At 40.1% G+C, this 57,671-nt stretch carries 55 protein-coding genes (2 of these 55 cut by a window edge); 49 read left to right on the top strand and 6 right to left on the bottom strand.

Annotated elements, in window-relative coordinates:
• Window positions 1-101, bottom strand: partial view of a phosphatase PAP2 family protein gene (locus DWX65_RS09550; protein WP_118173344.1) — the 5' end (the start) only. It extends 598 nt beyond the left edge of the window; only the first 101 of its 699 coding nucleotides appear in the window; it begins with the start codon at window positions 99-101; its stop codon lies off the left edge, out of view.
• A gap of 267 nt (window positions 102-368) precedes the next feature.
• Here DWX65_RS09550 and DWX65_RS09545 point away from each other — a divergent pair, with 267 nt between their 5' ends.
• The 8 genes from DWX65_RS09545 (at window position 369) to DWX65_RS09510 (ending at window position 9,502) form a co-directional block, all read left to right on the top strand.
• The gene (locus DWX65_RS09545; RefSeq protein WP_242997849.1) at window positions 369-2,216 is read left to right on the top strand and encodes a peptidoglycan binding domain-containing protein; all 1,848 of its coding nucleotides are present in this window, start codon (window positions 369-371) and stop codon (window positions 2,214-2,216) included.
• A gap of 163 nt (window positions 2,217-2,379) precedes the next feature.
• Window positions 2,380-2,589: a hypothetical protein gene (locus DWX65_RS09540; RefSeq protein WP_118173343.1), complete on the top strand. Its 210-nt coding sequence runs from the start codon at window positions 2,380-2,382 to the stop codon at window positions 2,587-2,589.
• 224 nt (window positions 2,590-2,813) lie between these two features.
• The gene (locus DWX65_RS09535; protein WP_199534364.1) at window positions 2,814-3,980 is read left to right on the top strand and encodes a galactokinase; all 1,167 of its coding nucleotides are present in this window, start codon (window positions 2,814-2,816) and stop codon (window positions 3,978-3,980) included.
• A gap of 17 nt (window positions 3,981-3,997) precedes the next feature.
• On the top strand, window positions 3,998-5,530 hold the full coding sequence (galT, locus tag DWX65_RS09530; RefSeq protein ID WP_118173342.1) for a UDP-glucose--hexose-1-phosphate uridylyltransferase: 1,533 nt from the start codon (window positions 3,998-4,000) through the stop codon (window positions 5,528-5,530).
• A gap of 208 nt (window positions 5,531-5,738) precedes the next feature.
• Window positions 5,739-6,638: a DMT family transporter gene (locus tag DWX65_RS09525; RefSeq protein ID WP_118173341.1), complete on the top strand. Its 900-nt coding sequence runs from the start codon at window positions 5,739-5,741 to the stop codon at window positions 6,636-6,638.
• Window positions 6,639-6,697: 59 nt separating this feature from the next.
• Complete coding sequence (locus tag DWX65_RS09520; RefSeq protein ID WP_118087720.1) at window positions 6,698-7,897, top strand: pyridoxal phosphate-dependent aminotransferase; 1,200 nt, start codon at window positions 6,698-6,700, stop codon at window positions 7,895-7,897.
• A 55-nt stretch (window positions 7,898-7,952) separates the two neighbouring features.
• Entirely contained in the window at window positions 7,953-9,014 is a 1,062-nt protein-coding gene (gene hisC, locus DWX65_RS09515; protein WP_118087719.1) for a histidinol-phosphate transaminase, read from the top strand.
• A gap of 20 nt (window positions 9,015-9,034) precedes the next feature.
• Window positions 9,035-9,502, top strand: coding sequence for a COG2426 family protein (locus DWX65_RS09510; protein ID WP_022243405.1), 468 nt, complete (start codon window positions 9,035-9,037; stop codon window positions 9,500-9,502).
• A gap of 243 nt (window positions 9,503-9,745) precedes the next feature.
• On the opposite strand, the gene DWX65_RS09505 is transcribed toward DWX65_RS09510, so the two are convergent.
• Window positions 9,746-10,750: an ABC transporter substrate-binding protein gene (locus DWX65_RS09505; RefSeq protein ID WP_117841773.1), complete on the bottom strand. Its 1,005-nt coding sequence runs from the start codon at window positions 10,748-10,750 to the stop codon at window positions 9,746-9,748.
• A gap of 130 nt (window positions 10,751-10,880) precedes the next feature.
• Here DWX65_RS09505 and DWX65_RS09500 point away from each other — a divergent pair, with 130 nt between their 5' ends.
• On the top strand, window positions 10,881-11,612 hold the full coding sequence (locus tag DWX65_RS09500) for a phosphatase (RefSeq protein ID WP_118173340.1): 732 nt from the start codon (window positions 10,881-10,883) through the stop codon (window positions 11,610-11,612).
• 225 nt (window positions 11,613-11,837) lie between these two features.
• Here DWX65_RS09500 and bsh read toward each other — a convergent pair whose 3' ends face one another.
• Window positions 11,838-12,824 (bottom strand): choloylglycine hydrolase, encoded by a 987-nt coding sequence (bsh, locus tag DWX65_RS09495; protein WP_118173339.1) that lies wholly within the window; start codon window positions 12,822-12,824, stop codon window positions 11,838-11,840.
• Between the two features lie 222 nt (window positions 12,825-13,046).
• On the opposite strand from bsh, the gene DWX65_RS09490 reads away from it, so the two are divergent.
• The 5 genes from DWX65_RS09490 to DWX65_RS09470 all read left to right on the top strand — a co-directional run bounded on the left by DWX65_RS09490 (window position 13,047) and on the right by DWX65_RS09470 (window position 16,976).
• Window positions 13,047-13,286: a hypothetical protein gene (locus tag DWX65_RS09490; protein ID WP_117699171.1), complete on the top strand. Its 240-nt coding sequence runs from the start codon at window positions 13,047-13,049 to the stop codon at window positions 13,284-13,286.
• 16 nt (window positions 13,287-13,302) lie between these two features.
• Entirely contained in the window at window positions 13,303-13,911 is a 609-nt protein-coding gene (locus DWX65_RS09485) for an HD-GYP domain-containing protein (protein WP_118173338.1), read from the top strand.
• Window positions 13,912-14,012: 101 nt separating this feature from the next.
• Entirely contained in the window at window positions 14,013-14,315 is a 303-nt protein-coding gene (locus DWX65_RS09480; RefSeq protein ID WP_022243411.1) for a DUF6110 family protein, read from the top strand.
• A 97-nt stretch (window positions 14,316-14,412) separates the two neighbouring features.
• Window positions 14,413-16,488: a heavy metal translocating P-type ATPase gene (locus DWX65_RS09475; protein WP_118173337.1), complete on the top strand. Its 2,076-nt coding sequence runs from the start codon at window positions 14,413-14,415 to the stop codon at window positions 16,486-16,488.
• A gap of 155 nt (window positions 16,489-16,643) precedes the next feature.
• Window positions 16,644-16,976 (top strand): YerC/YecD family TrpR-related protein, encoded by a 333-nt coding sequence (locus DWX65_RS09470; RefSeq protein ID WP_117699169.1) that lies wholly within the window; start codon window positions 16,644-16,646, stop codon window positions 16,974-16,976.
• Window positions 16,977-17,205: 229 nt separating this feature from the next.
• Here the strand turns inward: DWX65_RS09470 and DWX65_RS09465 are convergent, their stop codons facing one another.
• Entirely contained in the window at window positions 17,206-17,895 is a 690-nt protein-coding gene (locus DWX65_RS09465; protein WP_118087713.1) for a DUF1836 domain-containing protein, read from the bottom strand.
• A gap of 269 nt (window positions 17,896-18,164) precedes the next feature.
• Here DWX65_RS09465 and pcrA point away from each other — a divergent pair, with 269 nt between their 5' ends.
• From pcrA to DWX65_RS09365, 18 genes are all read left to right on the top strand, one after another.
• Entirely contained in the window at window positions 18,165-20,393 is a 2,229-nt protein-coding gene (gene pcrA, locus DWX65_RS09460) for a DNA helicase PcrA (RefSeq protein ID WP_022242637.1), read from the top strand.
• Between the two features lie 127 nt (window positions 20,394-20,520).
• Complete coding sequence (locus DWX65_RS09455) at window positions 20,521-20,799, top strand: hypothetical protein (RefSeq protein WP_022242638.1); 279 nt, start codon at window positions 20,521-20,523, stop codon at window positions 20,797-20,799.
• Between the two features lie 135 nt (window positions 20,800-20,934).
• A complete protein-coding gene (gene rlmD, locus DWX65_RS09450) occupies window positions 20,935-22,350 on the top strand; it encodes a 23S rRNA (uracil(1939)-C(5))-methyltransferase RlmD (RefSeq protein ID WP_118173336.1) in 1,416 nt (471 codons plus the stop codon).
• 235 nt (window positions 22,351-22,585) lie between these two features.
• Window positions 22,586-23,275, top strand: a complete 690-nt coding sequence (locus DWX65_RS09440; protein WP_008120506.1) for a response regulator transcription factor — start codon at window positions 22,586-22,588, stop codon at window positions 23,273-23,275.
• Window positions 23,251-24,516 (top strand): sensor histidine kinase, encoded by a 1,266-nt coding sequence (locus DWX65_RS09435; RefSeq protein ID WP_118173335.1) that lies wholly within the window; start codon window positions 23,251-23,253, stop codon window positions 24,514-24,516. The genes DWX65_RS09440 and DWX65_RS09435 overlap by 25 nt, the downstream gene beginning before the upstream one ends.
• A gap of 136 nt (window positions 24,517-24,652) precedes the next feature.
• Complete coding sequence (locus DWX65_RS09430; RefSeq protein WP_015520995.1) at window positions 24,653-25,327, top strand: ABC transporter ATP-binding protein; 675 nt, start codon at window positions 24,653-24,655, stop codon at window positions 25,325-25,327.
• Window positions 25,324-27,768 carry an ABC transporter permease gene (locus tag DWX65_RS09425; RefSeq protein ID WP_118173334.1) on the top strand — a complete coding sequence of 815 codons (2,445 nt, stop codon included), beginning with the start codon at window positions 25,324-25,326 and terminating at the stop codon, window positions 27,766-27,768. Before DWX65_RS09430 ends, DWX65_RS09425 begins: the two co-directional genes overlap by 4 nt.
• A 491-nt stretch (window positions 27,769-28,259) precedes the next feature.
• Entirely contained in the window at window positions 28,260-28,760 is a 501-nt protein-coding gene (locus tag DWX65_RS09415; protein ID WP_118173333.1) for a replication initiator protein A, read from the top strand.
• A 124-nt stretch (window positions 28,761-28,884) separates the two neighbouring features.
• The gene (locus DWX65_RS09410; RefSeq protein WP_118173332.1) at window positions 28,885-30,174 is read left to right on the top strand and encodes a ComEC/Rec2 family competence protein; all 1,290 of its coding nucleotides are present in this window, start codon (window positions 28,885-28,887) and stop codon (window positions 30,172-30,174) included.
• 589 nt (window positions 30,175-30,763) lie between these two features.
• Window positions 30,764-31,834 carry a carbamoyl phosphate synthase small subunit gene (locus DWX65_RS09405; RefSeq protein WP_118173331.1) on the top strand — a complete coding sequence of 357 codons (1,071 nt, stop codon included), beginning with the start codon at window positions 30,764-30,766 and terminating at the stop codon, window positions 31,832-31,834.
• Window positions 31,834-35,040 carry a carbamoyl-phosphate synthase large subunit gene (gene carB / locus DWX65_RS09400; RefSeq protein ID WP_117947699.1) on the top strand — a complete coding sequence of 1,069 codons (3,207 nt, stop codon included), beginning with the start codon at window positions 31,834-31,836 and terminating at the stop codon, window positions 35,038-35,040. Before DWX65_RS09405 ends, carB begins: the two co-directional genes overlap by 1 nt.
• 349 nt (window positions 35,041-35,389) lie before the next feature.
• A complete protein-coding gene (locus DWX65_RS09395; protein ID WP_022243001.1) occupies window positions 35,390-35,866 on the top strand; it encodes a hypothetical protein in 477 nt (158 codons plus the stop codon).
• A gap of 2 nt (window positions 35,867-35,868) precedes the next feature.
• On the top strand, window positions 35,869-36,081 hold the full coding sequence (locus DWX65_RS09390; protein WP_022243000.1) for a hypothetical protein: 213 nt from the start codon (window positions 35,869-35,871) through the stop codon (window positions 36,079-36,081).
• A 140-nt stretch (window positions 36,082-36,221) separates the two neighbouring features.
• Window positions 36,222-36,929, top strand: a complete 708-nt coding sequence (locus DWX65_RS09385; protein ID WP_118173330.1) for a PoNi-like cognate immunity protein — start codon at window positions 36,222-36,224, stop codon at window positions 36,927-36,929.
• Window positions 36,930-36,960: 31 nt separating this feature from the next.
• Complete coding sequence (locus tag DWX65_RS09380) at window positions 36,961-37,296, top strand: hypothetical protein (protein ID WP_117841795.1); 336 nt, start codon at window positions 36,961-36,963, stop codon at window positions 37,294-37,296.
• Between the two features lie 30 nt (window positions 37,297-37,326).
• Window positions 37,327-37,803, top strand: a complete 477-nt coding sequence (locus DWX65_RS09375) for a hypothetical protein (protein ID WP_118173329.1) — start codon at window positions 37,327-37,329, stop codon at window positions 37,801-37,803.
• Window positions 37,804-37,841: 38 nt separating this feature from the next.
• Window positions 37,842-38,513 (top strand): PoNi-like cognate immunity protein, encoded by a 672-nt coding sequence (locus DWX65_RS09370; RefSeq protein WP_118173328.1) that lies wholly within the window; start codon window positions 37,842-37,844, stop codon window positions 38,511-38,513.
• 21 nt (window positions 38,514-38,534) lie between these two features.
• Complete coding sequence (locus DWX65_RS09365) at window positions 38,535-38,858, top strand: hypothetical protein (protein WP_117841798.1); 324 nt, start codon at window positions 38,535-38,537, stop codon at window positions 38,856-38,858.
• An 87-nt stretch (window positions 38,859-38,945) separates the two neighbouring features.
• On the opposite strand, the gene DWX65_RS09360 is transcribed toward DWX65_RS09365, so the two are convergent.
• Window positions 38,946-40,163 carry an HD-GYP domain-containing protein gene (locus DWX65_RS09360; protein WP_117947692.1) on the bottom strand — a complete coding sequence of 406 codons (1,218 nt, stop codon included), beginning with the start codon at window positions 40,161-40,163 and terminating at the stop codon, window positions 38,946-38,948.
• Window positions 40,164-40,355: 192 nt separating this feature from the next.
• Here DWX65_RS09360 and DWX65_RS09355 point away from each other — a divergent pair, with 192 nt between their 5' ends.
• The 7 genes from DWX65_RS09355 to DWX65_RS09325 all read left to right on the top strand — a co-directional run bounded on the left by DWX65_RS09355 (window position 40,356) and on the right by DWX65_RS09325 (window position 48,006).
• Window positions 40,356-41,636, top strand: a complete 1,281-nt coding sequence (locus DWX65_RS09355; RefSeq protein WP_118173327.1) for a cell wall hydrolase — start codon at window positions 40,356-40,358, stop codon at window positions 41,634-41,636.
• A gap of 176 nt (window positions 41,637-41,812) precedes the next feature.
• The gene (locus tag DWX65_RS09350) at window positions 41,813-42,997 is read left to right on the top strand and encodes an acetyl-CoA C-acetyltransferase (protein ID WP_117841801.1); all 1,185 of its coding nucleotides are present in this window, start codon (window positions 41,813-41,815) and stop codon (window positions 42,995-42,997) included.
• Between the two features lie 131 nt (window positions 42,998-43,128).
• Window positions 43,129-44,001: a 3-hydroxyacyl-CoA dehydrogenase family protein gene (locus tag DWX65_RS09345; RefSeq protein WP_022244335.1), complete on the top strand. Its 873-nt coding sequence runs from the start codon at window positions 43,129-43,131 to the stop codon at window positions 43,999-44,001.
• 27 nt (window positions 44,002-44,028) lie between these two features.
• On the top strand, window positions 44,029-45,183 hold the full coding sequence (locus tag DWX65_RS09340) for an acyl-CoA dehydrogenase (RefSeq protein WP_022244336.1): 1,155 nt from the start codon (window positions 44,029-44,031) through the stop codon (window positions 45,181-45,183).
• An 81-nt stretch (window positions 45,184-45,264) separates the two neighbouring features.
• A complete protein-coding gene (locus DWX65_RS09335; protein WP_022244337.1) occupies window positions 45,265-46,047 on the top strand; it encodes an electron transfer flavoprotein subunit beta/FixA family protein in 783 nt (260 codons plus the stop codon).
• Between the two features lie 27 nt (window positions 46,048-46,074).
• Entirely contained in the window at window positions 46,075-47,118 is a 1,044-nt protein-coding gene (locus DWX65_RS09330) for an electron transfer flavoprotein subunit alpha/FixB family protein (protein WP_117699200.1), read from the top strand.
• A 291-nt stretch (window positions 47,119-47,409) separates the two neighbouring features.
• The gene (locus DWX65_RS09325; protein WP_117699203.1) at window positions 47,410-48,006 is read left to right on the top strand and encodes an ECF transporter S component; all 597 of its coding nucleotides are present in this window, start codon (window positions 47,410-47,412) and stop codon (window positions 48,004-48,006) included.
• A gap of 99 nt (window positions 48,007-48,105) precedes the next feature.
• Here DWX65_RS09325 and DWX65_RS09320 read toward each other — a convergent pair whose 3' ends face one another.
• Complete coding sequence (locus DWX65_RS09320) at window positions 48,106-48,831, bottom strand: GntR family transcriptional regulator (RefSeq protein WP_118173326.1); 726 nt, start codon at window positions 48,829-48,831, stop codon at window positions 48,106-48,108.
• Window positions 48,832-49,076: 245 nt separating this feature from the next.
• Between DWX65_RS09320 and DWX65_RS09315 the strand changes: the two genes are divergently transcribed.
• From DWX65_RS09315 to DWX65_RS15185, 10 genes are all read left to right on the top strand, one after another.
• Complete coding sequence (locus DWX65_RS09315; RefSeq protein ID WP_117698961.1) at window positions 49,077-50,633, top strand: amidohydrolase; 1,557 nt, start codon at window positions 49,077-49,079, stop codon at window positions 50,631-50,633.
• Between the two features lie 13 nt (window positions 50,634-50,646).
• Window positions 50,647-51,891, top strand: a complete 1,245-nt coding sequence (locus DWX65_RS09310; RefSeq protein ID WP_158561532.1) for an MFS transporter — start codon at window positions 50,647-50,649, stop codon at window positions 51,889-51,891.
• An 18-nt stretch (window positions 51,892-51,909) separates the two neighbouring features.
• Complete coding sequence (locus tag DWX65_RS09305) at window positions 51,910-52,893, top strand: SIS domain-containing protein (protein ID WP_227700321.1); 984 nt, start codon at window positions 51,910-51,912, stop codon at window positions 52,891-52,893.
• 17 nt (window positions 52,894-52,910) lie between these two features.
• Window positions 52,911-53,786: a PfkB family carbohydrate kinase gene (locus tag DWX65_RS09300; protein WP_117698959.1), complete on the top strand. Its 876-nt coding sequence runs from the start codon at window positions 52,911-52,913 to the stop codon at window positions 53,784-53,786.
• Between the two features lie 64 nt (window positions 53,787-53,850).
• Window positions 53,851-54,006, top strand: a complete 156-nt coding sequence (locus DWX65_RS14990) for a hypothetical protein (RefSeq protein WP_158564724.1) — start codon at window positions 53,851-53,853, stop codon at window positions 54,004-54,006.
• A complete protein-coding gene (locus DWX65_RS09295; protein WP_118087687.1) occupies window positions 54,003-54,647 on the top strand; it encodes a stage V sporulation protein AA in 645 nt (214 codons plus the stop codon). The genes DWX65_RS14990 and DWX65_RS09295 overlap by 4 nt, the downstream gene beginning before the upstream one ends.
• Window positions 54,637-55,065, top strand: a complete 429-nt coding sequence (locus DWX65_RS09290) for a stage V sporulation protein AB (RefSeq protein ID WP_118087686.1) — start codon at window positions 54,637-54,639, stop codon at window positions 55,063-55,065. Before DWX65_RS09295 ends, DWX65_RS09290 begins: the two co-directional genes overlap by 11 nt.
• A 138-nt stretch (window positions 55,066-55,203) precedes the next feature.
• A complete protein-coding gene (locus DWX65_RS09285) occupies window positions 55,204-55,521 on the top strand; it encodes a DUF3837 domain-containing protein (protein ID WP_117698956.1) in 318 nt (105 codons plus the stop codon).
• Between the two features lie 11 nt (window positions 55,522-55,532).
• Window positions 55,533-57,491, top strand: coding sequence for a GGDEF domain-containing protein (locus DWX65_RS09280; RefSeq protein WP_117901608.1), 1,959 nt, complete (start codon window positions 55,533-55,535; stop codon window positions 57,489-57,491).
• A gap of 145 nt (window positions 57,492-57,636) precedes the next feature.
• Window positions 57,637-57,671 carry the 5' portion of a methyl-accepting chemotaxis protein gene (locus tag DWX65_RS15185; protein WP_118173325.1) on the top strand. The gene runs 2,185 nt beyond the window's last position, so only the first 35 of its 2,220 coding nucleotides appear in the window; it begins with the start codon at window positions 57,637-57,639; its stop codon lies beyond the right edge, outside the window.

Below are 57,671 nucleotides of genomic sequence, written 5' to 3'. Positions count from 1 at the left end.
GCAAACCATGGAAAATATATGAATACATACAGCAGAACCCATGCGTGCTTATATTTTTGAAAAAATGCTTTGAGATTTTGCTTAAAGTTATCTTTTTTCAATATCGGATTCCCCTTCTTTAATGTAAGAATACTACTTCTATTTTGGAATTCTAGCACAGCATTTTTTAAAAAACAATGCTATAAAATCGAATTTAATAATTTTTATGGAATTCTTAAGATTTTAATGGAAAAGGAACATTTTCATTGTGCAAGAATACAAGAAAATGTATTTCATTTTTTAAATAAATATTACAAATGCGGGATTTCATTGACAAAGAAAAACGGTCAACTATAATGGAAACTAGCAAAATAGAAAGGTTAAGGGATATGAAGAAGAAGGAAGAGAAGCAGCAGGAAACTGCAAAGGAAAAAATGAGCAGAAAAAAACTCCTTTGTGTAATCGGAATTCCTGTAGGAATATTAGTTGTGATTTATCTGGTACTGGCACTGTTTTTTCAGAGCCATTTTGCATTTCGTACCACGATAAATAATGTGGGGGTATCCGCTTCCTCAACCAGTGGTGTGGAAAAGAAGATTACGAAGCAGGCATCCAGGTATGAGATGAAGCTGGTGGAGCGTGAGGATAAGACAGAGAGCATCAATGGAACAGACATTGACATGGAGCCGGTATTTGATAAGCAGGTAAAAGAGCTTTTAAAGAAGCAGAATGGATTTGCATGGCCGTACTATCTTATTTCTCCACGGAAATACGAAGTGGAAACCATGATAACTTTTGATGAAGAAAAATTGAAGGATGTTCTGGATGATTTGTCCTGTATGGATGAAAGCAAATGGACGGATTCCGAAAATGCACAGATTAAGGATTATACAAAGGATGGCTATGAAGTGCAGCCGGAGGTATATGGAACAAAAATCGATAAGGATGCATTTACGGAGAAAATCAAAGAAGCCTTGGATAAAATGCAGCCGGAATTTGACCTTTCCGGGGAAGGCTGTTATGAAGACCCTAAGGTGAAAGAAGAGGATGATGTATTTCAGGATGCCTTGGATACCTTGAATAAATATACCCAGATGAAGATTACCTATCAGGCAGAAGGCAAGGATGATGTGGTTTTGGATGGAGAAACCATCAGTACCTGGCTTTCTGTGGATGATGATTTCAATGTGTCTGTAGATGATGAGGCATTGAGCGCTTATGTAAAAGCTATGGCAAAAAATTATAATACCGCCTATGGAAACCGGACACTGGATACCTCTTATGGACAGACAGTGACAATTTATGGTGGAAATTACGGATGGTGGGTAGATAATGCAGCTGAAAAGGAAATGATACTGGAGGATTTGAAAGCCGGTAAGGATGTAACAAGAGAGCCGGTTTATTCCCAGACGGCTAACAGCCATGGTGAGAATGACTATGGTAATACATATGTGGAAATCAATCTGACCGCACAGCATTTGTTTTTCTATAAGAACGGATCACTGGTGGTAGAATCTGATTTTGTCTCCGGTAACCTTGCAAAGAATCATGGAACGCCATCCGGCTCTTTTGGTGTTACTTATAAGGCAAAGGATGCGGTGCTTCGCGGCGAAGATTATGAGTCTCCGGTATCTTTCTGGATGCCTTTTAACGGTGGTGTTGGAATGCATGATGCCAGCTGGAGAAGTACATTTGGTGGAACAATTTATAAAAGAAGCGGTTCACATGGATGTATCAATCTTCCATACAGTGCAGCAAAAACAATTTATGAAAATATAGAAGCTGGTTATCCGGTGCTTGTTTATGAACTGCCGGGAACCGAGAGCCAGAAGGGCAAGGATATGGATGCAGCATCTGCAGTAGATGAGGCAATCACCTCCATTGGAACAGTAACCCTGGACTCCGCAGGAACCATTGCGTCTGTCCGTTCCCAGTATGATGCTTTATCTGACAGCGCCAAAGCATATGTAAAGAATCTGGATGTGCTGACAGCAGCCGAGTCAGCTCTGTCACAGTTGCAGTATGAACAGGCCCTGCAGGAATTGCAGAATCAGGAAAGTATAGATGCACAGAATGTAACGAATACAATCATGGCATTGCCAGATACGATAACTGCCACAGATGCAGCAGCAGTAGCCAATGCAAGAAATGCCTATAATGCCTTAAGCGAGGGCGCAAAAGCGAAGGTACCACAGAGTGCACTGGACAAGCTGGCAGCCGCTGAAGCAGCATTGTAGGGAATTGGAATAAAGAATAAAGAATAAGAACGCCAGCTTCTGTTCAGACAATTTTAGTATGATGAATGTCTGTAGGAACCACTGAAAATAAATTGAAAATAGAAATAACACCAGCCTCTGCCTGGATGATTACAGATGCATGAGGGAGGGCTGTTAGGGACTTATGAAATTCGTTCGGAAACAGGCAACGCCGGTACAGGGATGTACCGGCGAGGCGCAGATGAACATGGATGTGAATTTGCGCCGGTTGCCGGAAGCAGATACGCTTTTATCGAATTTCCAATGTCCCTTACAGCTCTCTCTCGTATCTGAATCATTCAGGCAGAGACTGGTGTTTTTATATAAGATTTTATATTTTCACAGTTATTTATAAATCCTTATCTTGCATATGGAAAAATGTTGCCAAATAGCAATTGAGATGTTGCAGACTAGAACAGCAATATTGCAAAGAAACAGGGCACATAGTATAATATTATCAGGAAGTAAAAAAATATAAATTATGTTGCTGACGAGCACAAAGACAGATGAATAATATCCTGTGAAAATGTGCCGGATAACAGGAACGGATGAAAATAAATCGAAAGGAGAATTGTATTGATGAAAGAGCAGGTTTTGACAAGGTTTAAGGAATTATTTGGGGATGAAGGAGACATCCGTGTGTATTTTGCACCGGGACGTGTGAATCTGATTGGAGAGCATACGGATTACAACGGCGGTCATGTATTTCCATGTGCACTGACCATTGGAACTTATGGCGTGGCAAGAAAACGTGCCGATAAGAAACTGAGATTTTATTCCATGAATTTTGAACAGCTTGGTGTGCTGGAATCTTCCATTGAAGGCTTGAAACCGGAGAAAGAAGCAGACTGGACGAATTATCCGAAGGGTGTTATCTGGGCGTTTGGAGAAAAGGGCATGCAGGTAGATACCGGACTGGATTTGTTATTATTTGGAAATATCCCGAATGGTTCCGGACTTTCTTCTTCTGCATCTGTTGAGGTACTGACCGGATATATCTTAAAGGACTTATTCGGATTTGGTGTAACGAATCAGGATCTGGCTTTAATCGGACAGTTTTCAGAGAATAAATTCAATGGAGTGAACTGTGGCATCATGGATCAGTTTGCCATTGCCATGGGAAAAGCAGAGCATGCAATTTTCTTAGACACGGCTACTTTAAAATATGAATATGCGCCGGTTCGTTTAAAAGATGCTAAAATTGTAATTTCCTGCAGCAATAAGAAGCGTGGTCTGGGTGATTCGAAATATAATGAACGTCGTGCAGAGTGTGAGGAAGCACTGGCAGAATTACAGAAGGTGGTGGACATCAAAAGTCTTGGTGAATTGTCCGAGGAACAGTTTGAAGAATATAAGGGAGCCATCGGAAGTGAGGTCCGCATGCGTCGGGCAAAACATGCGGTATATGAGAACCAGAGAACCCTAAAAGCAGTGGAAGCTTTGAAAGAAAATGATGTGGAAACCTTTGGAAAGCTGATGAATGCATCCCATGTATCCTTAAGGGATGATTATGAAGTAACCGGAATTGAACTGGATACCTTAGTGGAAGAAGCCTGGAAGGTGGATGGAGTCATTGGATCCCGTATGACAGGCGCAGGCTTTGGCGGATGCACCGTCAGTATTGTAAAGGATGAAGCGGTAGAGCATTTTATTGAAGCAGTAGGCAGTGCATATGAAAAGAAAATTGGATACAGCGCAGATTTCTATGTAGTAGAAATTGGAGACGGTCCATCCAGACTGGCATAAGAAACAGGAGGTAAGTTATGATTTGTGAAGATATCTTAAAATTAACAGAATATGGCATGGTAACCGGACTGGTTCCGAAGGAAGATGAAAGATTTACCATCAACCGCCTGCTGGAATTGTTTGAATTAGAAGAATTAGATGAGGACGCTGTGGCAGCTTATCAGTCACGGACTCCGATGAGCAGAGAAGAAGCAGAAGAGAGTCTGGAAGAATTATTAAACCGTCTGCTGGATTATGCTTATGAAAAAGGCATTTTGAAGGAAAACAGCGTAGTATACCGAGATTTATTTGATACGAAAATCATGGGAATGCTGATGCCGAGACCAGGTGAAGTAATTCATAAATTTCAGAGCCTTTATGAGAAGGATGCAAAGGCGGCAACAGATTATTATTATACTCTTAGTCAGGACAGCAATTATATCCGCAGATACCGTATCAGACGTGATATGAAATGGACCGCAGAGACGGAGTTTGGTGAACTGGATATTACAATTAACTTATCCAAGCCGGAAAAGGACCCGAAAGCCATTGCAGCTGCAAAGCTGGCAAAACAGAGCGGCTATCCGAAATGCCTTTTGTGTAAGGAAAATGAAGGTTATGCAGGAAGAGTCAACCATCCGGCAAGACAGAATCACCGTATTATTCCGGTAACCATCAATCATAGTGACTGGTTCTTACAGTATTCTCCTTATGTGTACTATAATGAGCACTGCATCGTGTTTAATGGAAAGCATACACCGATGAAAATCGAGAAGGCAACCTTTGGAAAACTGCTGGATTTTGTAAAACAGTTTCCGCATTATTTCGTTGGCTCCAATGCAGACCTGCCGATTGTAGGAGGTTCGATTTTAAGTCATGACCATTTCCAGGGTGGACATTATGAATTTGCCATGGCAAAGGCACCGCTGGAAAAAGAGATTACCTTTGCGGGCTTTGAAGATGTGAAAGCCGGAATTGTAAAATGGCCGATGTCAGTTATCCGCCTGTCCGCACCGGATACAGAACGGCTGATTGAGCTGGCAGATAAAATACTTCTGACCTGGCGTGGCTATACGGATGAGGCAGCATTTATTTTTGCAGAGACAGACGGGGAGCCACATAATACCATTACGCCAATTGCAAGAAAACGAGGCAATAATTACGAACTGGATTTAGTGCTTCGTAATAATATTACAACAAAGGAGCATCCGCTGGGCGTATATCATCCGCATGCAAAGCTTCATCATATTAAGAAGGAAAATATCGGCTTAATCGAGGTAATGGGTCTGGCAGTGCTGCCGGCACGTCTGAAGGACGAGATGGCACAACTTAAGACGGCAATTCTTTCCAGGGCTGATTTACGGAGCAATGAAGTTTTAAGTAAGCATGCAGACTGGGTAGAGGAATTTTTGCCGAAATATGAGAGCATTACGGAAGAAAATATCGATGGGATTATCCGAAAGGAAATCGGACTGGTATTCCGTGAAGTTCTTCTGGATGCCGGTGTATACAAATGCACCGAAGAAGGAAGAGAAGCATTCTTACGCTTTATTGACACGGTAAATAAATAGAAAAAGGTGTTTATCCGGGAGAGAGATTCTGGTTAACATAAGAAAAGAGCATCATTGGCATAAGGTGTCATCCAATGGGAAGGATGAAAAGCACCGCCTTTGATGCTCTTTGTTGTATGTTATGACTCTTGCAAGAAGGAAAGAAATGCATTAATATAAGAGCGATATGAAAAATTATGCAAAAGAATAAGGACAGAATGGAGATTTTATGAAACAGCAGATAAAGAGTTCTTTGATATTATTATTGACCGCAACCATCTGGGGCGTTGCTTTTGTAGCCCAGAGCGTGGGCATGGAATATATTGGTCCCTTTACCTTTAACGCAATCCGATGCGTTCTGGGGGGACTGGTGCTAATCCCGGTTATTCTGGTTTTAAAGAAAAAGAAAGAGACAGGAGCAGAAAATCAGGAAAAAGAGGATAAAAAGACTTTGTGGGCAGGCGGAATTGCCTGTGGTGTAATTCTTTGCATTGCATCCAATCTGCAGCAGTTTGGCATTATGGAAGCAAGCGTTGGTAAATCTGGCTTTTTTACGGCGTTGTATATTGTGATGATTCCGGTTATCGGCATCTTTATTGGAAAGCGTCCGGGAATCAAGCTGTGGTTTTGTGTAGCACTGGCAGTTGTGGGAATGTATCTGCTTTGTATGAAGGACGGCAGTTTTACCATTGAGCGGGCAGACATCATGCTTCTTTTATGTGCACTGGCATTTTCCTTTCATATACTGGTGGTTGATTATTTTTCGCCGAAGGTAGACGGCGTAAAAATGTCCTGTATACAGTTTCTTGTATGCGGAGTACTTTCAGCAGTAGGAATGCTGTTTACAGAGACACCGGACATTTCCAATATTCAGGCGGCATGGTTGCCTTTGTTGTATGCGGGACTTCTTTCCTGCGGCGTTGGCTACACCTTGCAGATTGTAGGACAGAAAGGCATCAACCCGGTTATCGCATCCCTTATTATGAGCCTGGAATCCGTGATTTCCGCACTGGCTGGCTGGGTGATCTTGGGACAGGTATTATCACCAAAAGAAATTTTAGGCTGCGTATTGATGTTTGTGGCAATTATTATCACGCAGATTCCCATCGGAAACAAGAAAACAGATTGATTTTACGGATAGTCTCAGCTATACTGTAACAGAATAGAAAGAGAAAGAAGGCATAAGATATGTTGTCAAAAAAGATAAAACAGGCAATGGCAGGAAGCTCTGCAATTCGTGCCATGTTTATGGAAGGAAAAGAAATGGCTGCCAGATATGGGGCAGAAAATGTGTATGATTTCAGCCTTGGCAATCCGGCTACACCGGCACCGGAAAAAATTAAGACAGCAATTTATGATATTTTGGATAAAGAAGACCCGCTTGTGGTGCATGGATATATGGCAAATGCAGGCTATGAGGAAGTAAGGGAGGCAATTGCAGAGAACTTAAATGAACGCTTCGGAACCAATTTCCATGGGAAGAACCTGATTATGACAGTTGGTGCAGCAGGCGGTCTGAATATTATTTTTAAGACGATTTTAGATCCGGGCAATGAAGTTATGGTATTTGCTCCGTATTTTGGTGAATATAAAAGCTATGCCGCAAACTTCGATGCAAAGATTGTGGAAGTCATGCCAGATGAAGCAGATTTTATGCCGGATTTAGCAGACTTTGAACGAAAAATTACAAAAGATACAAGAGCGGTTATCATCAACAATCCGAACAACCCGACCGGAGTGGTATATTCAGATGCAACCTTAAAAGAGATTGCCAGAATTTTAACTGTGAAGGAAGAGGAATTTGGAACCGATATTTATCTTATTTCCGATGAACCATACCGTGAACTGGTTTACGACGGCGTACAGGAGAATTTTTTGACAAAATATTATAAAGATACGCTGGTAGGATATTCCTTCAGTAAATCTTTATCACTTCCGGGCGAGCGGATCGGTTATGTGGTAGTGCCGGACGAAGCGGCAGATTCCGCAGAATTAATCGAGGGAATTACCGTATCAAACCGTACTCTTGGCTTTGTAAATGCACCATCCCTCATTCAGAAAGCAGTGGCAGAGTGCTTAAAGGAAAAGACCAATCTTGAATTTTATGACCGCAACCGTATTGCTTTATATGAAGGACTGACGAAGCTTGGATTCACCTGCATCAAACCACAGGGAGCATTTTATCTGTGGCTGAAATCTCCGGTTGCAAAGGAAGAAGAATTTGTAGAAGCTGCGAAGAAATACCATTTGATTCTGGTAAAAGGAAGTGCCTTCGGCTATGGCGGTTATGTACGTCTTGCATACTGCACTTCTTATGAGACAGTAGTAAATTCCATGCAGGCATTTGCAAAGCTGGCAGCAGAGTATGGATTGAAGGCAGCAGAATAAGAAATCGGAAAACGAAAGAATGATAAAATCAAGCAGCAGATAGAAGGAGTAAGACATGAAAGCATGGGAAAATAATATACGCAAAGTTATCCCGTATGTTCCGGGAGAACAGCCGAAGAAAGAGAAAATGATAAAACTGAATACCAATGAGAACCCGTATCCACCGGCACCGGGAGTAAAGGATGTTTTAACCTCTTTTGATACCGACCGGCTGCGTCTTTATCCGGATCCAAAGATTGAGAAACTGACGGACGCAATTGCAGAACGATATGGTTTAAATTCCGATCAGGTTTTTGTGGGCGTTGGCTCAGATGATGTACTTGCCATGTGCTTTATGACATTTTTTAATTCCAATCGTCCGATTCTGTTTCCGGATATTACTTATTCTTTCTATGATGTCTGGGCAGAGGAATTCCGTATTCCATATAAGCAGATTCCACTGGATAGGGATTTTACGATTCGCCCGGAGGATTATGCTGGGGAAAACGGAGGAATTGTATTTCCAAATCCAAACGCACCGACAGGAAAACTGCTTCCGTTAGAAGATGTGGAACGCATCATTGCACAGAATCCGGATGTCATTGTTATTGTGGATGAAGCATATATTGATTTTGGTGGAACATCTGCATTGCCGCTTATTGATAAATATGACAATGTGCTGGTAGTCCAGACCTTTAGTAAATCCCGTTCCATGGCAGGCATGCGGATTGGATATGCGATGGCACAGCCTGAATTAATCAAATATTTGAACGATGTTAAATATTCATTTAATTCTTATACCTTAAATTCCCTTACGATTGAAATGGGAACGGCTGCTATTTTGGATGAAGCTTATTTTAAAGAGACAACACAGAAGATTATTGCAACGAGAGAGCGTACCAAGGAAGAACTTCGGGCACTGGGATACCGGATGGATGATTCAAAGAGCAACTTCCTCTTTGTAACCCATGATACGATTTCCATGGAGAGGCTGTTTGAAGATTTGAAGAAGAAAGACATTTATGTCCGTCATTTCTCCAAACCGGAGCGGATTGCAAATTACCTGCGTATTACCATTGGTTCAGATGAAGAAATGGATATGCTGATTACGTTTTTGAAAAACTATAAACAGTCATAATTCATTAGGAAAGGAGTATTATGTTATTACATTATCTGATTGTATTTTTTGTTTCCATGGTACCACTGGTTGAACTGAGAGGAGCGATTCCATTTTCACAGGGCTTTGGACTTCCATTGATACCATCTTATATTATTTCCATCATTGGAAATATGCTGCCGGTACCATTTATTTATTTTTTTGCAAGAAAAGTACTGATTTGGGGTGCAGATAAGCCTGTTATTGGAAAATTCTTCGGCTGGTGTCTGGAAAAAGGTGAAAAGGGTGGTAAGAAGCTGCAGGCAAAGGCAGGAAGAGGATTATTCTTGGCATTACTGCTCTTTGTTGGAATCCCGGTGCCGGGAACCGGAGCCTGGACAGGAACTCTGGCAGCCAGCATCTTAGATATGGATTTTAAATCATCTGTTATCGCAGTGATGCTTGGCGTATTGCTGGCTGGTGTAATTATGATGTTAATCAGTGTTGGTGCATTTTCTATGATTCGCTAACAGAGTGGAATGTAAAAAGGATATCTAAGTGATAAAAAGCACAGCATGTATAGTAATGTTATTTACTATATATTCTGTGCTTTTTAACTTTACAGGAAATTGCTTTCCTGTAAAGTTAAAAACGCTCCGCGAGGATGCGCACTGCGGCGTATAAGGTAGATGTCGCAAGCGACCGCCGCAGGCGCGAGAATGTGCCAAGGCACATTCTTTGTTTAATAATGATTTAATTTCTGACACTTTGAACTACGGTGTGGATGCTTTTTCGGCAAAATCTGTATTTACAAGATCTTCATAAGGAGCGGCACCGGAGAGAACACCGGACTCTTCTAAAATAGTAAGCATTAAGTCATAGCCTTCTTCCCGGAGTATTAAATCTGTGTTCCAGGTTTCCTGGTCGTAGTAGCGGCTTACAATAAGTGTAAGGGTTTTAAGATCTGTTTCACTAAACTGTGGTGCAATGACAGTTGCGATTTCTTCCGGACTGTGACCTGCTACATAATCCATGCCTTTCTGTAAAGCATTGGTGAAATGCTGGATAAGGTCGGCATTTTCCTTAAGATAGCTTTCTTTGGCACAAAAAGCAGTATATGGAAGGTAGCCGGAATCCACGCCAATGGACGCTACCACATAGCCGTCACCGGACTGCTCCAAAGCAGTAGCGGATGGTTCAAATTCAATGGTATAATCCCCCTGCCCGCCGGAAAAAGCCGCTGCGGTAGAACCAAAGTCAATACTCTGGTCGATTTTGACTTCGGAAGGAGAAACACCATTTTCCCGGAGTACATATTCATATACCATTTCCGGTGTGCCACCGGCTCTTCCGCCCAGCACATCTTTTCCAATCATATCTTCATAGGAAAAGGAATCGGTGTTTTCCCTTGCAACCACAAAGTTACCGGCACGCTGGGTAAGCTGTGCAAAATTGATGACATGGTCTTTTGCACCTTCCGTGTAGGCATAAATGCTTGCCTCCGTTCCCATGAACCCTACATCTGCATCCCCGGAAACAACGGCAGCCATGGTTTTATCCGCTCCAAAGCCGGTGGTCAATGAGAGCTCGATTCCCTCATCTTCAAAGTAGCCTTTTTCGATGGCCACATACATCGGTGCGTAAAAGATGGAATGTGCCACTTCGTTTAATTTTACGGTTGTTAATGCTTTAGAATCATCTGATTTGCAGGCACAAAGCGGGAAGGACATAAGAAGAATTAAGAAAAGAGAAATACCTTTTTTATAAAATCGTTTCATAGAGCATCCTTAAAAGACATTTGTATTATAGTATGAAAGACAGATGAAAATGTGCTATGATGGATAGGATAGGATTGTCTGAAATTTAGAAAACAGTATTAAGACAAGAGATATAAAAGGAGAACAGAACATGAACGACTACGTAGACCTTCATACTCATACAATTGCAAGCGGACATGCTTACAGTACTATTGAAGCAATGATAAAGGCGGCAGAGCAGAAAGGAATCCGTCTCTTTGGTATTACAGAGCATGCTCCGAAAATGCCGGGAACCTGCAGCGAGTTATATTTTAATAATCTTCGCGTGCTGGAAAGAAAGCATGGAGAAATGTATACGCTGTTTGGCGCAGAACTTAATATCATGGATATGGAAGGGCATGTGGATCTGCCGGAGCGTACCTTAAGGCAGATGGATTTGTGCGTTGCAAGTATGCATGGTCCGTGTTTTCATCCGGGAACCATAGAAGAAAATACGAAAACTTATCTGAATGTGATGAAAAATCCCTATGTAAACATTATCGGACATCCGGATGATTCTTATTATCCGGTGGATTATCGTGCATTGGTGGAAGGTGCAAAGGAACATCATGTATTGTTAGAGGTCAACAATGGCTCCCTGACACCGGGTGGCTTTCGGCAGAATACGAAGGAAAACAGCTGCAAAATGTTAGAACTTTGCAAGGAATATAAAGTTCCGGTTATCATGGATTCCGATGCACATGTGGATACTGCAGTTGGGAATCATCAATATCCATTGGAAGTTATTCAGATGGTAGATTTTCCGGAAGAACTGGTGGTCAATACCAATGTGGAACTGGCGAAGAGTTTTTTGAATTATTTTAAATCACCGGAACATCTATAAGGAGTTATCACATGTGAGAAAAGAATATCAACAGCGGTATTGACAGAAAACAAGAGTTAGCATAAACTAACTCTTGTAAGGAACATTACAATACACACAAAATACTTTGGACGTAAAGGGAGCAGACTTTTGATGCGGGTCTGCTCCTTTTATATGCCATCAATTAGGGGATTGCGATGTGGGAGAAAAATTTATTAAAAAATTTTTCTCCCACATCGCAATCCCCTAATTCTGCCAGTGAATCCCACCCGCATCAAGAACCGCAAACCGGATCAACTCTGCACTGTCCAGGTTCTCATGATGCATATCGATTCCGTTAATTGAATGATTATCATAGGTCGTATAGTAATAAATCCCCTTATCTACATTGCAGCAGGAAGTGTAGATTGTAATTTCATATTTTTCATCAGCAACTTCACAGCAGCCCCGCTGCTGGTCAACGGAACCTAAGATATGAAAGAACTGGCTGACACTTTCGATTTCTGAACTGCCGGAAATGGAATGCAGTCTGGTGAAAGCAACCCGGATAAAACGGGACTGGGAAGATAAATCGCCCGGCAGACCCAAAGCCCCCATACCGCGGCTGTAAGCCTGTAAGTTGAGTTTGTCGGAAAAATGATTTTCCGGCTGCCTGGATGAGAGCGCTGCATAATTATTTAAAGCAAACATCTGCATTGGAAAAGGTGGATTGTTGGTCAGCACACCGGCAGGATTGTCATAGATATGAAGCCCGTCTGCCATGGATTCCACAACGATGTTTTCACTTTTGTCGGCAATCATCCAGTGAAGCTGTGCTGCCGGAAAATGGCTGGCAAAAACAGTTCCAACGAGATTCATCTGCACTAATTTTTCTTTGGCTTCTGAAACAGAAGCACACTGGCTTAGAATCCATGGAATAAATTCAAATTGTGCAACATTTTCCTTTGTATCAATAATATCAGCATAAGCGGCATTTCCCACAAAGTTAAGCCCTGCCATGCAGACACCTTTTTCATTGCAGGCATCATAATAAAGAGGATAGTCAACACCATTGTCTGGTGCTACATGAGCCATGCCAATCATGGCATAGTGGGAGCTTAAAGTCCCGGCATGACGGAAATGAAAAGGATAGTTGCGAGGGGTGATGGTGACTTCATCACCATAAGAAAATTCATAATCAAGGGTTCTGCCCATGTAGAAGTTCTTTGCTTGATAAGTAGCTGCGGTGCACATAAAATAGCCTCCTTTTATCTTTCTTTTGTATTAGTATTCTGCTGAAAAATCAGATTTATGTAATAGGACTATTATAACGTGGATACAGGGGTAAATCAAATTAAGAAATAATGAGAAAAAATATCGATAAGAAAGGTTCTATTTTCAATAACAGATGTTATAATACAACTGGATTAGAAAGAACTAACATAAAGTAGTAATAACTAAGAAAGGAAACGCATTATGGGAAGATATTATCGGATGTCTAAAAAAGTAACAGAGGATCAGGTAAAAGAAATTCTTCGTGAAACATTAGAATTAGAAGATGTAGAGGAAGCAGAATATGAGGCAGAGACACAGCTTCTTAAAATTGTAACCAAAGATAACCAGTTTGCAGGTGTTATGACCAGAGTGGTAAATATCTGCAGCAGAATCGGCAAAGGAGCAGAATTATCATTTGCAAAATTTGTCATTGAAGGATAGAAAGTGAAGGGATTATTTGAAAACTTGTGAATATTGCGATGAGATAGATTATCATGAAATTATAGAATGCATTACCTGTGCACTGGATGCAAAGGACCCTTATACGGCGGGGCATTCCCAGCGTGTCAGTGATATGGCTATGAAAGTATGCCAGTTAATTGGCTTAAAAACGGAGAATATACAGCAAATCCATATTGCAGCACATCTCCATGACATTGGCAAAATTGGTGTGCCGGATGCTGTTTTAAATAAAGAAGGAAAGCTTGATGATGAGGAATGGGAGGCAATGAAGAAACATCCCTCTATTGGAGCTGAGATTTTGAGTAAATCAAGACATTTAAAAGAAATGAAATATATCGTGCTCTGTCATCATGAACGATTCGATGGAAAGGGCTATCCGCTTGGACTCAAAGGAGAAGAAATTCCGGTGGGGGCAAGAATCATTGCAATCTGCGATTCCATTGATGCCATGACTTCAAACCGGAGTTATCGCAAAGCACATGATTTTGACTACTGTTATCAGGAAATCAAAAATAATCTTGGCAAGATGTATGACCCGATTATCGGACAGTATGTCTTAGACCACTGGGAAGAAATTATTTCCGTAATCAAAATTTCAAGATAAGATTCTGTTGTTGATAAGAATTCTCAATAACGAAAAAGAGTATGGACAATGGGTTTTAATGGCGGTAAGCTAAAAAACAAACAGAAATAGGAGGAATACATATGTTTGATTTTGTGAAAAAATTTAACTGGAAGAAGACCGGAATCTTTGCTGCCGGTGTATTGTTTGGAACAGCCGGAATTAAAATATTAGGTAGCAAGGATGCAAAGAAAGTCTACACAAACTGTACAGCAGCAGCATTACGTGCAAAGGAATGTGTCATGAAGACTGCTTCTAATATCCAGGAGAATGCAGAGGATATTTATGCAGAGGCACAGCAGATTAATGAAGACAGAGCTGCTAAAGCAGCAGAATATACAGATGAATCTGTAGAAGATGCAACAGAAGAAACTGTAGCAGAATAAACATTGGGCATGCGATTTTGTTCGCTGTTCACGTAAACTATGAGAATCACCTGCAGAATATGCTGTAGGTGATTCTTTATCTAAGGAAGTATGTAATATGAGATTTGTTATAAAACATGAGATAAAAGGAAGACTTCGTATTCATATCATTCAGGGCGGGATGAGTTTCCGCCAGGCAGATATGATGGAATATTACCTGAGTAACTGCAAATGTGTCACTTCAGTGAAAGTAAATGAACGTTTACAGGATGCAGTAGTCTGTTATGTGGGAAATCGTGAGGAGATGATAGAGACACTGCGTCATTTCTCTTATCAGAAAGTGGATGTGCCAGAGACTTTTTTACAGAATTCCGGCAGGGAGCTGAACCGGACTTACTGGGACAAGCTGGTAAATAAAGTGGTACTCCGTATGGGCAGTAAGATGTTCCTGCCATATCCAATCCGCGCAGGAATTACCATGGTCCGTTCCGTGAAATATTTGTGGGCTGGAGTGTCTGCATTGGCGAAGGGCAGGATAGAGGTTCCGGTGCTGGATGGAACAGCTATTGGAGTCTCTCTGCTTCGCAATGACATCAATACAGCAGGTTCCATTATGTTCTTACTGGGCATTGGAGAAATCTTAGAGGAGTGGACACACAAGAAATCCGTCGATGATCTGGCAAGAAGTATGTCCTTAAATGTCAGTAAAGTATGGCTGTGTCAGGATGGACAGGAAATACTGGTATCGGCATCTGAGATTAAAGAAGGCGATGAAGTCTGTATTCATATGGGAAATGTCATTCCGTTTGATGGCGTGGTAACGGAAGGGGATGCGATGGTAAATCAGGCATCCTTAACCGGCGAATCCCTTCCGGTGCATAAGAGTGCAGAAGGTTATGTCTATGCCGGAACCGTATTGGAAGAAGGAGAACTGACCATTCGTGTCAAAGAAGTAAATGGCTCCAGCAAATTTGAAAAAATTGTCACAATGATTGAAGAGTCAGAGAAGTTAAAATCTTCCCTGGAAAGTAAAGCCGAGCATCTGGCAGACCGCCTGGTTCCATATACATTACTAGGAACAGGCATTACCTGGCTCTTTACCAGAAATGCCACAAAAGCATTAGCAGTTCTTATGGTGGACTTTTCCTGTGCATTAAAACTTGCAATGCCGGTATCTGTATTGTCTGCAATCCGTGAAGCAAGTGTGCACAATATTACCGTAAAAGGTGGCAAATTCTTAGAGGCAATGGCAGAAGCAGATACCATCGTCTTTGACAAAACAGGTACTCTGACCAAAGCACAGCCTACCGTAGTGGATGTGGTTCCTTTTACGGATAAGCCCACGGAAGAACTTTTACGTATTGCTGCCTGCTTAGAGGAACATTTCCCTCATTCTATGGCAAAAGCAGTTGTAGATGCAGCCCAGGAAAAGAATCTTGTGCATGAAGAACTACATTCTAAGGTGGAATATATTGTAGCACACGGAATTTCTTCCACCATAGAAGGAAAGAGTGTGGTAATCGGAAGCTATCACTTTGTATTTGAAGATGAAAAATGTGTGGTTCCGGAAGGCTATGAAGAACAGTTTAACAGCCTTCCATCAGAATATTCACACCTTTATATGGCAATTGAGAACCGCCTTGCAGCCGTTATCTGTATTGAAGATCCGCTTCGTGATGAAGCAGCAGCCGTTGTAAATTCCTTAAAGACAGCCGGAATTAAGAAAGTTGTTATGATGACAGGGGATAGTGAACGTACAGCATCCGCCATTGCAGCAAGAGTGGGCGTAGACGAGTATTACTCCGAGGTACTTCCGGAAGATAAGGCAAGTTTTGTAGAGAAAGCCAAAGCAGAAGGACACAAGGTCATTATGATTGGAGATGGTATCAACGATTCACCGGCATTATCTGCGGCAGATATTGGAATAGCCATCAGTGATGGAGCAGAGATTGCAAGAGAAATTGCAGATGTAACTATCGGTGCAGATAATCTTTATGAGATAGTAACCTTAAAGGTGCTGAGTAATGCATTGATGAAACGGATTCATAAGAACTACCGGACAATTGTTGGATTCAATACAGGACTGATTGTGCTTGGCGTGGCAGGAGTCCTGCAGCCAACCGTATCTGCATTACTTCATAATACATCTACCTTGGTAATTACCTTAAAGAGTATGCAGAATCTTCTGGATTAAAAATTTCCAGAAACAGAAATCTTACGGTTCAGGAAAAGAAAAATTTTGAATAGAAAATTGAAAAGAAAATTTTTCGAAAAAACGGTTTACTTTCACACTTTAATATGCTAACATTTTTGTATTGAAATAAGTATAATACGAAAAGGAGAGGCAGAATGAGTAAGAATGTAAGAACGGAAGCAGTGGATCATTTGTTTGATGCAATCTTAAGCCTTGAAAATAAAGAGGAATGTTATAAATTCTTTGAAGATGTCTGTACGGTAAATGAATTACTGGCATTCTCACAGAGATATGAAGTGGCAAAGATGTTGCGTGAGCAGAGAACTTATCTTGATATTGCAGAGAAAACTGGCGCATCAACAGCAACCATCAGTCGTGTGAATCGTTCCTTGAATTATGGATGCGATGGATATGATATGGTATTTGCAAGAACGAATGTAAAACCTTTGGAAGAAGAGAAAAAAGCGGAAAAGAAAAACGAAGAGTAGAGATAAAGTTAAAACGACATTTGATTTTTACACAAAATCATGTAAATGATAAAGAAAAGCACCGGTTCGAAAACTGGTGCTTTTTCAATTTACAGGAAATTGCTTTTCTGTAAAGTAAAAAACGCTCTGCGAGGATGCGCACTGCGGCGTATAAGGTAGATGTCGCAAGCGGCCGCCGCAGGCGCGGGAATGTGCCAAGGCATATTCTTTTTTCCAGGCATATGGCTTTTTATTCGTTCGACTTTTTTCCGGAAGTCTTTTTCTCGGAAACTTTTTTCTCTTCGGAAGCTTTCTTTTCTGCAGCACGCTGCTCATCTTCCGCTTCTTTTTCCATTTCCTTTGTCTCGTCAATCAGCTTTTCAATCAACATACGCTTTACAAATACATCGAAGCTTAACATGCAGATAAAAGAAAATGTATGAAGAAAATCCTGGTCTTCTTCCGGTGCATCTGCAAAGGTGGTAGAACTTGTGTTAAACTTCTTGGTAATATCTTTCATCAGATTTTTTACTTCATCCCGTTCCAGACTGAACACCTCTTCATAGACAGTTGTCAGATTGAATTCTCCTTCTGCATTGAAGAAACGTTTTGCCAGAGGATTTAAGATACTTTCGATATCATTGATACTTAATATGCTTTTGAAATAATAAATGAAAATCAGCATCAGAATATGTTCTTTGCTGTATTTCTTCTTGACCGGCGGTGGAAGCAGATTGTTTTTCGCATAATTGTTAATCATGGTTTTGGTCAGAATCTTGTCATCGGGATGACGCTTGGAAGCTGCAAGCTGGGTATCCATGAAGGTTGTAATCTGATCCATGTAAAGGTCAATATTTGGAATACTTTCCGGACGGATATAGTCAATCCGCGACAGACTGGATAAAATACTGTTTAATAAATCTTTAGCATCAATTGTCATTTGAATTCACCTCATACCTATTATATAGTATTGAAAACTAGATAACAAGAAGAAAAATGACAGAAAGCATATACAATGACGCTGTGATGTGTAAATGACATTGCGTGATGCAACTACAATAGAATAAACATAAGGGAAAAGAACTCATGAATGCGTTCGACGGACAGTACAAAAAGAAATCTGAAAAGAAATACAGAAAATATGTTCCCATCCCTTAAGGAAGTATGGTATACTGAGCGGAGTGGTATTGAGGAGAGTAAAGGAGCATTATGAGTATATACGATTCATTAAATGAAGAACAGAAAAAAGGTGTATTTACAACAGAAGGACCTGTGCTGCTGCTGGCGGGCGCAGGCAGCGGAAAGACCCGTGTGCTGACCCACCGGGCGGTATATCTGATAGAGGAACTGGGAGTCAATCCCTATCATATCCTTGCGATTACATTTACCAATAAGGCTGCAGGCGAAATGCGGGAGCGTATTGATGACATGGTGGGCTATGGCTCGGAAAATATCTGGGTATCTACCTTTCATTCTACCTGTGTGAGAATTTTGCGCCGTTTTATTGACCATATCGGATTTGGAACCAACTTTACCATATATGATACAGAAGACCAGAAGACCATTATGAAGGATATCTGCAAGCGTCTGGAAATTGATACGAAGATGTATAAGGAAAAAAGTTTGCTTGCGGCCATTTCTTCTGCAAAGGACGAGCTGATCAGTCCGGAAGCATATGCCCTTCGGGCGCAGGGAGATTTCCGGAAAATGAAGGAAGCAGCCGTTTACCGGGAATATCAGCAGGTGTTACGGAAAAATAATGCACTGGATTTTGATGATTTGATTGTAAAGACCGTAGAGCTTTTCCAGTCGGATATGGAAGTGCTGGATTATTATCAGGAGCGGTTCCGCTATATTATGGTGGACGAGTATCAGGATACCAATACGGCACAGTTCCAGCTGATTAAACTGCTGGCAGGCAAATATAAAAATCTCTGTGTGGTAGGTGATGATGACCAGTCCATTTACAAATTCCGTGGAGCAAACATTTATAATATATTGAATTTTGAAAAAGAATTTCCAAATGCAGTCACCATCAAGCTGGAGCAGAATTACCGTTCCACCCAGAATATTTTAAATGCAGCCAATGGGGTCATTGCCAATAATGTGGGACGAAAGGCAAAACGCCTCTGGACGGAGAATGAGGAAGGTGAAAAAATTGCGTTTCATCAGTTTGAAACCGGATTTGATGAAGCAGATTATGTAGCAAAAGATATCCGGAGCAAAGTACGGGAAGGCATGTATCATTACGGAGACTGTGCCGTATTATACCGTACCAACGCCCAGTCCCGGCTTTTCGAGGAACGTTTTATCACAGCCAGCATACCATATAAGATTGTGGGTGGCGTAAACTTCTATTCCAGAAGAGAAATCAAGGATTTACTGGCTTACCTTAAGACCATTGACAATGCCATGGATGATTTGGCAGTGCGCCGTATTATCAATGTGCCAAAGCGTGGAATTGGAGCAACGACATTAAGCAGGGTGCAGGATTATGCCGATGAAAACGGTCTTACCTTTTATAATGCCTTAAAAATGGCAGAAGAGATTGGCACAATCGGACGGGCGTCTGCAAAAATCAGACCGTTTGTAATGCTGATTCAGAGTATGCGGAGCAAGCTTCCGTATATCAGTGTATCGGAGCTTTTGCAGGAAATTATTGAAGAAACCGGTTATGTCCGTGAACTGGAAGCAGAAAATACAGAGGAAGCACAGCAGCGAATGGAAAATATTGATGAGTTGATTTCCAAAGCGGTTACTTATGAGGAAAGCGAAGAAGAGCCGACCTTAAGCGGATTCTTAGAGGAAGTAGCACTGGTTGCAGATATTGACAGTGTGGATGAGACACAGGACTATGTAGTGCTGATGACGCTGCACAGTGCGAAGGGTCTTGAATTTCCACAGGTTTATCTGGCAGGAATGGAAGACGGACTGTTTCCGGGATTCGGTGCAATCTGTGCGGAAAATCCAACAGCGGAAATCGAAGAAGAACGTCGTCTTGCCTATGTGGGAATCACAAGAGCCAAGGAGCGGTTGTCCATATCCTGCGCAAGAATGCGTATGATACGAGGAGAAACACAGTATAATAAGGTGTCCCGTTTCGTAAAAGAGATTCCGCGGGAACTTTTAGCGGGAACCATCCAGAAGGAAAAAATGCCGGATATTCCGAAACCAAGTATGATGGCGAAAAATGCATTTTCGGCAAAGCCGATGGCACTGCGCAGAACTGGCGTACCGGAGGCAAGAAACTTTGGCAATTCCGCAATGAAAAAGCCGTTGGATTATGCTGTGGGTGATACCGTTTCCCATCTGAAATTCGGCACCGGAGTCGTAAAGCAGATTATTGACGGCGGCAGGGATTATGAGGTTACCGTTGATTTTTCCGGTGTAGGTGTGAAGAAGATGTTTGCATCCTTTGCCAAATTGAAAAAGTTATAAAAATTTTATGAATTTGTAATTTTTTCTAGTAGATTGGGGAAACATATGCTATAATGAATTAATAAAAAGAGTTCTAGGTGGCAGGAAAATGAAAAACTGTTGTTGGCATAAAAAGGAGTGGTCAGAAATGGAAAAAATGGAAGAATTAAAGAATTTATTAACCGCAAATGTGAACAAAGTAACAGAATTATTGCATAAAAAGGAGAAAGAGGAAATAATGGAAGAGAAGAAAAAATCAAAAGCTGGTTTAATTTTTGCAATCATTGGTATTGTTGTAGTAGTTGCTGCAGCTGCTTATGGATTATATCGTTTCTTTGCACCAGATTATCTGGAGGATTTTGAAGACGATTTCGATGATGATTTTGAAGATGACTTCTTTGACGAGGATGACGAGGAAGAGAAATAATCATTATCATTTGCATAATTTAACAGGTGAAGATGTAAAGGGCTGTGTGATATCATGCAGCCCTTTTACTGAGTGTGCCGGAAACGCTGCGGATGACATGTGTTTCTGGAAAAGAATTGTTCGTGTGAGGTAAGTATGAAAAAAGGTCAGGTATTACAGGGAACTGTTGCATATGTGGATTTCCCGAATAAGGGAGTCGTAAAAGTAGAAGAAGGAAAGCAGGTAATCGTAAAAAACGTATTACCGGGACAGGAGATTTCCTTTTCTGTAAATAAGGTAAGAAAGGGAAAGGGCGAAGGCCGCTTACTGGAAGTTTTGAAGAAAGCACCAAATGAGCTGCCGGAAGCACCATGCCCGCATTTTGGAATCTGTGGAGGCTGTACTTATCAGAATTTATCCTATGAAGATCAGCTTGCATTAAAAGGACAGCAGGTGAAGAAACTGATGGATGCGGTAGTAGACCCGGAAACCTACAGCTTTGAGGGCGTAAAAGCAAGTCCGAATGAATTCGGATTCCGTAATAAGATGGAATTTACTTTTGGGGATGAATATAAGGATGGTCCCCTTGCCCTTGGCATGCATAAGCGTGGCAGCTTTTATGATATTGTTTCGGTAACGGACTGTAAAATTGTAGATGAAGATTATCGGAAGATATTAAGCTGTGTGCAGCAGTATTTTGCAGAAAAAAAGATTTCCTATTATCACAGAATGCGGCATACCGGATATCTGCGTCATTTACTGGTGCGTAAAGCGGTAAAGACCAAAGAGATCCTGATTGACCTTGTAACGGCAGGTGCAGAGCATATACTGGATGGTCTGACAGAAGTAGTATCTTCAGAAAAAGATTTGCTGACCGGAATGAAAGACGCGTTATGTAAACTTGATTTAGATGGCAGCATTGCAGGAATTCTTCATACGAAAAATGACAGTGTAGCAGATGTAGTAAAGGATGAAGGAACAGAGATTTTATATGGAAAAGATTATTTCTACGAAGAACTCTTAGGACTTCGTTTTAGAATCACACCATTTTCTTTCTTCCAGACCAACTCTCTTGGAGCAGAGGTGCTTTACCAGACTGCAAGGGACTATATCGGAGATACGCTGACCGAGAAGGCAGACAAGGTGGTATTCGATTTATACAGCGGAACCGGAACCATTGCACAGATGCTGGCACCTGCCGCAAAAAAGGTAGTGGGTGTGGAAATAGTAGAAGAGGCAGTGGAAGCTGCAAAGGAAAATGCGGCATTAAATGGTCTTGAAAACTGCGAATTTTTAGCCGGTGATGTCTTAAAAGTATTGGACGATATTACCGAAAAACCGGATTTTATCGTATTAGATCCTCCACGGGATGGCATCCATCCAAAGGCATTGGAGAAGATTATCCGCTATGGCGTAGACCGTATGATTTATATTTCCTGTAAGCCAACCAGTCTTGCAAGAGACTTAGAGGTTTTAACCGCCAGAGGATATCAGGTGGAGCGGATGTGCTGCGTGGACATGTTCCCCTGGTCCGGAAATATTGAGACTGTGGTTCTTTTGTCCCAATTGTAACAGAAGCCGGATGATTATATTAATGTCACAATTGAACTTGATAATGTGGATATAACATCTGCAGAGACTAAGGCTACATATGATGAGATAAAGAAGTATGTGGCTGAACATAATGCCGGCATGAAGGTTTCCAATCTGTATATTTCGCAGGTAAAGAGAAAATGCAGAATTGAAGTTGGAAAGAATTTGTGCGTTGCAACGAGGAGAATAGTTAATAAAGAGAGGCGCATATGCTATGCCAGGTATACTTGTGGTTGAAGATGATGAAAATTTAAATCGTGGAATTACATTTTCACTGAAAAAATCTGGATATGAGGTTTTTTCAGCAGAATCAGTGAAAAAAGCGAAAAGAATTGCAAGTGATAATAATGTGGATGTTACCATTTGTGATGTGAATCTTCCGGATGGGAATGGACTGGAATTTGTAAGGTGGATGAGATGCAATTATAATACATACATTATTTGTCTTACAGCACTAGATCAGGAGATGGATCAGGTCATGGGATATGAAGCTGGGGCAGATGATTATATTACAAAGCCGTTTAGTCTTTCGGTACTTCTTTTGAAAATAGAAGCACATTTCCGTCGCAGACAGGAGAAAACGGAAGCCGGAAAGATGATTTCGGGAGATATCGTATTTATCGCAGGAGAAATGAAAGTCCTGATAAAGAGTCGTGAAATCAGTCTGACAAAAACGGAGTTGAAAATGCTGACTTTTTTTCTTCAGAATCCGAAACAGATTCTTTCAAAAACACAAATATTGGAAAATGTGTTTGATCTGGAAGGGGATTTTGTGGATGAAAATACAATCGCTGTCAATATCAGAAGACTCCGTGAGAAAATCGAAGACAATCCGGCTGCACCGGTCTATATAAAGAATATCAGAGGTCTTGGGTATATATGGAATCAGGAGGTAAGGCAGTGACAAAGAGATATCGCAAGAAGATTACAGTAGTGCTCTCCCTGGTATTACCTGTCATATTATTGTTTGTAATATTAAATTGCTTTACCACGTATGCGTTTTATGAAGATTATAAATATAAAATGAATCTTATGACAGAGATTGCTGCAAAGGAAGAATTTTCCGGGCTGGATGCTGTTTCGGAATTGCTTAAGGATAAGGATATTGAAACGAACGAACAGGGAAGGCGATTATTGGAGCAATATGGATACTGGGGGTATAAAGGGAATGCATTTTATTCGCAATTCCGGCATCAGGTTATGGTGACCGGTGCTGTAAGCACTGTGATATGCGTGCTTCTTTTGACTTTTTTACTTTATTGGAAGAAAAAAGAAGATGCGTGTCATCAGAAAATTTTAGACCAGTTGGAAGAAATTCTGATCAGATTCCGTGAAAATAAATTTGATGATTTACTGAAAACGGAAAATCATGCAGAACTGGAAAAATTGAATGACCAGCTTGAAGCAATCGGACATCATATTCAGTTACTAAAGGAAGAAGCACGGGAAGAAAAAGAGAGCACGAAAGAAATGGTTTCTGATATTTCTCACCAGTTAAAGACACCGGTTGCAGCTTTGGATATATGTTTTAGTGTGCTGATGCAGAATGACTTAAGTGTTACAGAACAGGAGGAGTTTCGTGTCCGTTGTCGGAGTGCTCTGGATGGACTGGAGACATTATTACAGTCGCTTCTTGAAATATCCAAGATGGAAACTGGACTGATTCAGATGAATAAGAAAAAACTTCCGCTTATGGATACTGTCATATCTGCTGTGAACCGTACTTATCCCAAAGCGGATGAGAAAGAGATTGAATTCGTTTTTGACTATGCAAAAGAGCTGGAAACATGCACGATTATGCAGGATAAAAGGTGGCTTGGTGAAGCTGTGATCAACGTTCTGGATAATGCAATCAAGTACAGTCCGTGTGGTTCAAAAATATTTATCCGGTTACAAAAAAGAAACGATCTTGTAAGAATGGAAATTGAGGATCAGGGAATTGGTATTCCGCAGAATGAGTATCACAAAATTTTTCAACGATTTTACCGAGGAAGTTCCAAGGAGGTCATGGAAAAGAGTGGTACAGGAATCGGACTTTTTCTATCGAGAGAAATTATCGAAAAACACGCAGGTACGATTACGGTAACCTCCGGCAAAAAGAAAAAAGGAAGCATGTTTGTGATTCAATTACCATATGTTGGTTAAATTTTAAGTGAGCAGAAATCTTACAATTCTGTAAGACTTCTGCTTGTTTTTTGAAAGTGAAATGAAAGATTATCCTGATACAATTTGGATGTAGGTTGAAAAGGTACACTTTACAGAATGAAAAAGGAGGCAACACATGAGTGTGATATTAGAAACCAAGCAGCTTTGTAAATTTTATGGCGCGGGTGAGAATCAGGTCAAAGCGGTCAATCAGGTGGACATTCAGATTGAGCAGGGAGAATTTGTCGCAATTGTCGGAAAGTCAGGTTCCGGTAAAAGTACATTACTTCATATGCTTGGAGGGCTTGACACCCCTACAAAAGGCAGTGTTACTTTAGCCGGGAAAGATTTATACAGGATGAAGGAAGATGCCCTTGCTGTTTTCCGCAGAAGAAAAATCGGATTTGTTTTTCAGGCATTTAATCTGGTTTCATCTGTTAATGTCTGGGAAAATATTGTACTGCCACTGGGGCTGGATGGAAGAAAAGTGGATGAAGCGTATGTAAATGATATTATTGCAACTCTGGGGATTGAAAAGAGGATTTACAATCTGCCAAATCAGTTATCCGGAGGACAGCAGCAGAGAGTGGCAATTGCAAGAGCACTGGTGAATCGTCCGGAAATTATATTTGCAGATGAGCCGACAGGAAATCTTGATTCCAAGACCAGTGATGAGGTAATCGCCCTGCTTAAGATGACAGCAAAAAAATATGGACAGACAATTGTAATGATTACCCATGATGACGAAATTGCACAGGTCGCTGATCGTATTCTGGTAATTGAGGACGGACAGGTGGTGGATTTCAGATGAAGACAATAAGCAGGATTGCATATAGCAATGACAAAAAGAACAAGACAAGAAGTATACTGATTATGATGTCCATATGTCTGACTACGATGCTGCTTGTGATTATCAGTACTGTGGGAAATGGAATGATCCGTTTACAGAAAAGTCAGGCGGCAGGCTCATATGGAAGCAATTATGGTTTGTTTGTCGCAGCAGATGCCTCGCAGTTAAAAGAAGTAAACCGCCGTGCGGAAATAGATGCGACAGGCACTATGTGCACCGAAGGTATCATAAAAGGCAACGAAAACGGTGGTTTTGTCTGCATGGATGAGACTGCAAGAAAAATGCTTCCCTATAATAAGGAATATGAGTTAAAGGAAGGAAAGTATCCGGGGGGAACGCAGGAAATTGCCGCAGGAAGAGCATTTTTTCGTGAAATGGGATATGATGATGTAAAGGTCGGAGATACGGTTACACTGGATTACCGCGCAGGGATGCAGTCAGAATATAAGCCGGAAGAATTTGTTGTCAGCGGAATCCTATATGACCGGGATGAGTATACCATCGAGGCATCTTATGTTGCTTTCGGGTCACAGGAGTTTTATGATGAGCACGTCGCAGAGAATGACAGACAGTATAATATTTATTTTACTTTAAATGATTCTGCAAATGTATCTATGAATAATATTGATTCGGTTATAAAGCAGATTGCAGCAGCTTGTGGGATCGAAGAAAAAAACGTTATAGTCAATGATCTCTATTTGCAATGGGTCTTGCAGCCGAGTTATGAAACGATTGCGGTATGCGGGGTTTTGATTCTTGCAATTGTACTTTTCTCTGTTGTGGTCATTTATAATATTTTTCAGGTCGGTATTGCCAACAAGATACAGGAGTATGGAAAAATCAAGGCTCTGGGAGCGACAAAAAAGCAGATGAAACAACTGATCTTCAGAGAGGGCATTTTTTTGACATTTTTTTCAATACCGGTTGGATTGCTTTTTGGCTTTCTGATTGCAAAATGCGGTTTTAACTGGCTGGTAGAACAGGGGAACCTTGTATCAACCGGAACTGGCTCTATGGGAGTTCAAAATCAGCAGGTGCCTCTGTTTTCCCTGCCTGTTATGCTTCTCTGTATTTTCGTATCATTTCTTACCGTTGCTTTGGCACTGCGTAAACCAATGAAAATTGTTTCACGGATTTCACCTATCGAAGCAACACGGTATTTAGAAAATGCAGAAACACAAAAAAAAGGAAAACGAAATGGCAGAAAAAATGTCACCGTGTTTTCTATGGCAATGGCAAATGTAACGGGTAATCCCAAAAGAACTATTGGTACTATCCTCACAATGGGGTTTTCTTGCGTATTGTTTGTGATTATCTCTAATTATGTGGGAAATATTGACACGGAGCATGAAGCACGTCTTTCCGTTAATCATGGACAATTTGAACTGCAGCTTGACTATTCTGCTGAGTATGATGAAAGATATCCGGAGAATAATCTGGATACGATTCTGACGGATGATCCATTGAATGATTCGCTGATTGAAGAAATCAAAAGCATTCCGGGAGTAACAGATGTCATGACGAGAGAGATTGTCTCTGTAAATCTGAACGGAACAAGATTTCCGGCTATTATTGTGAATAAAAAGGATTTTGATTTTATGCGCCAGGACGGGGATATTGGCTCTATGGACTATGATCAGGCGGTAAAGAATGGTGATATTTTCTTTGGCTGGTCAACGTGGATGGAACAAGATGGGTATGCTCCGGGTGAATCCATTGCATTTGACTTTGAGAATGGAAGTGGAACCTATACCTATCAGGGAAAGATTGCAGGATCTTTTGTAAGTGCGGACACTTATCTTGTCATTCCGGAAGGTGTATATCGTTCCATGAATCCGAGAGGAACAGCCTATGGCTATCTGTGGGTGGACTGTGATAAAAAAGATGTGGCATCTGTAGAACAAAGTCTGAATACTTTGATTTCTAATACTTCACATATGAAAATGGATACTTATCATGCGCAGTTACAATCTGCCGAATTTGCAAGCAGCATGATGAAGCTTGGCTGTTATCTGTTTATGGCGGTTGTGGGACTCATCGGGTTTATGAATATGGCGAATACCATGATCATGAATATTACGACAAAAAAGCAGGAATATGGTATATTACAGGCTGTGGGTATGACAAATAAACAATTAAATTTATGCCTGCAGTTACAGGGACTGATTTTTACGGTTGGCACCATATGCGTAGCTTTGATCATTGGTCTGCCGCTCGGCTATGCACTTTTTTCCTATGCAAAACATAATGGAATATTTGGAATGAATATCTATCATGTTCCAATCGTACCAATTTTTATTATGATTTTTTTGGTCGGTCTGTTGCAGATTGTACTTTCCTGCGTTTTAAGCAGTAATCTGAAAAAGGAAACGCTGGTAGAAAGAATAAGGTATCAGGGATAGCAAGTAATATGTAGTGAACTAGGTCTTAACGAAGAGGAGAAATAGATAACTTCCAATTTGTATGTATGGTAAATCTAAACCGTATTTTAGCAATATTTCCTGAGTGGGGGCAGAAAGCGCCCCCGTACCCACGTGAAAATATAATTGCAGGCGATTACATTTTAGCAGATACGCAAGCGTTTCTGAGTAAGCGTCACAGACAACAAAATAAGAAAATTTTGATAAGGCATATCACTGGAATAAGTGAGTGTTTTTTTTGTTTTCAAATATTCAATTAACTGAAAAAGTAAAAAAGTTTTCCTCAGGGGCTGTAAAAATACCTTTCAGCGTTTCGTATTAATGAAAGGGTATTTTTTGCAGGAAAAATAAAAAATTTTCATCAAGAGCCTGTGTTTATGCCCTTCATCTTTTATATATGTGTAAGAACATTTTTTAGCCGGCATAAAAATGATTTTTACAACAGTTAGAAACAGAAATGAGGCGAGAAAAGAATGAAATATGAATACATGAAGGAGTCAGAGCAGATGATTCAGTACTTCCGGTTTCCGAAGTTTTTGCTAAAACTGCGAATTTCTCAAACTGCAAAATTCCTTTATATGATTTTGTATGACCGGGCGCGGATATCGAGAAAGAATAGCTGGATAGACAAGTATGGAAACGTTTATCTGATATTTCCAATAGATGAATTGTCTGTTCAAATCGGCAAATGCAAATCTTCTGTAAAAACAACATTGAAGGAATTAGATGATGAGGGATTATTGGTTCGCAGATTCGGTGGATTTTCAAAACATAATCATTTATATGTAAAAATTCCATCTGATGAGATAGGTTTACAGCCAGTTGATAATAAGGCGTTTGAAAAGATGGCGATAACAGAGTCAGAAAAGCAACCATCATCTAGCCGAAAAAATGGCTGTGCAGGAGTCGGAAATGTGGCACCTAGTAAAGTAACTGAGAAATATAAAAGAAATAAATATTATGAAGTAAATTAAGGTAGTTTAATATGGAAGTGGGATGACGCTCTGGCTTAGGCTGGAGTGTTTTTTCTGTGGAAAAAACATAAAAAAAATATTATAATAGAAAAGAAATTTTAAGAAAAACGGAGGAGTTAGGAAAATGAAATCGAAATCCGGAAACAAGAAATTATGGATTGCAGTTATTATTTTCGTATTGATGATAGCCGGAGCAATCGGCAATCATTCGGATAATAAGAAAGAAAAGCCTGACAGGGAAAGTTCCGTTGCCACGGAAGCACAGACTGAAACAGAGACAGAAAGCAATACAGAGCCTGGTGGTGATACGGAGGATTTTGTTACCGAGGGAGTCATCAGTAATACCTATAAGACAGATAGCAGTTCCGCCGGACAGATGCAGGTGCATTTCATAGATGTAGGGCAGGGCGATGCTGCCTTGATAGCTTGTGATGGTCATTACATGCTGATAGATGCCGGCAATAATGACAAAGGAACAACGGTACAGTCCTATCTTATGAGCCAGGGTGTAGAGAAACTGGATTATGTCATAGGAACGCACCCGGATGCAGACCATATTGGCGGACTGGATGTAGTAATTTATAAATTTGACTGCGATACAATTATCATGCCGGATGTGGCAAATGACACCAGAACTTATGATGATGTGGTGCAGGCAATGAAGTCCAAGGGTTACCAGACTACTTATCCGGTAGTTGGAGAGACTTATACTTTGGGAGGAGCAACCTTTACCATTGTGGCGCCAAATGCAGACTATGGAAATGACATGAACGACTGGTCGGTGGGTGTGCTGGTGCAGAATGGCAACAACCGCTTCCTCTTTACCGGAGATGCAGAAGAAAAAGCGGAAGAGGACATTTTGAATAATGGAATTGATATTTCGGCAGATGTCTATGCGGCAGCGCATCATGGAAGCAAGACAGCCACAAGTCAGGCTTTTTTGGATAAGGTATCACCGACTTATGTGGTAATCAGTGCCGGTGAAGGCAATAAATACGGACATCCTCATGCAGAGGTGCTGAACCGTCTGCGGGCAGCCGGCATATCCGTGTTTCGTACCGATGAACAGGGTACGATTGTAGCCACGTCAGATGGAAATGATATCACCTGGAACTGCTCCCCATCAGAAAGCTGGAAAGCAGGAGAACCGACCGGAAGTAGTGATAGTACAACAAATAATTCCACAGCAGACAGCACTACATCATCAGGCAGCAGTGATGCAGGTATAGCTGCAGATGCATCCGGCAGTTCAAATAGTGACAGCAGTTCCGTTATGGTACATATTACAGACACCGGTTCAAAATATCATTCGGCAGGCTGCTCGTATTTGAAAAAGAGTGACCATGAGGTGACTTTGTCAGAGGCGAAGAACATGGGGTTGACACCATGCTCAAGATGTAACCCGCCACAGTAATGAGAAAAACTAATCGCCAAGCCCCTTGCACTTTTTATAGGATTAGTATACAATGATTTAAGTTAGAAACAACTAACTTCGTGCGAATCATAGGGACTTCTTTAGAATATGGAGACGAAAATATCCGTATTCACCGGAAGAAATATTCTTCCGGGAGGCAGAGTCCTGTATCTGACAAAATATGAAGAGGAACTGCACCGAGCTTCAAAGTTATAAACTTCCAAAAGCTGGTACGGAATATACCGCAGAGCAGTTAATCGTACTCCTATAGATAAATGATATTCTTTAACAAACACCAAAGAAGCTGCAGTACGGCAGCTTCTTTTGGCGTGCCGGGAAAATGGAAGGGTGGTTATTATAGAGGGAAAAAGAAAAAATGCATAAAAAATGGATAAGTATGCATCAAACTTAGTGACTATTTGTTTTGCGAAAAAGGTTGAAAAAACCTTCCCGATATGGTAGAATTTTTACAATTTAGGTAGCTTGTGCAGGCTTGGTGCATTTTTTTATGCAGAAGGAAGGAAAAAGAGATGACTGACTCTTTTTTTTTGCGCAGGTATCGGAAGAATAGAAAGGACAGGGTGAACAAATGAAAGCTTTTCTTATATTGGAAGATGGCAATGTATTTACCGGAACCAGCATCGGTTCAACACGGGAAGTCATCAGTGAAATCGTATTTAATACGTCGATGACAGGGTATTTAGAGGTACTGACAGATCCATCTTATGCAGGACAGGCGGTAGTAATGACATATCCGTTAATTGGAAATTATGGAATTACACCGGATATGGAGTCAGGACGTCCATGGGTAGATGGATATATTGTAAGAGAATTATCCAGAATGCCGAGTAATTTCCGCTGCGAAGGAACCATTCAGGATTTCCTTACAAAATATGATATACCGGGAATTGCAGGAATTGATACCAGAGCATTAACAAAGCTCTTGCGTGAAAAAGGAACAATGAATGGAATGATTACAACAGATGAGAATTACAATCTGGATGAGATTATTCCAAAATTAAAGGCTTACACCACAGGAAATGTGGTAGATAAAGTAACCTGTGAAGAGAAAAGCGTATTGCCTGGAAAGGGCAAAAAAGTAGCATTGTTAGATCTTGGTGCTAAGAGAAACATCGCCCAGTCATTAAATAAAAGAGGCTGTGAAGTTACCATTTATCCGGCACATACCACAGCGGAAGAAATCTTAAGCACAAATCCGGATGGAATTATGTTGAGTAACGGACCTGGAGACCCGAAGGAGTGCAAGGAGATTATTGCAGAGATTCGTAAATTATATGAATCCGACACACCGATTTTTGCAATCTGTTTGGGACATCAGCTGATGGCACTTGCAACCGGTGCAGACACATATCATTTGAAGTATGGTCATCGTGGAGGAAATCATCCGGTTAAGGATTTAAAGACCAATCGTGTATACATTTCCAGCCAGAATCATGGTTATGCAGTAGATACCAATACCCTGGATGAGAAAGTTGCAAAACCGGCATTTGTAAATGTAAACGATGGAACCAACGAAGGATTAGAGTATGTCGGAAAGAACATTTTCACCGTACAGTTCCATCCGGAAGCATGTCCGGGACCACAGGATTCTGCTTACCTTTTTGACCGTTTTATTGAGATGATGGGAGGAACGAAATAATGCCTAAGAATAAAGATATTAAAAAAGTATTAGTAATTGGTTCTGGCCCGATTGTAATCGGACAGGCTGCAGAGTTTGACTATGCAGGAACACAGGCATGTCGTTCTTTAAAAGAAGAAGGAATCGAAGTTGTTCTGGTAAACTCCAATCCTGCTACCATTATGACAGATAAGGATATTGCAGATGAAGTTTACATCGAGCCATTAACTGCAAAAGTATTAGAGCAGATTATCATAAAAGAAAAACCGGACAGCGTCCTTCCTACTCTGGGTGGACAGGCTGGCTTAAACCTTGGTATGGAGCTGGCAGAATCCGGATTCTTAGAGAAACAGGGTGTCAAACTGATTGGTACAACTGCTGAGACAATTTTCAAGGCAGAAGACCGTCAGGCATTTAAAGATACCATGGAAAAAATCGGCGAGCCGTGTGCACCATCCCAGGTAGTACACAATGTGGAAGATGGCATTAAATTTACCAATACCATCGGATATCCGGTTGTACTTCGTCCTGCGTATACCTTAGGAGGAAGCGGCGGCGGAATCGCACATAATGAGACAGAGCTTATCGACATCTTATCCAACGGACTTCGTCTGAGCCGTGTCGGAGAAGTGCTGGTAGAACGTTGTATCGCAGGCTGGAAGGAAATCGAGTACGAAGTAATGCGTGATGCCAATGGAAACTGTATTACTGTATGTAATATGGAAAACATTGACCCGGTTGGTGTACATACCGGAGACTCTATCGTAGTAGCACCTTCCCAGACATTAGGTGATAAAGAGTACCAGATGCTGCGTACTTCTGCACTGAATATCATTTCCGAATTAAATATTACCGGTGGATGTAACGTACAGTATGCACTGCATCCGGAAACCTTCGAATATTGTGTTATCGAGGTTAATCCTCGTGTATCCCGTTCTTCTGCATTAGCATCCAAAGCAACTGGATATCCGATTGCAAAAGTTGCTGCAAAGATTGCACTGGGCTATACCTTAGATGAAATCAAGAATGCAATTACCGGAAAGACATATGCAAGTTTTGAGCCAATGTTAGACTACTGCGTAGTAAAAATCCCAAGACTTCCATTTGATAAATTCATCACTGCAAAACGTACGTTAACAACACAGATGAAAGCAACCGGAGAAGTTATGAGTATCTGCAATAACTTTGAAGGTGCCCTGATGAAAGCAATCCGTTCCTTAGAGCAGCATGTAGACAGTCTTTTATCCTATGACTTCAGCAAGCTTTCTGATGAGGAGTTACAGGAGCAGTTACATGTAGTAGATGACCGCAGAATCTGGGTTATTGCAGAAGCGCTGCGTCGTGGCGTATCTTATGATAAAATTCATGAGATTACAAAGATTGATAAATGGTTTATTGACAAACTGGCTATCTTAGTTGAGATGGAGCAGGATTTAAAGACAAAACCACTTACCGTAGAGCTTTTAAAAGAAGCAAAACGTATGGAATTCCCGGATAAAGTCATTGCAGAACTTACCGGAAAGAGTGAAAAAGAAATTCATGACATGCGTTACGAAAATGGTATCGTAGCAGCCTTTAAGATGGTTGATACCTGTGCCGCAGAGTTTGAAGCATCCACTCCATATTACTATTCCGTATTTGGCAGTGAAAACGAAGCAACAGAGACAACACCGAAGAAGAAAGTTCTGGTATTAGGTTCCGGCCCAATCCGTATCGGACAGGGTATCGAGTTCGACTACTGTTCTGTACACAGCACCTGGGCATTTGCCAAGGAAGGCTGGGAGACAGTTATCGTAAATAACAACCCGGAGACGGTATCAACAGACTTTGATATTGCAGATAAACTGTATTTTGAGCCACTGACACCGGAAGATGTTGAGGCAATTGTAAAATTAGAAAAACCGGACGGAGCTGTAGTTCAGTTCGGTGGACAGACCGCAATCAAGCTGACCGAAAGCTTAATGAAGATGGGTGTCAAGATTCTTGGAACCAAGGCAGAAGATGTAGATGCTGCAGAGGACAGAGAGCTTTTTGATGAAATCTTAGAGAAGACCGGAATCCCAAGAGCAGCAGGCGGAACTGTATTTACCGCAGAGGAAGCAAAAGAAGTTGCACACCGTCTGGGTTACCCGGTACTGGTTCGTCCTTCCTATGTATTGGGCGGACAGGGTATGAAGATTGCATACAATGATGAAGAGATTGAAGAATTTATCGGAATCATCAACCGTATTGCTCAGGATCACCCGATTCTGGTTGATAAATACCTGATGGGTAAGGAAATCGAAGTAGATGCCGTATGCGATGGTACAGATATTTTAATTCCTGGTATCATGGAGCATATCGAGCGTACCGGAGTACATTCCGGAGACAGTATTTCCGTATATCCGGCACCGACCATCAGTGATGAAGTAAGAGAAATGCTGGTAGAATATACCAAGCGTTTAGCACAGGCATTACATGTAGTAGGACTGATTAACATCCAGTTTATCGTAATGGACGAGCAGGTATATGTCATCGAAGTAAATCCACGTTCTTCAAGAACGGTACCATATATCAGTAAAGTTACCGGTATTCCAATCGTAGACCTGGCAACCAAGGTTATCATTGGAAATACCATCAAGGGAATGGGTTACACACCGGGACTTGCACCAACCGCAGATTATATCGCAATCAAGATGCCGGTATTCTCCTTCGAGAAACTGCGTGGAGCAGAAATCAGCCTTGGACCGGAAATGAAATCCACCGGAGAATGCTTAGGAATTGCCAAGACCTTTGATGAAGCTTTATATAAAGCTTTCTTAGGAGCAGGTGTTCAGCTTCCGAAATATAAGCAGATGATTATGACGGTAAAAGATGCGGACAAGCCGGAAGCAGTCGGCGTAGCAAAACGTTTTGCAGCCTTAGGCTACAAGATTTATGCAACCAGAAGTACTGCAAAATATTTACAGGAGCATGGCGTAGATGCACTGCGTGTCAATAAGATTACCCAGGAGTCACCAAACGTTATGGACTTAATCTTAGGTCATAAGATTGACCTTGTCATCGACACACCGACCCAGGGAAATGGTGATAAGAACCGTGACGGATTCCTGATTCGTCGTAATGCAATTGAGACCGGCGTATACTGTATCACGGCAATGGATACAGCCAACGCACTGGCAACCAGCTTGGAGAATGCTCAGTCAGAGCTTACTCTGGTAGATATTGCAACCGTGAAGAATATTTAAGAGCAAAGAAACAGCCTCATGTGTTTCAAGTGGAACACATGGGGCTGAAATTTTTGCTGTCAGGCATCTGTAAGAAGCTGCCGGTAGCAGGTGCTGCAGGTGCAGACAGCGTTTATATAATATATACAAAAACGGAAACATAATTTGAATAAAAATGACAATTGACAAAGAAATGTAAAATGGTTAATCTGATAGTTAGTTGCTGAAGAATCAGCGGGAGTACTGAGCTATGGAAAATGATATGAAATAATCGGATAGGACAATTCATAGATACCGGAATTCTCCGGTGATAATCCCAAATGATATGAGGCAATAAAAATAGAATAGCAGGTCTCTAAGGAGGTATATTATGAAACCAATATATGCAGAAAATATTATAGTAGCAATAAAATCGTGCGGCTGTATAGAGTGGTATATTTTAGACAAAGATTATTGCTTTTTAGATTATCCTAAGTTAGAAGAAGCATATCGTAAGAAAGGCTATAATGATACTTTTGATGATGATTCCAGATTTGGCATAAAAGTAGTAAATGAATTGTCGAAAACACAATTTTTGGATCATATAAAAGAATATAAAATTACAGCCGAAGAATTAAAGAAAATGTTAATGAAGGAATCTGATTATAATGATAAATTAGCATATAATCCATCTATTTTAATAGATTTTGAAAATCGGGTATTTATATCGTATTATGCTGAACCGGAATCTTTTGAAGCGTTTGTTCCAGATGGCTGGATAGGAAAGTATCAGGATTTTACAGAAGAAATACCAGAAAAACAGAGATATTGGATGGATGAAAACGGTAAAAATTTGATAGGAGAATAGGAATGGATAATAATACAGTTACAATTTTAAATGAAGAATTTGAGAATGATAAAACAGGTGAGAAAGTACAGGGAATAACAATTATTGTAGATGGAAAACTTAAAGAAGTGCTTGATTTGCTTATGAAAAATAATCCTGATTACAAAAATTATACAGAAATTGTTCGGGATGCTTTTTTTGATGGCATTAATTCAATGATAAGAGAGCATAAATAATAGGCACAATGGAAGAAGCTGATTTTGATGTCTTTTTTAAAGAATTAGAAAGAAAACTGAAGTTAAGAATTCCGGATAAATTCTTAAAGGCGCATCGTTGGAGATAATATAAGAGAAGCACTACTAAGGAGAAACAGGCATTGCGTGATACAGTGATGAATGAACAATATTTTACGGAATATATTCTGGAAGAGACAGAGCGAATAAGAAAATTTCAAAATAAATTAAAAAGTAATGAGGTAAGAGAAGATAGAATTTATTCCGTAAAAAGAAAGATAGATGCGATACAATTTGAATTACTTATTGCAAGATATTCTGCCGGTGAAGACGTAGAAAAGTTAGAAAATGATTTTATGCAGTTATTAAATGATATGCCATTGTATTGGAAGGGTAATTCTGGCTATATTGATATGCTGTGGATGATGGCACTTGCAATTTTGTTTGACGTAAACAGAGAACAATTTGGTATATTGTCGGATTTGGTAACTCAATATAATCGGAAAGATACTTTATTGGAATTTTTTGTTAATTACAAAATGCATGGAAGCATAGAACAACTGGAAGGAGACTATTCTTTTGGCTTTCCATATGATAAGTTGACGGATATTGTTGCAAATAAAGAAAAAGCAGTTGAAAAAATAAAAGAATATTTGGAAAAATATTGGTATGTGGGACATAAAAATATGGGATGGTACGATATTCATAAAGCAAAAGAAAAATTGTATTACGGTTACTGGAGTTTTGAAGCAGGAGCTATTGCAAAAATATTAAATTTAGATGACAGCAATTTGAAAGATGTACCGTATTATCCATATGATTTGGTTCACTATAAAAGCAATAGTATCTAATCTGGATTAGAGGATATAAAAGGCGTTTTATATGTTGTGGGATAAATTAACGGAAGAGAATTATATAATATATGTAAACAGAGACATTGATTTAAAGATAAAAGTTTTTGAATTGATGGAGAATGATGAAATATATATCAACTATAAGGGATTTAATTTGACAATACCTATGTTGGTATGGGAGTTTGGTGAAGATTTAAAGTTGGCATCAATAGAAGATGTTCGTATGGAAGGCAACGACCGATTTGATAAACATTTTGTTATTAAAAAAGAGGATAAAGAAAAGTTTTTAGATGAAATATATTTCTTTTTGGTTGATAATCATATGGATTCTGTTTTAAATGAAAAGTATCGAGCAAATTGGTGATAAAGCAAAAAAATATTTTATAGGATGAATATGAAAATAAAAGTAAGAAGAGAAGCTGCTAAATGCACAAATTGTGGGAAAATTAATGAATTTTATTATTTATCAGATTTTTCATATGGTGAGAGATTAGTGCTATTTCATAACGGTATGAGTTATGCATATATTAATTTGTTGAAAGATGATGTTTATAATGATTTTATTGATAAAGTGAAATCTATTTTAAATTTGCATCAAAAAGAATTTTCAGAAGAAAAATTGCAAAATATAATTAATCATATATTTGGCATGACTTGTGACAGAATACAGGAAAGTGAGATTGACTTTGCAATGAACCATAAAAAATGCATCTATTGCGCCGCGGATGATTTTGAAGATTTAATGGCTGAGCCGGAAAAAATTATTTGTGTGGAGATGCCCAATGTGACACATCATGCGTGGAAAACTCTGGATGATGCGAAAAAGGTGCAGCGAATAGAAAAAGCATTAATGGAAAATAAAGTTATCTAATGATACAGTAGTGTATACTAAATGGAGAAAATCAGGGAATGAGAGATTGTATTAAAAGTGAAAAATATTTCGACGAATTCATAGCAGAAGATACAGCTAGAATTTTAAAATTAACGAAAAAAGTAAATGGCGGAGAAGTAAGACCAGAAAGATTAGTGCCAGTAAAACAGGGGATTTTTCGTATTAACCTTGGAATTATAATAGCAAGGTATTCTAAGGGAGATAACATAGCTTGTTTAAGAAGTGATTTTATGGAAATATATGAAGAGTGGATAATGTCCTTCTTTTCACCGGTTGCATATAATGAGAATTTAAAGATGCTATCACTTGCAGTCCTATTTGAAATAGAGCAAAAACTGATTACATTAACAAAAAGAAAACTGAAAGAAAAAGAGGTAAAGGACTGGTTGTTGCTTTTTCTGATGGGGGAAAAACAACCTAATTTACCCCTTTTATTTCCAGACAGATTTCAAATAATGAAAGAGTTAGTTAAAGAAAGAGATAAATCAGATTTATTGGAGAAATATTTGAAAGAGGACTGGTATAATAAAGAATACGAGTGTTATGAGGCTCATAAAAGCAGCCAGAATATATATTATGGCTACTGGAGTTTTGAAGCAGGAGCTATTGCAAAAATATTAAATTTAGATGACAGTAATTTAAAGAATGTGCAATATTATCCATACGATTTGGTCCATTACAAAAAATAAAATTCCCGTGGAGAAAATGAAATGTGGAGAATCCAAAAGAAAGAAAAATTTGATATTTGGGAAAACGACTTATGTTCATTGAAAGTTCAATATGAAGAAAGTAAATGTAGAGTTTATGTTAATTATAAAGGGTATAATGTTGTTGTTCCGATGGGAATATGTGGATTTGAAGATGAAATTCAGGAAAGAAAGATAAAGTATGAGGTTGAGGGAGAAAAGGGAATTTTAAACTCTTTAAGTTATGTAGTCGAGAAAGATAATTTGAGACTGTTTTGCGATATGATATTCTTTTTTTTGACTGAACATAGCTTAGACAGAATGTTATATGAAGAATTTAAATATTAAATAATAGCTGTCCCATTTAAAAGAAACCCACATATGTTCAAGGTTTTCTTGGATTGAACATATGTGGGCTATTCTGTATTGATAATCCTACACCAGCTTCTTTCTTGCAGTCTTTTTCTTTGGTGCCGGCTGGGCAGCGGCCGCTGCGGCAGCCTGATTCTGGCGCTTGCGGAACCGGTCGGCTACATCTTTGATATATTTGTCTGAGGTAAAATGCTTTAAAGTATTTTCATCAATGGCAATCCGGTTATCCATGGTCTTCATGATATCCTGAATCTGGATAATGTCATAGATGTGCGGGTCACGCAAATCAAAGATTTCATTATTAGTAAACTGTAAGATAAGAGGTTTGGAATAATCCTCCGGGTTATCTTCAAGAATCATCGCTTTTTCCCCATTGGATAAATCTACACAGGCACCTCTCGGAAGAATGTGGATGCAAAGAGAAAGGGCACGGACAATCTTTGTGTCATATTTTTCCGGAAACTCCTGCAAATATTTCATGGCAACGATTTCGGAAATCGGCTCATTGGTTAGGCTCATGGCGGTCATCCGGTCAAAGGCATCTGCAACCTGTAAAAGCTTTGTGCCGCTGCTGCGGAAAATCTTGGATGGGTCAGCAGCCTCTTCCGGAGCGGAGAGCGTAATAAACTGGGTAATGATTCTTAAAGCATCCGGTGATAACTTTATACTGTGAGTCTGCGGATTCAGATAATCTAAGCTCTTGATACGGCAGGCAAGGATTTTCTTTTCGTCTTCTTCTGTTAAAGGATCCGTTTTTTCAGCAAGCTCGGTCGGAACTAAAAGCCAGCCAAAATCATAGAGCAGAGCAGCCGTTACACAGGTCTGCTGAAAATCATCCGGCATATTTAACTGGTGAGTCAGCATGGCGACCAGAATAGCAACGCTGATGGAATGCTTGTATACATAATCCGCAGAGCTTCTTAAATTCTGCGCAAAGTTCAGCTTGTGGTCAAGACGGCCATACTGGGACAGAATCGAAGAGACCAGCGTTGGAAGCTTGTCCGGCTGTCTGCCTTTACGAATCATATCCATGCAGTCGCGAAGCTGGAACATGGAAATGGTCTGGAACTGTTCGAAAGCAATATCCTCGTCGGATAATGGCGGAACCGGTTCGGCAGGCTCCAGAATATAAATACCAATCAGCTCGAAATTCCGGATACTTTCGATACCCTGCCGGGTCAGTCTGGTGTCGCGGTCATAAAGCATGACGCCCAATTTATTATAGATAGGTTTAGCAAGACGCATGCCGGGTTTTAAGTCATCTGTCCGTATAAATAGCATAGCGGTTACCTCCTTACAAAATATGTTTTTCTCCGTTAAAATTCCTAGTTCAAATATAGCACAAGCAGAGAGGAAAAACAATCTTGGGATTGAAAAAGAAGTGTAGTTTTTCGTTGCATTTTCATAAGAAAGCCGTCTATAATAAAGGAAGAAAACAAGAGGCGTGATAAATCCATAAAAGAGGATAAAGATATGAAGAAAAACAGTAAACAACGTATGTTTTCCGCATTGCTGATACTGTTTCTGCTGATACAGATGACGGTGCAGGCAGACACCGGCACCAGGGAAAGAGTGGATCTGGCATCTAAGGACACCGGAAGCAGCGTGGAAGAACTGGAACGTCAGAGAGAGGAACAGCAGTCGCAGCTTGATTCCTTGAAAGAATATCAGATAAATCTTTCCGATGAACTGACGGAATTAAATAATGGATTGCAGGAAATCAGCAACGAACTGGCGGATACCCAGGATGAAATTGCGGCGAAAAATGTGGAGATTGAAGCAGCAGAAAGCCGGATTGCAGAGCTGACAACACGTTCTGAGAGCCAGTACGAAGCCATGAAGAAAAGAGTACAATATATGTACGAAAATGGTAATCAGTCTTACCTGGAGCTGCTGCTTGGATCAAGCTCCTTTTCGGATTTTTTAAACCGGATGGAATATGCCAAATCTATTTATGATTATGACAGGCAGGAGCTTTCTGATTATCAGGATACACTGGCTGAATTAAAACAGCAGGAGGAAGATTTAGAGACGGCAAAAGAAGAACTGCTTGCGGCAGAACAGACGAAGCAGGAGCAGAAGAGCAAGGCAGACAGTCTGGTGGCAGCCCAGCAGGAAAAATTAAGTGCAGCAAAGTCGGATGTTGCAGATGCAGAGACGGAAATAGCAGACACAGATGCGGAAATCGCAAGACAGAAAGCCTATGAGGAAGAATTAGAGGCACAGAAGGCGAAAGAAGATGCTGCCCGTCAGGAGGAGATTAGGCGTCAGGAAGAGGAACTTATTAACAGTCAGCAGCCAGATGCTTCAGATAATAATGTAAATCCGGATGGGACATCCACCGGGGATAATACCACAGGAAGCGATACTTCCGGTGGCGGAACTTCGGACAACGGCACTTCCGGTGGCGGGACAGTGAATGCCAGTGATGTTGCCATGCTGGCAGCACTGATCCAGTGCGAAGCAGGCGGCGAAAGCTATGAAGGGAAGCTTGCCGTTGGAAGCGTGGTCATGAACCGTGTGGACAGCAGTTATTTCCCGGATACCGTGGTAGGTGTCATCTATCAGAGCGGGCAGTTCTCACCGGTAGCCAGCGGTCGTTTCGCAGTAGTGCTTTCATCCGGGGCAGATGCGTCCTGTGTGCAGGCTGCCACAGAAGTATTAGCAGGCACAAGAACCTTAAACTGCTTATATTTCCGCAGAAACAACGGACTGATTAATGGAACTGTAATCGGAAACCATGTATTTTATTAAGGAAAGCTGAAAATCCGGCTCAATAAAGCAAGTTTCACTTGCAAAAATCCCCTTTCTATGATAACATCAGATTGTCGGGAAAGAGCCGGAAAGGCTTTCTTTTATTTTTTTTACAAAAGATTGTTAAAAAAATAACAATAGTAAAAGGCAAATTTAATTCAGAAGGAGACGAGAAAATGGCACAGAAAGTAGTTTTAGCAGGCGCATGTCGTACCGCAATCGGTAAAATGGGAGGAGCTTTAAGCAATACTCCAGCCGCAGATTTAGGCGCAATCGTAATCAAAGAAGCATTAAACAGAGCTGGTGTTAAACCAGAACAGGTTGATGAAGTAATGATGGGATGTGTAATCCAGGCAGCACAGGGACAGAACGTTGCACGTCAGGCTTCTATCAAAGCAGGTTTACCAATCGAGGTTCCTGCATTTACATTAAACGTAGTTTGTGGTTCTGGTTTGAAATGTGTAAACGAAGCTGCAAACATGATTATGGCTGGTCAGGCAGACATCGTTGTTGCAGGTGGTATGGAGAACATGTCTATGGCACCTTACGCTATGACAAAAGCTCGTTTTGGATATCGTATGAACAATGCAACAATTATCGATACCATGGTAAATGATGCATTAACAGACGCATTTAATCATTATCATATGATGATTACAGCAGAGAACGTATGTGACAAATACGGAATTACCCGTGAAGAGTTAGACGAGTTCTCAGCAAACAGCCAGCAGAAATGTGAAAAGGCAATTGCTGAAGGCAGATTCAAAGACGAAATCGTTCCTGTACCTGTTAAGGTTAAGAAAGAAACTGTTATGTTTGATACAGATGAGGGACCACGTCCAGGCACAACTGCTGAGTCATTAAGCAAATTAAGATGCTGCTCTGGTAAAGAGGGTGGACTTGTTACAGCAGGTAATGCTTCCGGTATCAACGATGGTGCAGCAGCAATCGTTGTTATGAGCGAAGAAAAAGCAAAAGAGCTTGGTGTTAAACCAATGGCTACATGGGTTGCAGGAGCACTTGGCGGAGTTGAGCCGGAAATCATGGGTGTTGGACCTGTTGCTTCTACAAAGAAAGTTCTTGCAAGAACCGGAATGTCTATCGATGATTTCGACTTAATCGAGGCAAACGAAGCATTCGCTGCTCAGTCAATCGCAGTTGCAAGAGATCTTGGATTTGATATGTCTAAGGTAAACGTAAACGGTGGTGCAATCGCACTTGGACATCCTGTTGGAGCATCTGGATGCCGTATCTTAGTTACATTGCTTCATGAGATGCAGAAGAGAGACGCTAAGAAAGGTCTTGCTACTCTGTGTATCGGTGGTGGAATGGGCTGCTCAACAATCGTTGAGAGAGACTAATTCACTCTTTCTGAATAAGTAAATATACCCGGGAAGTGCAAAACGCTTCTCGGGTCTTGCGTTGCAAGTTATAACCCAGAAGGCTTTCGTTTTCGGGTAAATATAATACATAATTTTTAAGGAGGACTAACATGAAAGTTGGCGTTATTGGTGCAGGTACCATGGGACAGGGCATTGCAAAAGCATTTGCTCAGGTAGAAGGATATGAAGTAGCTCTTTGCGACATCAAGCAGGAATGGGCTGATGGCGGAAAAGAGAAAATCGCAAAAGGATATGCAAGACTGGTAGAAAAAGGAAAAATGACACAGGAAACTGTTGACGGAATCCTTGCTAAAATCACACCAGGTTTAAAAGAGAATCTTTGCGCAGACTGCGATTTAATCGTAGAAGCAGCATTCGAAGATATGGGCGTTAAGAAGACAACATTCCAGGAGCTTGATAAGATTGCTAAACCAGAATGTATCTTTGCTTCTAATACATCCAGTCTTTCTATTACAGAAATCGGAAATGGTCTTACCCGTCCAATGGTAGGTATGCATTTCTTCAACCCGGCAGACAGAATGAAATTAATCGAAGTTATCGCTGGTGTAAATACTCCTGCTGAAACAGTAGAAGCTATTAAGAAAATCTCTGTAGAAATCGGAAAAACTCCGGTACAGGTAAATGAAGCTGCAGGTTTCGTAGTAAACCGTATCTTAATCCCAATGATTAACGAAGCTGCATTTATCAAAATGGAAGGTGTATCTGATATCGCAGGTATCGACGCAGCTATGAAGCTTGGTGCAAATCATCCAATGGGACCTCTTGAGTTAGGTGACTTCATTGGTCTTGACATCTGCCTTGCAATCATGGATGTACTTTACAACGAGACAGGCGACAGCAAATATCGTGCATGTCCATTAATCCGTAAAATGGTTCGTGGTGGTAACCTCGGCGCTAAGAGCGGAAAAGGATTCTATGTATACAACGCTGACCGTACAAAGACCCCGGTTGACGCTCAGTAAAATAAAATTTATGGAGGATTTCAGAACATGGATTTCAGTTTAGATAAGAAACATGAAATGGCGAGAACTCTGTTCAGAGATTTCGCAGAAAACGAAGTAAAACCTCTGGCTCAGGAAGTTGATGAGACAGAAGTATTCCCACAGGGAACAGTTGATAAAATGGCAAAATTTGGTTTCATGGGAATTCCGGTACCAAAGGAGTACGGCGGACAGGGATGTGACCCATTAACCTATGTTATGTGTGTAGAAGAGTTATCTAAAGTTTGTGGTACAACAGGTGTTATCGTATCTGCACATACTTCTCTTTGCATCGACCCAATTATGACTTACGGTACAGAAGAGCAGAAACAGAAATATGTAAAACCACTTGCAACAGGTGAGAAGCTTGGTGCATTCGCATTAACAGAGCCTGGTGCTGGTACAGATGCCCAGGGAGCACAGACCAAGGCTGTATTAGATGGTGATGAGTGGGTATTAAACGGATCTAAATGCTTTATTACAAACGGTAAAGTTGCAGACGTTTATATCGTAATTGCAATCACAAGTGTTACCGAAGATAAGAGAGGAAGAAAGAAGAAGAACTTCTCTGCATTCATCGTGGACAAGGGAGCTCCTGGATTCTCCTTCGGAACAAAAGAAAAGAAAATGGGTATCCGTGGATCATCTACATACGAGTTAATCTTCGAAGACTGCAGAATTCCAAAGGAAAATCTGTTAGGACCGGAAGGAAAAGGATTCCCAATCGCTATGCATACTCTGGATGGCGGACGTATCGGTATCGCAGCTCAGGCACTTGGTATTGCAGAAGGTGCATTAGACAGAGCAGTTGCATACACCAAAGAAAGAAAACAGTTTGGTCGTTCTATCGCTCAGCAGCAGAATACCCAGTTCAAGCTTGCTGATATGGCAACCAGAATTGAAGCAGCTCAGATGCTGGTTTACAAAGCTGCTATGGCTAAAGCAACACAGAAGGTATATTCTGTAGAAGCAGCAAAAGCAAAATTATTCGCAGCAGAAACCGCAATGGCAGTTACTACAGAAGTAGTTCAGTTATTCGGTGGATACGGATACATCAGAGAATACGATGTAGAGCGTATGATGCGTGATGCTAAGATTACAGAGATCTACGAAGGAACAAGCGAAGTTCAGAGAATGGTTATTTCTGGCGCATTATTAAAATAGTTTCTGACAGATCGGCGCAAAAGGATTTTAAACGAAAAATCATGGCGCACACAAATTAAAAATATAAGGAGTGAATATACCGTGAAAATAGTTGTATGTGTAAAACAGGTACCAGATACAAAAGGCGGAGTAAAATTTAATCCGGATGGTACTTTGGATAGAGCTGCAATGCTCACTATCATGAACCCAGATGACAAAGCAGGTCTGGAAGCAGCATTAAGATTAAAAGATCAGTACGGTGCAGAAGTTACTGTACTTACCATGGGACTTCCAAAGGCTGATGAAGTTCTTCGTGAAGCAATGGCAATGGGCGCTGACAAGGGAATCCTTGTAACAGACCGTGTATTAGGTGGTGCAGATACCTGGGCTACTTCTACTACAATCGCTGGTGCATTAAGAAATCTTGACTATGATTTAATTATCACAGGCCGTCAGGCTATCGATGGAGATACCGCACAGGTTGGTCCTCAGATCGCAGAGCATCTTGGACTTCCGGTTATTTCCTATGCACAGGATATCAAAGTAGAAGGTGACAGCGTAATCGTTGAGCGTCAGTTTGAAGATGGATATCATGTATTAAAAGCAAAAATGCCTTGCTTAGTTACAGCATTATCTGAATTAAACGAGCCGCGTTACATGACTCCAGGCGGAATCTTCGATGCATTTGACAAAGAAGTAACTGTATGGGGCAGAGCTGACCTTAAAGACGTAGATGATTCTAACCTTGGTCTGAAAGGTTCACCGACCAAAATCGCAAAAGCATCTGACAAAGTTCGTAAAGGTGCAGGCGAGAAGGTTGCTCTCGATACTGACGAAGCAGTATCTTACTTAATTGGCAAATTCAAAGAGAAACATATCATCTAATAAAAATAAGGAAAAGTGGTGAATAAAATGGGTTTAGAAGAGTATAAAGGAGTATTTGTCTTTGCACAGCAGGTAGACAACACATTAAATGGTGTTGCTTTTGAGTTACTTGGAAAGGGCAAAGAACTTGCAAAAGATTTAAATACAGAAGTAACTGCAGTATTAATTGGTTCTGATGTGAAAGGTCTTGCAGATCAGCTTGCTGAGTACGGCGCTGATAAAGTTATCGTAGTAGATGATCCGGAACTGAAGAACTACAGAACAGAGCCATATGCACATGCATTAGCATCTGTAATCAACGAATTCAAACCAGAAGTTATGTTAGTTGGTGCAACAGCAATCGGTCGTGACCTTGGTCCTACTGTATCTGCAAGAGTTGCAACAGGTCTGACAGCTGACTGTACTGTTCTTGAGATTGGTGATTTCCCAATCAATCCGGTTGGAAACCAGGAGCAGAAACACAATCAGTTACTGATGACCCGTCCTGCATTCGGTGGAAATACCATCGCAACAATTGCTTGTCCGGATAACCGTCCTCAGATGGCTACTGTACGTCCAGGCGTTATGCAGAAAATTGCTCCAATCAAAGGTGCAAAAGCAGAAGTTATCGAGTTCAATCCAGGATTTACACCAAACAACAGATATGTTGAAATCATGGATATCGTAAAAGAAGTTAAGAATACAGCAAACATCATGGACGCTAAGATCTTAGTATCCGGTGGTCGTGGAGTTGGTTCTAAAGAAAACTTCAAACTGTTAGAGGACTTAGCAGAAGTTCTTGGTGGAACAGTAAGCTGCTCCCGTGCAGTTGTAGAGAATGGATGGCTTCCAGTTGACTTACAGGTAGGTCAGACAGGAAAGACAGTTCGTCCTCAGATTTACTTTGCAATCGGTATTTCCGGAGCAATCCAGCACGTAGCTGGTATGGAAGATTCTGATCTCATCATCGCAATCAATAAAGACGAAGATGCTCCAATCTTCGACGTTGCAGATTACGGTTTAGTAGGAGACTTAAACAAGATCGTTCCAGCTCTTACAAAAGCTTTAAAAGAGGAAATGGCTGCAAAATAATCCGTTTACGGATGTAATATTTCATCTTGGATGAGTCTCATTTGAGATGTGTGATAAAAGGGTGTCATGCAAATCGGAAGATTTGTGTGATGCCCTTTTTATGCGCTTAGCGGGAAAATTGCAAAGTATGTTGCCTGTAGTTAAACCGCAGGTATTTTTTTGGGTACATACATTGTATACAGTGGAAAAAAGTGGTATTCTAAACAAGGTTTGCAGGAAACTGTTTTGGCAGTGTGGCAGACAAATAATATTGTGGCATCGGCAGACAGATGCAGAAAAGAGGAAGAGACTATGAATAGAAGTAGCAGAACAGTGAAACTCGTTGAGATGGCTCTGTTGGTTGCAATCATTCTGATTCTGGCTTTTACCCCACTTGGTTATATTAAGACACTTGGTCTGGAAATTACATTGATTGTAGTTCCAGTTACAATTGGTGCCATTATTTTAGGACCATTGGGTGGAGCAGTATTAGGAGCAGTATTTGGAATCACAAGCTTTATCCAGTGCTTTGGAATGAGTCCTTTTGGAGCAGTACTTCTTGGCATCAATCCATTCGGAACCTTCGTGGTATGTGTAGTATCAAGAATTCTGATGGGCTGGTTGACCGGACTTATCTATAAGGGATTATCCAAATTTCCGAAAATGAAGAACTGGAAGATTTTAATTGCCAACCTGGCAGGACCAATCTTAAATACCTTTTTCTTCATGTCAACACTGGTAATCTTTTTCTTCAGCTCCGATTACATACAGTCACTGGCAGGCGGATTAAATCCATTCCGTTTTGTCATTGCCTTTGTAGGTGTCAACGGACTGGTTGAAGCAGCAGCCTGCTTCGTGGTAGGAAGTGCAATTACCAAGGCATTGCAGGTTGCAATGAAAAATAAATAAAAGAATATCTGCTTCAGATAAAAAGAGGAATGCTCTGTTTTCGTAATTAGAAAACAGAGCATTTTGTATGCTGGAAATTTGCTGAATATAAGAATGAAGTTATGAATTGTCATAACAAAAACGGTATTTACTGCCACAGATATATTCATATCCAACATGGATGAGCTCATTGTGAATATCATACATTTCTGTATGAAAAAGAAACAATGGGTCACCGGGTGAAATATGAAGAAGATTGGCTTGTTCCGTTGAGGCTTTTACTGCATCAATATAAGAATTCTGTGAACAACCAATGTAGATATCATATTTTTCACGAAATAGCTGATACAGAGAGCTATCTAAAGGTTCTGTCAGCAAAAATGAAAATTTGTGACATGGATAATAATTGTTCTCAATCATAATAGGTGTTGCATCTGCATATCGAATACGTTGGATATAAACAATAGAATCGCCCTCAAAGAGTTCAGCATTATCAAGATGATACTGTTCATATGGTATGACTTCACGTTTGGTTACAATAGTAGATGCCTCCATTTGATTGGCTTTGCATGCATCGGAAAAACTGAGAGTATGTTCCAGTTTACGAAAAATTTTCCGCTCTTTTACAAAGGTTCCTTTTCCCTGTTTCTTAATTAAGACCCCTTCATTACATAATTCAGTAATTGCACGCCTTATGGTAATACGGCTCACATGATATAGTTCAGACAATTCACTTTCTGTCGGGATTTGCTGACCGGAAATATAAATTCCTTTTTTTATTTGTTCGAGTAAATCATTTTTTAACTGTTCAAACAGTGGTATATCACTGGTTGTGTTCAATTTCATAATAATATCACCTCACAAACATTATAATAACATATAATGTTTTGCATAACAATATGAATTTAAAAAACATCATATTGAAAAGATTATGTGAAAAATTGTATAAAAAGTAATAAAAAGTAAAGGGAAAGTATAAAAAATAGATAATAAAATGTTGAGAATGCTGAAAGTGATTTGAGAAAAAGAAACAATATTGCAATATAACGTTATATGATGATATAATCAATTTAACAAAAGGAGGTGGAAAAATGCAAAAAGAAGCAGACAAGATATTTCAATCAACCTGTATTTTTGATTCTGTTTCAGAAGAGGCATATCCAGGATATGTGGCAATAAAAGGAAAACAGATTCTTGAAGTCGGATGTGGAGATATCCCAAATGAACTGGTGGGTGAATCTACTGAAGTTGTGGACTATGGAGAGGGAACCATTTGCCCGGGATTTGGTGATACCCATACATTTTTCACAGGATATGTAGTGGATTATCTTGGTGTGGATTTATCAGAAGCAGTTAATCTGAAACAAATAGTTGAACGGTTATCAGAAAATCTGGAAATGAATCCGGAGACGGTCGTTTTATTTGGAAATCATTTACAACCGGAGCTGGCAGAAAAAATAAATAAGGGAGGTGAATTGGAACAGGTTAAAAGACCGGTTATTTTATTTACTGCCGGACATGGGTATTGTGCTATGAACAAAGTTGCAGAAGAAGTGTTTGGGTTTACACCAGATACATGCGGAAGTTCAGAGGCAATTTATAAAATTATGAAAATTTATCTGAATGATAGAGATTTTATTATTCCACAGTTTAAGGCATATATGTCTATGTTAAACAGCCATGGGATAACATCTGTAAAAGAAATGGGATTTGATAATTTTTATGGATTTACAGATATATTGGCTGAATTGGAACAGAAAGCAGAATTGAGCCTTCGGATTTCCTTTATGTCACAACCAGTAGGAAAGAAAATGGATTTAGCATATGGAAAAGAAATGAAGAAGAAATATCATTCTGATTTTTTAAGGTTTTCCGGTTATAATCAGATGACAGATGGATTGATTGTCTCAGAAGAGGCAGATCTGATGGAGCCATATGAGGGAAAAGATTATTGTTGCCAAAAGAATATTGATTATGCATTATTAGAAGAAGATGTACTTACAGCAGACCGTGAAGGATTCAGATTTACATTGCATTCTGAAGGGGATGGTTCCTTCCATAAAATTCTTCAGATTTATGATAAATGTGAAAAGGAAAATGGAAGATTAAAGAATCGACATGGAATTACTGATTTGGAATTGACGGGTGCAGTGGACGAAGAAAAAATGGCACAGCTTGGAGTCTTTGGTGAGATTTATACACAGGTTTATAAGTTGGATTCCTGTGAAAATTGGAAACAAGACTATGATGAAAAACTTGGTAGCAGGCGGAGCCGTTATATGAATTATCGTTCAATGGCAGATCATGGTGTGATTTTAAGTGGTGCAACGGATCTTCCGATGTTAATACCGGATATACCTGAGGCAATTTATTATGGATGCGGAACCTATGCCGCAGATGGAAAAGAACCGGTTCAGCCGGAAAATGGTCTGACAATACCGGAAATGTTAAAAACCTGGACAATTGGAAGCCAGTATGCCATGGAACAGGAACATATATTAGGAACGCTGGAAAGCGGTAAGCAGGCTGATATAGTAGTTTTTGACAGGAATCTTTTCAAAACAGATATTGAAGAAATTCGAAAGGCACATGTTTTAAGAACCATATGTGCTGGACAGGATGTTTATAAAGAAATGGAGAATAGGTAAAGGAGGTTTTGCGATGAGTGACAAAACAAAAGCACATTTGAGTGCAAAAACGTTATGGGTACTTTTTATTCTGGGACTTGTAAATGCAGTTATGTATTGTTTCCCTTATATCAGATATGTGTTTTATGATCAGCAGATTGCAGCTATGGGAATTACAAATACCCAGTCAGGAATTTTAATGACAATTTATGCGGCAGCAAATACGATTACATTGATTCCCGGTGGAATATTAGCTGATAAGTGGTCTGTGAAAAAATGTCTAGTAGGCTCTATTCTGGGTTCTGTAGTTATCGGAATTATTTATGCACTTACCATGAATTTTGCAGTAGCCTGCGTATTATGGGCTGGACTTGGTGTGTCTACAATTTTTGTATTCTGGGCAGCAATAACCAAAGCAGTAGGTCAGGTTGGCACAGCAGAAGAGCAGGGAATGTGTTATGGAATTTATTATGCTGCATCAGGTATTATTTCTGCAATTTTAAATGCAGTATGTTTACAGGTAAGCCGTTTATCAGATGACCCATCTACTTCCTTTAGTATTGCAGTATGGGCAATGGTAGCATTTACAGCAGTTGCTTTAATTCTGACAATGATATTTTTTAAAGAAAAAAGTATTACACAGACAAAATCTTCTGATGAAGAATTTAAAATTAAATATGTCGGTGAAGCGTTAAAGAATCCGATGACCTGGCTCTTTTCACTGATGGTATTATGTGCATATGGTCTGTATACAAGTGTATCCTATTTTTCACCATATCTGACGGATGTACTTGGTATACCGTTGGTACATTCATCTTTTATCAGTATTGTGAGAAGTAATCTTATGAACCTTTTATGTCCGATTGGTGGAATTATCGTAGATAAGATTTTTAAATCTTCTACAAAATGGTATATTACTGCATTTGGAATTACAATTGTGATTTATGGTGGAGTATTGATAATGCCATCCAACATCAGTCCGGTACTGGCAACAATTGTTTCTTTGTTACCAAGTGCAATTGGTATGATGCTTTACGGAGTAATCTGGTCGGGATTACAGGAATGTAAATTTAAACCGATATATGCAGGAACTGTAATTGGAATTGCATCTATTATCGGATATTTGCCAGATTCTTTTTACTATATAATTTTTGGAAAGTGGATGGATAAATTTGGAAATAATGCTTATCCAATGATTTTTGGCTTCCTGATGGGAACTGCTGTACTTGGTATGGCTATAACAATTTTAATGAGAAAACTGATTAAGAAAAATAACTAAGAAAGAAGGTATTTAAAAATGCATGCATCAGAATTTAACGTAGAAAAATTTGTTGATATAATTGAAAAGGAAAATGGAACAATCAGTGAAGTATATTTTGTGGCCTGTGGAGGCTCTCTGGTTGACCTTTATTCTTCATGTTACTTTATTAACCGAGAATCATCCACCATGACAGCAGAGTGGATTACCAGTAAAGAATTTGTTTTAACCCCTCCAAAGAAACTTGGAAAACACTCTGTTGTCATTATCTGTTCACATGGTGGAAATACAAAAGAAACGGTAGAAGCAGCAGAACTTGGTGTGAAGGAAGGTGCATTTGTAATTACATATACACATACACCGGGCAGTGCCTGCGACAGTGAAAAATTCCATGCAATTGTCTATGATTGGGAGCCGGAAACATTACAGAAGGATAGACCATTAGGATTAAATTACAGTATTATAAATGAGTTGATTCACAGACAGGAGCCGGAGTATAAACTTTATGAAGGAATGAAGGATGGAATCACTAAATGCGATGCAATTATCCGTAATGCAACAAAGAAGTTTCAGAATAAGGCATGGAATTTTGCAGAACATTATTATAATGCACCATTTTTATATATTATGGCATCCGGTTCTGCATATGCACAGGCATACGGATTTGCAATCTGTTCTCTTCAGGAGATGCAGTGGATGGACTGCTGTTATCTTGATTCCGCAGAATATTTCCATGGACCATTTGAGGTAACAGATAAAGACCATATTTATATCCTCTTAAAATCGGTAGGAAAAACAAGAATGATTGATGAAAGAGCAGAAGTATTTTTAAATAAATATGCGGAAAAATATGAGATTATTGATGCAGCAGATTGTGGAATGGATGCAATAGATGATTCCTGCGTAGATTATTTTAATGCTCCATTATTCTATGAAATGAGCGTGTTATACCGTACTGCAATTCAGAATAAGAGCGGACACCCATTGGATATGCGCCGGTATATGGGAGTTGTAGAGTACTAGACGAAAGGAGAAACAGTATGAAATATGACGTAAGTGTGGTAGGCTTTGGGGATAACGTGGTAGATATTTATACTCACGAGAATGTACAGTATCCAGGTGGAAATTGTGTAAATCTTGCTGTGTATGCCAAAATGTTTGGTGCAAAAAGGTGTGCCTATATGGGCTATTTTGGTACTGATAAAAATGCAGATCATGTTATTTCTGCGTTGAGGGAAGAACAGATTGAACTGGTAAAGTGTAAGAAAATTGAGGGAGAAAATGGTTATTCCAGATGTACCTTAGAAGATGGTGACCGTGTATTCTTAGATTATAATGAAGGTGGAGTCCGGAGCAGACATATTTATGATCTGGATGAATTTGACTTGGAATATCTTGCAGAATTTGATCTGGTACACAGTGGAAATTACTGTTATATGGAGTCACAGCTTCCAAAGATTAAAGCAGCCGAACTTCCATTATCTTTTGATTTCTCGGATGATTCTGAACCGGAATATTATGAAAAAATAGCACCATTAGTAACATATGCATTTTGCTCCTTTGATGGAACGGATGATGAAGTAAAAAAACACCTTAAGAAAGTAGCCTCTTATGGACCGAAAATTGTGTGTGCATCCAGAGGCGCAAAAGGTTGTATGCTTTATGCAAATAATGAGTTTTTTGAGCAACCGGCATATCCGATTGAAAAAGCAATAGATACTATGGGTGCAGGAGACTCACTTATTACAACTTTTATGGTAGGTTATCTTGACCGTAAGAAAAAAGGTATAGATGATAATGTTTCAATCAAAGAGAGTATAAAAGAGGCTGCAAAGTTTGCAGCAAAAGTATGCCAAATGGAGGGTGCTTTTGGACATGGAAAGGAAGTTCAGATAGATGCTTTAAAAACAAAATAAAAGAATAAAAAACGAATCGTAACACATACTATTCCGGAAAATGCAGTAAGCAAGGAGGAATGGCATGAAATATAAAACGTATCGTATCTGCCTCCTTTCACTGGTGATTCTTGCAGTGATAGGAGGCATTCTTTATTATTCGAATGAGAATGGTGATAAAAGTGCAAAAGGAGAAGGAACATTTGTAACCAGATTTATAGAAAGGATGCCATTTTCATGAGCAGTCAGCAGACAAGTCTTTATATTAAAATCGAAAAGAATTCCGTGGTCAGAAACCGCAATGTCAGATTGTCGGATGTTGCAAAGATGACCGGAACAGATACCGCAATGATACGCCAGCTAAAGCAGATGAAGATTTATTCCTTTCCACAGAAGGCGAAAAAGACAGAATATGTTCAGGTGATGACTTCATTAAAAATAATTGAAATGATACAGGCACAGTATCCGAATGTAAATATTACCAATGAAGGAGAAGCGGATTTCGTCATAGAATATGAGCCCAAACTACAGCCGGGCAAAGCATCAGAGGTTATCAAAACCAGCATTTTATGTATCCTGATTTTCTTCGGGGCAGCATTTACGATTATGGCATTTAATAATGATATTTCAGTGACAGAGCTTTTCCAGAAACTCTATTATCAGGTGATGGGGAAGGAGTCATCGGGGATTACAGAACTGGAAATCTGCTACAGTATTGGTCTGCCGATTGGTGTTATCATTTTCTTTAATCACTTTGGCAACAGTAAAATAACCAATGACCCGACACCGATTCAGGTGGAAATGCGTAAGTATGAGAAAGATGTAGATGATACTTATATTGCCAACTGTGGACGTGGAGGTAAGACCATTGATGTGGATTAGACATATTTTCTTAGGCCTGGTTGGACTGACTGCCGGTGCAGCAGTGGCAGGTGGAACCTTTGCATTCCTGATCATGCTTAATATCATCCCGCGGATGATTGGTAAATCCAAGACGGCAGGAAGGATTTATCTATATGAAAATATGATCGTGCTGGGTGGAATCGGAGGCAATCTTTTGTCGGTCTTTCTTACAATGAGAATTCCATTGGGACATATTTTCTTAGGAGTATACGGTATCTGTGCCGGTTTCTTTGTGGGCTGTGTAGCAGTTGCACTGGCTGAAATATTAAAGACTTTTCCGGTTATATTCCGGCGGCTTAAAGTAAAGACCGGATTGCAGGTGATTCTTTTATTTATGGCATTTGGAAAAATGGCTGGGGCACTTTTCTATTTCATAAGACAGCTGTCGGATTCCTGAATCACAGGGCAGGCAATTCCTTAAACGATAGGGGAATCTACAGGAGAAGTCTGTAGGACAATATGCGGCTAGGGTTGATGTTTTTCGTGGAATGTTATAAAATGAAAATATAAAAATCCGTAAGGAAGAAGTGAAAAAATGATACAGTCAATTGCACGTCAGAGTGTTGTAATCAAATGTAATCTGCAGGCATCTATCATGATGGGAAACTATGAATTCTATTATGCGGCAGGTCTTGCATACAAACTGACCGGAAATATGGCAACAGAGATTTTACAACCACAGCAGTTAATTGAAGAGGTCAACCGGATGCTGGCAGACTATTTGACAGATGATGTGCGGGAGCAGCATCTGATTCGGATGTTAAAAGATTACGAACCGGATGATAAACTAGATGAACAAATGCGTGAATTATTTCAGGAGGGACAGACAGAACAGCGTTTGTGGCAGGAATAGGAAGCGATGTTATGGGGAAGAAATTTACAATTGGGGTATTGATTGGAAATGTGCATACAGCACATCCGAAGGACCTGATGAGGGGGATTCGGGCAGCAGCAAGCGGGATGGATGTTAATATGATTTATTTTCTGGGAACGCAGAGTGTGCGTTTCAACCAGAAATTTGCACTGGAGGATTTTGATTATCAGTATAATACCGTCTATGATTATGCAAAATTAGCAAAAGTAGATGTATTGATTATTGCATATGGCTCTCTTTGCATTTTTCAGGAAAATGAAGATAAACAGGCATTTTTGGATAAATTTGCGGGAATACCATATGTACTGTTAGAAGATGCGACGGATGATCCACGGGGTATCTATGTCATGGTGGATAACTATGGTGGTATGCAAAAATGTGTGGAGCATCTTATTATAGAACATCATTTAAAGCATCTGGTTTATCTTGGGGGACCGGAAGACAATCAGGATGCCATAGAGCGGAAAGCAGCATTTTTAAATGTTATGGCAGAACATCATCTGCCCGTGACGCCGGAAATGATGGCGGTGGGAGATTATTCGGAATTCGTGGATAATCTTGTAGAACAGCTGCTAAGGGACAATCCGGATGCCGAAGCAATTATATCAGCTAATGATGAAATGACAGTGGCGTGTTATCGTGTATGCAAAGCCCATGGACTCCGGATAGGAAAAGACATTTTGATTACCGGTTTTGATGATGTGGAGAGGGCGCGTTATAGTAATCCACCATTGACGACTGTCTCCCAGGATGCTTATAAAATGGGGCAGATAGCGGTAGAAAAGGCAGTAGATATCTGTGCAGGCAGACCGGTGGAATCTGTCCGGTTGGATGCAGAACTTATAATCCGGGAATCCTGTGGCTGCAAAGTAACACGAAGAGCGAAAGAAAAGGCAGATGAGAAAACAGAGCTGCTTCATATTATTGATGAATTAAGGCTTTTTCAGCATAAATCGTGGCTTGGCCCATTTCTGATCCGGGACCTGATGCAGGAAGCAGAGAATGAGAAATCTTTCTACCGGAAAAGTGGAGAAGTATTTTATCATCTGGGTATACGCAGTTCCCTGCTTTATCTGTTGGAGCAGCCGGTTACCTACGAAAAGGGACAGAAATGGAAGATGCCCCAAAGGATGTATTTAACTATGCGCCAATACAGGGAAAATATTCAGGTATTTGAGAAAAAGGAACGTCCATATATAGATGGAAGCTTTGGTGTACCGGATTGTTGCAGCTCCGGTGAAGATCATTTTTCTTATATCAGCTTTCTATTAATTGATGGAAAGCGGCAGTACGGACTATTGATGCTTGAGATTGAACCGGAAGAGATTTCTTTTTATTATATACTGGCATTGCAGCTTGGAACATCTCTCCGTTTTCTGGAAGCAAATATTAAACAGAAAAAATATCATGACCGGCTGCGGGAAAAGAATGAAGTATTAAATTTTATTGCAATTTATGATGAACTGACCGGAATCTATAACCGCAGGGGACTGATGGAGAGTCTGGTCCGGTTTAATCAGGACAATTTAGGGAAAAAAGCCTGTCTTATGATAGCTGACCTTGACCATTTAAAGGAAATCAATGATAATTTTGGCCATGCGGAAGGAGACTGCGCGATTCGGACAGCAGCAGGAATTGTAAAAGAAGTCTTTGGACAGTATGGAGATGTGGGAAGATTCGGAGGGGACGAATTTGCAGGCATTGTAAGATATAGTGAGATGGAAGAGAAGGAACAGCTCATTTACAATATTCACCAGAAATGTGAACAGTACAATGAACATTCCATGAAACCGTATTATGTTGGAATTTCAGTTGGAGTAGTAGAATTTGTCTGTGAAAAGAAGATTGATTTTATTGAGATGTTTAAGCATGCTGATGAATATCTGTATGAGGAAAAAAAGAAACGGCGCAAGACAGTCTGCCGTAATGTAAATTTCGAGAATTCGTAATAAGCCGGTGTTGAAAAACAAACGAAAATATGCTAGAATAAAGCAAATCATATGGTAACGTTTCCATGCAAATGAAGACGTAAAGAGCGGACAGAAACAGCGGGAAGAAAGATATGCTTACAATTGGAAAAACGGGGTAATACGGATGAAGACAAGAAAGCAGTTGGAAGTAAAGAAAGA

Source organism: Roseburia sp. AF20-18LB (assembly GCF_003461185.1).
In the GTDB taxonomy this organism is placed as follows: Bacteria; Bacillota; Clostridia; order Lachnospirales; family Lachnospiraceae; genus Roseburia_C; species Roseburia_C amylophila.
The sequence above is the reverse complement of the archived record's forward strand: the minus strand, read 5'-3'. Positions and strand labels throughout refer to the sequence as shown.

Excerpts from the sequence above, each read along its gene's own strand:
- DWX65_RS09545 (WP_242997849.1), top strand. The coding sequence starts at position 369 with ATGAAGAAGAAGGAAGAGAAGCAGCAGGAAACTGCAAAGGAAAAAATG.
- DWX65_RS09540 (WP_118173343.1), top strand. The coding sequence starts at position 2,380 with ATGAAATTCGTTCGGAAACAGGCAACGCCGGTACAGGGATGTACCGGC.
- DWX65_RS09535 (WP_199534364.1), top strand. The coding sequence starts at position 2,814 with ATGAAAGAGCAGGTTTTGACAAGGTTTAAGGAATTATTTGGGGATGAA.
- galT (WP_118173342.1), top strand. The coding sequence starts at position 3,998 with ATGATTTGTGAAGATATCTTAAAATTAACAGAATATGGCATGGTAACC.
- DWX65_RS09525 (WP_118173341.1), top strand. The coding sequence starts at position 5,739 with ATGAAACAGCAGATAAAGAGTTCTTTGATATTATTATTGACCGCAACC.
- DWX65_RS09520 (WP_118087720.1), top strand. The coding sequence starts at position 6,698 with ATGTTGTCAAAAAAGATAAAACAGGCAATGGCAGGAAGCTCTGCAATT.
- hisC (WP_118087719.1), top strand. The coding sequence starts at position 7,953 with ATGAAAGCATGGGAAAATAATATACGCAAAGTTATCCCGTATGTTCCG.
- DWX65_RS09510 (WP_022243405.1), top strand. The coding sequence starts at position 9,035 with ATGTTATTACATTATCTGATTGTATTTTTTGTTTCCATGGTACCACTG.
- DWX65_RS09505 (WP_117841773.1), bottom strand. The coding sequence starts at position 10,750 with ATGAAACGATTTTATAAAAAAGGTATTTCTCTTTTCTTAATTCTTCTT.
- DWX65_RS09500 (WP_118173340.1), top strand. The coding sequence starts at position 10,881 with ATGAACGACTACGTAGACCTTCATACTCATACAATTGCAAGCGGACAT.
- bsh (WP_118173339.1), bottom strand. The coding sequence starts at position 12,824 with ATGTGCACCGCAGCTACTTATCAAGCAAAGAACTTCTACATGGGCAGA.
- DWX65_RS09490 (WP_117699171.1), top strand. The coding sequence starts at position 13,047 with ATGGGAAGATATTATCGGATGTCTAAAAAAGTAACAGAGGATCAGGTA.
- DWX65_RS09480 (WP_022243411.1), top strand. The coding sequence starts at position 14,013 with ATGTTTGATTTTGTGAAAAAATTTAACTGGAAGAAGACCGGAATCTTT.
- DWX65_RS09475 (WP_118173337.1), top strand. The coding sequence starts at position 14,413 with ATGAGATTTGTTATAAAACATGAGATAAAAGGAAGACTTCGTATTCAT.
- DWX65_RS09470 (WP_117699169.1), top strand. The coding sequence starts at position 16,644 with ATGAGTAAGAATGTAAGAACGGAAGCAGTGGATCATTTGTTTGATGCA.
- DWX65_RS09465 (WP_118087713.1), bottom strand. The coding sequence starts at position 17,895 with ATGACAATTGATGCTAAAGATTTATTAAACAGTATTTTATCCAGTCTG.
- pcrA (WP_022242637.1), top strand. The coding sequence starts at position 18,165 with ATGAGTATATACGATTCATTAAATGAAGAACAGAAAAAAGGTGTATTT.
- DWX65_RS09455 (WP_022242638.1), top strand. The coding sequence starts at position 20,521 with ATGGAAAAAATGGAAGAATTAAAGAATTTATTAACCGCAAATGTGAAC.
- rlmD (WP_118173336.1), top strand. The coding sequence starts at position 20,935 with ATGAAAAAAGGTCAGGTATTACAGGGAACTGTTGCATATGTGGATTTC.
- DWX65_RS09440 (WP_008120506.1), top strand. The coding sequence starts at position 22,586 with ATGCCAGGTATACTTGTGGTTGAAGATGATGAAAATTTAAATCGTGGA.
- DWX65_RS09435 (WP_118173335.1), top strand. The coding sequence starts at position 23,251 with ATGGAATCAGGAGGTAAGGCAGTGACAAAGAGATATCGCAAGAAGATT.
- DWX65_RS09430 (WP_015520995.1), top strand. The coding sequence starts at position 24,653 with ATGAGTGTGATATTAGAAACCAAGCAGCTTTGTAAATTTTATGGCGCG.
- DWX65_RS09425 (WP_118173334.1), top strand. The coding sequence starts at position 25,324 with ATGAAGACAATAAGCAGGATTGCATATAGCAATGACAAAAAGAACAAG.
- DWX65_RS09415 (WP_118173333.1), top strand. The coding sequence starts at position 28,260 with ATGAAATATGAATACATGAAGGAGTCAGAGCAGATGATTCAGTACTTC.
- DWX65_RS09410 (WP_118173332.1), top strand. The coding sequence starts at position 28,885 with ATGAAATCGAAATCCGGAAACAAGAAATTATGGATTGCAGTTATTATT.
- DWX65_RS09405 (WP_118173331.1), top strand. The coding sequence starts at position 30,764 with ATGAAAGCTTTTCTTATATTGGAAGATGGCAATGTATTTACCGGAACC.
- carB (WP_117947699.1), top strand. The coding sequence starts at position 31,834 with ATGCCTAAGAATAAAGATATTAAAAAAGTATTAGTAATTGGTTCTGGC.
- DWX65_RS09395 (WP_022243001.1), top strand. The coding sequence starts at position 35,390 with ATGAAACCAATATATGCAGAAAATATTATAGTAGCAATAAAATCGTGC.
- DWX65_RS09390 (WP_022243000.1), top strand. The coding sequence starts at position 35,869 with ATGGATAATAATACAGTTACAATTTTAAATGAAGAATTTGAGAATGAT.
- DWX65_RS09380 (WP_117841795.1), top strand. The coding sequence starts at position 36,961 with ATGTTGTGGGATAAATTAACGGAAGAGAATTATATAATATATGTAAAC.
- DWX65_RS09375 (WP_118173329.1), top strand. The coding sequence starts at position 37,327 with ATGAAAATAAAAGTAAGAAGAGAAGCTGCTAAATGCACAAATTGTGGG.
- DWX65_RS09370 (WP_118173328.1), top strand. The coding sequence starts at position 37,842 with ATGAGAGATTGTATTAAAAGTGAAAAATATTTCGACGAATTCATAGCA.
- DWX65_RS09365 (WP_117841798.1), top strand. The coding sequence starts at position 38,535 with ATGTGGAGAATCCAAAAGAAAGAAAAATTTGATATTTGGGAAAACGAC.
- DWX65_RS09360 (WP_117947692.1), bottom strand. The coding sequence starts at position 40,163 with ATGCTATTTATACGGACAGATGACTTAAAACCCGGCATGCGTCTTGCT.
- DWX65_RS09355 (WP_118173327.1), top strand. The coding sequence starts at position 40,356 with ATGAAGAAAAACAGTAAACAACGTATGTTTTCCGCATTGCTGATACTG.
- DWX65_RS09350 (WP_117841801.1), top strand. The coding sequence starts at position 41,813 with ATGGCACAGAAAGTAGTTTTAGCAGGCGCATGTCGTACCGCAATCGGT.
- DWX65_RS09345 (WP_022244335.1), top strand. The coding sequence starts at position 43,129 with ATGAAAGTTGGCGTTATTGGTGCAGGTACCATGGGACAGGGCATTGCA.
- DWX65_RS09340 (WP_022244336.1), top strand. The coding sequence starts at position 44,029 with ATGGATTTCAGTTTAGATAAGAAACATGAAATGGCGAGAACTCTGTTC.
- DWX65_RS09330 (WP_117699200.1), top strand. The coding sequence starts at position 46,075 with ATGGGTTTAGAAGAGTATAAAGGAGTATTTGTCTTTGCACAGCAGGTA.
- DWX65_RS09325 (WP_117699203.1), top strand. The coding sequence starts at position 47,410 with ATGAATAGAAGTAGCAGAACAGTGAAACTCGTTGAGATGGCTCTGTTG.
- DWX65_RS09320 (WP_118173326.1), bottom strand. The coding sequence starts at position 48,831 with ATGAAATTGAACACAACCAGTGATATACCACTGTTTGAACAGTTAAAA.
- DWX65_RS09315 (WP_117698961.1), top strand. The coding sequence starts at position 49,077 with ATGCAAAAAGAAGCAGACAAGATATTTCAATCAACCTGTATTTTTGAT.
- DWX65_RS09310 (WP_158561532.1), top strand. The coding sequence starts at position 50,647 with ATGAGTGACAAAACAAAAGCACATTTGAGTGCAAAAACGTTATGGGTA.
- DWX65_RS09305 (WP_227700321.1), top strand. The coding sequence starts at position 51,910 with ATGCATGCATCAGAATTTAACGTAGAAAAATTTGTTGATATAATTGAA.
- DWX65_RS09300 (WP_117698959.1), top strand. The coding sequence starts at position 52,911 with ATGAAATATGACGTAAGTGTGGTAGGCTTTGGGGATAACGTGGTAGAT.
- DWX65_RS14990 (WP_158564724.1), top strand. The coding sequence starts at position 53,851 with ATGAAATATAAAACGTATCGTATCTGCCTCCTTTCACTGGTGATTCTT.
- DWX65_RS09295 (WP_118087687.1), top strand. The coding sequence starts at position 54,003 with ATGAGCAGTCAGCAGACAAGTCTTTATATTAAAATCGAAAAGAATTCC.
- DWX65_RS09290 (WP_118087686.1), top strand. The coding sequence starts at position 54,637 with ATGTGGATTAGACATATTTTCTTAGGCCTGGTTGGACTGACTGCCGGT.
- DWX65_RS09285 (WP_117698956.1), top strand. The coding sequence starts at position 55,204 with ATGATACAGTCAATTGCACGTCAGAGTGTTGTAATCAAATGTAATCTG.
- DWX65_RS09280 (WP_117901608.1), top strand. The coding sequence starts at position 55,533 with ATGGGGAAGAAATTTACAATTGGGGTATTGATTGGAAATGTGCATACA.